This is a genomic window from Arthrobacter sp. N1 (assembly GCF_048288285.1).
GTDB lineage: Bacteria > Actinomycetota > Actinomycetes > Actinomycetales > Micrococcaceae > Arthrobacter_D.
Window position 1 is genome coordinate 113,450 of sequence record NZ_CP102608.1, and the last position, 54,658, is coordinate 168,107.

The window sequence follows — 54,658 nt, forward strand, 5'->3', positions numbered from 1 at the left end:
GGCAACGGAATTCATCCCTGAGTGAACTCCCTGTGACGACGCACACACCGGTGGTAGAGATGAGGCATGACCACGCCCTTCTCCTCCCTCGAGGATTTCGTCGCCCTGCCGCGCCTCAGCGGACTCGTGCTCAACAGGGAGGGCACGCGACTCGTCACGTCCGTCGCCACCCTCGATCCGAAGAAGACCGCCTACCAGAGCGCGCTCTGGGAGATCGACCCCTCGGGCGCACAGCCCGCGCGTCGGCTGACCCGCAGTTCCGCCGGGGAGTCCGGTGCGGCGTTCCTCGCCGGCGGCGACCTCCTCTTCACCTCCGCCCGCCCCGATCCCGAGGATGCCGACGGCGAGAAGCGTCCGTCGCTCTGGCGGCTGCCCGCGACCGGAGGCGAGGCATTGCTCCTCGTGACGCGTGAGGGTGGGGTGTCCGGCGTGCTGACCGCCGCCGAGGCCGACGTCGTCGTCCTGACGGCCGACGCGCTCGCCGGTTCGACCGGCGAGGAGGACGACGCCGAGCGGCGGAAGGCGCGGAAGGACTCCGGCGTCGCAGCCATCCTGCACGCGGGCTACCCGGTGCGTTACTGGGACGCGGACCTCGGCCCCGACGAGCCGCGATACCTCGAGGTGACCGATGTCGACGGCGACGGGCGACCGACCCTCGACGACATCCTTCCCTCCGCGCGGGGCGGGCTGCGGAACGCCCATGCCGTGCTCAGCCCGGACGGACGCGTGCTGTTCAGTTCGCTGACCGTGCCCGAGGAGCTCGGCTCGCAGCGCTCGGTCCTCGTGCGCGTGGACCTGGCCACCAGGGAACTCAGCGTCCTGCTCGACGATCGGGAGAACGACTACACTCCCGGCCCGGTCAGCCCCGACGGCAGATATCTCGCCGTCACACGTGACCGCCGGACCACGGCCGAGCTGGCGCCGCAGTCGAGCCTCCTGCTGTTCCCGCTCGACGGGGGAGAGCCCCGGCAGCTGGCGGCGGACTGGGACCGTTGGCCGTCGCCGGAGGCCTGGCTGCCGGACGGCTCGTCGCTCGTGGCCACGGCGGACGACGACGGCGGGGCACCCGTCGTCGTCATCGACGTGGCGACCGGTGCGGTGCGGCGGGTGACGGAGGACACTGCTGCCTACTCCGACGTCCAGGTCTCCCCGGACGGCAGGACGGCCTACGCCGTCCGCAGTTCCTACCTCTTCCCGGCAGAAGTGGTGCGCATCGACCTCGCCACGGGGGCCACCGACCGTCTGCAGAACCCTGCCGAACGTCCGGAGCTGCCCGGCACGCTCGAGCGGGTGGCGTCGGTCGGTGAGGACGGGCAGGCCGTGAAGTCCTGGCTCGTGCTCCCGGAAGGGGCGTCCGCGGATGCCCCCGTGCCGGCGCTCCTGTGGATTCACGGCGGCCCGATCGGCTCGTGGAACGCCTGGACCTGGCGCTGGTCCCCCTGGGTCATGGCAGCCCGCGGCTACGCGGTCCTGCTGCCGGATCCCGCGCTCTCCACCGGGTACGGCCAGCACATGGTCGACCGCGGCTGGGGTTCCTGGGGCGCAGCTCCCTACACCGACCTGATGGCCGCAACGGACGACCTCGTGGCCCGCGACGACATCGACGGGACGCGCGTCGCAGCGATGGGCGGGAGCTTCGGCGGGTACATGGCGAACTGGGTCGCGGGACACACGGACCGCTTCGCGGCGATCGTCACGCACGCGAGTCTCTGGGCGCTGGACCAGTTCGGCGGCACCACGGATGCAGCGTACTACTGGGCGCGTGAGATGACCCCGGAGGCGATGCTCGAGAACTCCCCCCACGCGCACGTCGGGAACATCGATACACCCATGCTGGTCATCCACGGGGACAAGGACTACCGCGTGCCGATCGGCGAGGGACTGCGCCTCTGGTACGACCTCCTGTCCGCCTCGAAGCTCCCTGCGGACGGGCACGGCGTCACGCCCCACCGGTTCCTCTACTTCCCGGACGAGAACCACTGGATCCTGAAGCCGCAGCACGCGAAGATCTGGTACTCGGTGGTGGAGGCGTTCCTGGCCTCGAACGTCCTCGGGGAGGAGCGGGAACTGCCCCGCGAACTCGGCCTGTAGGCGGGCCGCAGTCGTGGGCGATCGCTAGAGTGGGCAGGATGAGCCCGACCTTCAGCCTCCGCCGCGCCCGCACATCGGACGTCCCCGCTATCAAGGCCCTCGTCGAGCCGCTCGCCGAGGAGCGCATCCTGATGGCGAAGGAGACCGTGGCCTACTACGAGGGCCTCCCCGAGTTCCGCATCGCCGAGTCCGACGACGGCGAGGTGCTGGGCTGCGGCGCGCTGCACATCATGTGGGAGGACCTCGCGGAGGTGCGTACCCTGGCGACGGCCCCCGCCGCCCGCGGACGTGGTGTGGGGCATGCCCTCGTCGAGGAGTTGCTGGAGGAGGCACGAGGGTTCGGGGTCAGCCGCGTCTTCTGCCTGACCTTCGAGGTCGACTTCTTCCGCCGGCACGGCTTCGAGGTGATGGCGGACCAGTCGGCCGTCGATCCGCGGATCTACTCCGAGCTGCTCCGCTCGCACGACGAGGGGGTCGCCGAGTTCCTCGATCTCGCCCGGGTGAAGCCGAACACGCTCGGGAACACCCGCATGATCAGGCAGCTCTGACCTGCTTCGTCCCTGGGGCTGGCATCAGCGGCGCCACGACGATAAGGTAAGACTACTTAGCATTCCCTCCGGGGGATGCCGGGACGCCACCGGAACCGGTGGCTGCACACCGACTGAAGGAGGTCCGCATCATGGGACTGGATGACAAGATCGGGAACAAGGGCCAGGACTTGGGCGGCAAGCTCAAGGAAGGTCTCGGAAAGGCGACCGGCGACAAGGACACTGAAGCCGAGGGCCACAAGGACCAGGCGAGTTCGAGCCTGAAGGACGCCGGCGAGAACGTCAAGGACGCGTTCAAGCGCGACTGATCGAACCGGGGCTCATCCTTCATCGGGTGGCCTGAGAACCGGAGGGAGGGGCCTGATCCAGGGCCCCTCCCTCCGGCGTCGGGCGTCGATTGCACGGAGCGGCCGGGCTATAGGCAGGCCGGGGAACGGGCGGTAACGTGTCACCCATGGCCGGGGTGGTCCACGTGAGGCGGGCTGCAGGCTGTCATCCGTCCGTTCGCAGGCTAGGAGCCGCCGTCGTGAAGAAGCTCATCAATGACCCCAGAGCCGTGGTCAACGAGTCGGTCGAGGGATTCGGTATCGCCCACGCCGACCTCGTGACCGTCCATCCGGAGCCGCTGTTCATCACCCGCAAGGATGCGCCCGTCCAGGGGAAGGTCGGCCTCGTCTCCGGTGGTGGAAGCGGACACGAGCCGCTGCATGCAGGGTTCGTGGGCCGCGGGATGCTCGATGCCGCGGTGCCGGGGGCGGTCTTCACCTCGCCGACCCCCGACCAGATCATCCCCGCCACCGCGGCCGTCGACGGCGGCGCCGGGGTGCTGCACATCGTCAAGAACTACACCGGGGACGTCCTCAACTTCGAGACCGCGGCCGAGATGGCGGAGGCGGACGGCATCTCCGTCCGCTCGGTCCTCGTGAACGACGACGTCGCCGTCGAGGACTCGCTCTACACGGCCGGGCGCCGCGGCGTGGGCGGTACCGTCCTCGTGGAGCGCATCGCGGGAGCAGCGGCGGAGCGGGGCGACGACCTCGACGCCGTGACGGCGATCGCGCAGCGCGTGATCGACGGCGTGCGCTCCATGGGCGTGGCCCTCGCGGCCTGCACCGTACCCCATGCGGGCGTGCCCAGCTTCGAGCTCGCAGAGGACGAGATCGAGATCGGCATCGGCATCCACGGCGAGCCGGGCCGGCACCGCATCGCCATGGAGGACGCAGACGGCATCACGCAGCGTCTGCTCGACTCCATCGTCGCGGATCTGTCCCTGACCTCGGGCGACCGCACCATCGTCATGGTCAACGGGATGGGCGGGACACCCGCGAGCGAGCTGTACATCGTGTTCCGCAAGGTGGCGCAACTCCTCGGGGACCTGGGCGTGAGCATCGACCGTTCGCTGGTGGGCAACTACATCACGGCCCTCGAGATGCAGGGCGCCTCCCTCACGATCCTCCGCGCCGACGACGAGATGCTCGACCTGTGGGACGCACCGGTGCATACTGCCGCGCTGCGCTGGGGAGCATGAGCGTGGCCGACGCCACCGGACCACTCGACGCCGCCTGGGCCGTCCGATGGATGCGCGGCACGGCGCAGGTCGTCGCCGAGAACCGAGCCCTCCTGATCGACCTCGACCGCGCCATCGGTGATGCCGACCACGGCGAGAACCTCGACCGGGGATTCGGCGCCGTGGTGCTCAAGCTCGACGGCGACGCACCGGAGACACCCGCCGCCGTCCTCAAGCTCGTGGCGATGACGCTCATGTCCACCGTCGGAGGAGCGGCCGGCCCGCTGTACGGGACGGCGTTCATCCGCGCGGCGACGTCGCTGGGTGACACCGGCACCGTCGATCCGACAGGAGTGGCCGGGATGATCGCGGCCGCTCGGGACGGCATCGTCGCGCGCGGGAAGGCGGAGGTGGGGGACAAGACCATGGTCGATGCGTGGACGCCGGCGTCCGAAGCGGCGGAGACGGCGGCGCAGGCCGGAGCCACGGCCCCCGAGGTGCTCGCCGCCGCGGCCAACGCCGCGCACGCCGGCGCCGTGGCCACGGAACCGCTGATCGCCCGGAAGGGCAGGGCCAGCTACCTCGGCGAGCGGAGCGCGGGCCACCAGGATCCGGGGGCGGTCTCGACGGCCCTCATCCTGCGGGCCGCCGCCGAGGCAGCCGGTGGAGAGGTCGCGTGAGCGTCGGGCTGGTCATCGTCTCGCACAGCCGGAAGATCGCCGAGGGCGTCGTCGAACTCGCGGCGCAGATGGCTCCCGACGTCGTCCTCGTCGCCGCCGGGGGAGCGGACGACGGCGAAGGACGGTCCCGGATCGGCACGAGCTTCGAGCGTGTGCAGGAGGGGATCGACAAGGCCTCGGGCGGTGACGGGGTCGTGATCCTGACGGACCTGGGTTCCGCGGTGATGACCGCAGAGATGGTGCTCGAGTTCCTGGAGCCTGAGGCCCGTGACGGGGTGCGGCTGGCGGAGGCGGCCCTCGTGGAGGGTGCCGTCGCCGCCGCGGTCCAGGCGCAGGGTGGCTCGTCCCTCGACGAGGTGCTGCGGGCGGCCGAGAACGCCGTCGTCTCCATCCGACCCGAGGAGCTCGAACCCTTCGTCTCGCACGCTGCAGCGGCGCCGGGCCGGGAGGAAGCCCGGCCGGAGGGGCCGGGAGCCGCCGGGTCCGCGGCGGGCCCGGTGGCCGCCGGGTCCTTCGTCCTGCCGAACCAGATGGGACTGCACGCCCGGCCGGCTGCGACACTCGCCACCGGTCTGCTCGAGCTCGACGCGGAGGTGACGGTGAACGGCGTCGACGGCACGTCCGTCATGCTGCTCATGAGCCTCGGGCTCGGCCAGGGACGGACGGTCGACGTCGAGGCCTCGGGGCCGGACGCGCAGGCCGCCGTCGACTTCGTGGCGCAGGCGGTGGAGTCCGGCTTCGGCGAACCGTCCTGATCGGAGGTAGCGCGGAGACCGGTCGGTACCGGGCTGCCGGTGGTGTGTCCGGGCTGGTCCAGGAGGCCGGTCGTTACCGGTGCAGCCGGTGGTGCCGTGTCCGGCCGCCTCGCGCGCCCGATCGGCGGATCATCCGGGCAGGCGGACGAGCCCCCCGGACTCCTCCACCAGCCCGTCGGCGAGGAGGCCGGTGAGGGCGCGCTCGAGCTGCTCCGACGGAGCTTGCAGGCCGTACAGCGCGGCCAGGGGACCGGGCGTCGGCGCCACGGTCGACGAGCCTCCCCGCAGCAGGTCCACCGGCGCGTCCAGGAGAACCGAGCGCGGCACGTCGCCCTCGGCGTGCCGGAGGACGGCGACGATCGCACCGCGGACCTGGCGGTCGGTTCCCGCCCAGGCCTGTCCTTTCGGGACGTAGTCCGGTGCCGGGCGTCCTGCCGCCACCCAGGCGCAGGCGTCCAGGACGGGGCACGCGACACAGCGCGGAGCCCGCGCCGTGCAGACGACCGCCCCCAGTTCCATGACGGCCGCATTCCACGCGACCGACGATCGCGCGTCCCCGGGCATGAGGGCCACCGCCCGCTTCATCTCTGCTGCTGTGAGTGCGGGGGCCGGGAGGGCCTTTCCACCGACGAGGCGGGCGTGGACGCGCCGGATGTTCGTGTCCACCACCGTCTCGCGCCGTCCGAAGGCGAAAGCCGCCACGGCGGCGGCGGTGTAGGCGCCGACCCCGGGAAGAGCCAGTAGTTCGTCGTGCGTCGTCGGGACCCCGCCGTCGTGATCGGCGACCATGGCGGACGCGGCTGCATGCAGCCGCAGCGCGCGGCGCGGGTAGCCGAGCCGGCCCCAGTGGCGCACGGCCGCGCCGGATGGTTCGGCTGCCAGGTCGGCAGGGGCAGGCCACCGCTGGAGCCAGTCGTGCCACACCGGGAGGACGCGGACCACGGGCGTCTGCTGCAGCATGACCTCGCTCACGAAGATGCCCCAGGGGGTGCAGGCGGGATCGCGCCACGGCAGGTCGCGGGCCTCGTCCGAGAACCACTCGGTGACCCGCGCGTGGAGCGCGCCGAGGCTCGGGGGCGTGCTCTGTGCATCGCCGGCAGCGGTGGGGGGTGCCGCGGCGCTTCCGCTGCCCGGATTCATCGTGGTGCTCCTCGAGGTCATCGTCGTGGATACTCTATCCACCGGCGTGGTGCCCCCTGGAATCGGCGCCCGCCTCCCTAGCCTTGACGGATGGCACATACGGACGATCAGGGCAGTGCGCGGCGGGGCGGTCGTCGGGCGAGCCCGGCCGTGTACCGGCGGCGGCGGCTGGCCGTCCTGATCCTGGCCGTCCTCGTGGTCGCCGTGCTCGCGATCGGCGGCATGGCACTTGCCGGGACGCTGGGACGCACGGACGACGCGGCCGCAGGAGCATCGACGAGCCCGGAGGCGCCGACCGCCGCAGCCGGGACGCCCGGGGCGGCGACTCCCGCGCCCAGCGCTGCGGCTCCCTCCGCCCCACCCACAGCAGTGCCGACCGCGACGCCGACCCCCACTCCCTCGGCAGACCCGACCGCCGCGTCTCCGGAACCGACGCCGTCGGACGCGTGTGACGCCGCGCGGGTCGTGGTGTCTGCTGAGACGGACCGGGAATCCTACGGCTCCGGCGAGAGTCCCGTCCTCGCTCTGGTGGTGCGCAACGAGGGGGAGGAACCGTGCACCGTCAACGTCGGAACGTCGCAGATGGCCTTCGAGATCACCTCCGGTGGCGAGCGGATCTTCTCGTCCACGGACTGCCAGCAGGGCTCCCAGGATCTCGAGCGCACCATCGCGCCGGGCGGCGAGGAGCGGGCGACCTTCGAGTGGACGAGGAACCGGACGGTCCCTGGGTGCACCGTCGTGGACGAGGAGCCGGGTGCGGGCGACTACACCCTGATCACGCGGCTCGGCGCCAGGAGCAGTCAGTCCGTGGAGTTCACCCTGCAGTAGGGCCGTCGTCCCACCGCCCGTCCGCGCGGCGGACGATCAGCCGGGAGGGCTGGTGGGTGGCGCGATCTCCTACATGAACCGGTCGAGGAGACTCGTCTCGGCGATGCGGGAGAGTCCCTCGCGCACGGTCCGTGCACGCTGCTCGCCGATGCCGTCGACCGCCATGAGATCCTCGATGTTCGCGGCCATGAGGTTCTGCAGACCGTCGAAATGGTCCACGAGGCGGTTAGCGACTGCCGGCGGGACCGCCTTGATGCCCGAGAGCAGCCGATACCCCTTCGGCTGGATCACCGCTTCGAGCGAGTCGACGGACGGGTTGAAGCCGAGCACGCTCGCGATCGTCCCGAGGTCGATCAGGTCCGTCGAGCTGAATCCCTGGAGGGTCGCCACGCGCTCGTCGAGCGGCGCGGTGCTGTTGCCGAGGTCCATGTAGTCGCGCAGCACCATCTCGCTGCCCGGTCCCAGCCCCGTGGTCAGCTCCTCGACCTGCAACGAGAGCAGCCGGCCGTCGACGCCGAGTTCCAGGACGTACTGCGAGATCTCCTCCGAGATCCTCCGGACCATCTCCTGGCGCTGGAGGGTGACCGCGACGTCGCGCACCGTGACCATGGCCTCGATCTCCAGGGCCGAGAGCGAGTTGGTCACCTGGTCGAGGCGTGCACGGTACCGCTCGAGCGTGGCCAGGGCCTGGTTCGCGCGGGCGAGCACCGGCTCGGAGCCCTCGAGGACATGGCGGAGGCCGTCGATGTAGAGGGCGATGATCTGCATCGACTGGCTCACGCTGATGACGGGCAGCCCGGTCTGCTTCGCCACCCGCTCCGCCGTGCGGTGGCGTGTGCCGGACTCCTGCGTCTCGATGGTGTGGTCCGGGACGAGCTGGACCGCGGCCCGGAGGATACGGCTTGCGTCCTTGTCGCACACGATCGCCCCGTCCATCTTCGCGAGTTCCCGCAGGCGGGTGGGCGAGAACTCGATACCGATGTCGAATCCGCCCGAGCAGATCGAATCCACCGTGCGGTCGAAACCGAGGACGATCAGTGCTCCTGTCCGCCCCCGCAGGATTCGCTCAAGACCGTCGCGGAGATGCGTCCCGGGGGCTACTCTGGCGAGGGTGGCTTTCAGCGAGTCCTCCGGACTGCGAACCATGGGCCTATCCTTTCGCCGCCGCGCTGTCGATAGCCCGGCGCGGACGGGCTACGCCGTCGAACCTCCGACGGCGGGCAGGGCCCGCGGGTGTGCCCGCGCAGCCGAGAGTAATACTACTGGCGCGCGCGAAACCCGCGGTACGGCCTGCCGTCGCAGATCGGTAACACTGCTGTGCCGCCCGCTGGGCCGCCGGCCTCAGAACAGCAGGGCGAGCGCTTCCGCAAGCGTGGAGACCTCACGGACCGAGAAACCCTTCGGCACCGGACCCGTGCCTCCCGGCGAGGCAGGAACGATGGCGTGGGTGAAGCCGAGGCGCTCCGCTTCCTGGATCCGCCGCCCGATGCCGGGGACGGGACGGACCTCGCCCGCGAGTCCCACCTCACCGAAGGCGATGAGCCGCGCCGGGAGGGGGTGATCCGTCTTCGCGGAGGCGATGGCGAGGGCTACCGCGAGATCCGTGGCCGGTTCGGTCAGGCGTACACCGCCCACCGTCGCCACGTAGCTGTCGTCCTTGTGCAGGCTCACCGAGGCGCGGCTCTGGAGGACGGCGAGCAGCATCGCGACGCGTGAGCTGTCGAGGCCGCTCGTGGCGCGCCGCGGCTGGGAGTTGGGGGATTCGGCGAGCAGCGCCTGCACCTCCGCCAGCAGCGGGCGCCGTCCCTCGAGGGTCACGGTGATGCAGGTGCCGGACACCGGGTCCTTCGTCCGCGAGACGAACAGTCCACTGGGATCGGCGAGCCCCTCGATGCCCCCGTCGGTCAGGTCGAAGCACCCCACCTCGTCCGTGGGGCCGTACCTGTTCTTCACCGCGCGCAGGAGGCGCAGGCGGGAGTGGCGTTCGCCCTCGAACTGGCAGACGACATCGACGAGGTGCTCCAGCAGGCGGGGGCCGGCGATCGACCCGTCCTTCGTGACGTGGCCGACCAGCAGGGTCGTCATCCCGCGGGACTTGGCGGCGCCGATGAGGGAGGCGGCCACCTCGCGGACCTGGGTCACGCCGCCCGCGCTGCCGTCCACGGCCGCACTGCTGAGGGTCTGCACGGAGTCGACGACGAGCAGCGCGGGATCGAGCTTCTCCACCTGGCCGAGTGCCTGGCCGAGGTCCGTCTCGGCGCTGAGATAGAGGGAGTCCGCGACCGCGTCGATGCGATCGGCGCGGAGCTTGACCTGGGCGGCGGACTCCTCCCCGGTGACGTAGAGGACGTCCTTGCCGAGGCGGGCCACCCGAGCGGCGACGTCGAGCAGGAGGGTGGACTTCCCCACGCCCGGCTCCCCGGCGAGCAGGATCACCGCGCCCGGGACGAGGCCGCCGCCGAGCACACGGTCCAGCTCGTCGATCTTCGTCGGCTGGAATCCGGAGAGCGTGGCGTCGACGTCCGCGATGCGGCGGGCAGGCGTGGTCACAGCGGCCGCCGCCGTCGTGCGCGCGACCACCTGCCCGGTCTCCTCGACGGTGCCCCAGGCCTGGCACTCGCCGCAGCGGCCCACCCACTTCGCCGTGGTCCAGCCGCACTCAGCACAGCGGAAGTTCGGGGTGTTGCCGCGACCCGTACGCGCGGCGGTGGAGGTCTTGGTGGCCATGGAACGAGGCTACCTGCGGTCACCGACACCGAGGGTCGTCCGTGGCCGGACGTGGTCAGAGGCGAGGCAGGTAGTCCGCGGCATCCTCGTGCGAGAGCCCGGTCGCCTCGAGCAGGTCGACGACGAGGGGCCGCAGGAGCAGGACCAGTCCCTCGCCCTCGAGCCGCTGGATGCCGAGCGTCTCCGGGTGCAGATCCGTCGCGACGGCGGCGAGTTCGTCGCGGGCCTGGCGCTGGTTGAGGCGGCGTTCTGCGGAGTCGCGTGCCGAGAGGGACCGGCTGAGGACGTCGACGGCGTCGGCCGTGTCCGCCAGTGCCTGGCCCAGGCTCTCGATCGCGTCGTCGGTGAGGGCCGCGTGGTTGATGGCCGAGGTGAGGCGGCGGGCGAAGACCCGACTGTTGCGGATCGCGAGGTCGATCGACCCGACCGAGCTCCGCAGCGAGCCGAGCTCGTCCCGGTGGCGCCGGTAGGCGGGTGAGATCCGCGCGACCTCCTGCGCTGCCCGCACGCTCCCGGTGAGGCCGTCGAGCTGCGACTGGCAGTTCCGTGCGCGCACGAGTGCGTGCCAGGCGAGGGTGGAGTCGCTCTGCCGCAGCGCCGAGGCGCTCTCGCGCAGGACGCCGGACAGCTCCTCCAGCAGACCGCGGACGTTCGTCTTCGGCTCCCCCCGCGGATCGCGCGGCAGGAGCATGGTCACCACGAGCGCGAACAGGCCACCGACGACGGCGTCCACGCTCCGCGTGAACGGGCCGCCCTCCGGTGCCGGGAGCAGCACGACCAGGAGGGACTGCAGCCCGAGCTGCGTGGTGAAGATGGTGCCGCTGTCGAGGAACCGGGCCAGCAGGATCGAGATGAAGAGGACGACGGCGGCCTGCCAGATGCCGTTGCCGAAGAACGTGAGCAGGAGGTCGCCCACCGAGATGCCGAGCGTGCACCCGATCGCCACTTCGAGCACCCGCCGGATCCGGGGGTCCCGCGAGAAGCCCAGCGAGATCATGGACGAGGTCGCCGCGAACAGCGGACCGTTGTGGCCGAGGACCTCCTCGGCGAAGGCGTAGGCGCCCACCGCGCACACCGTCATCTGCAGGGCGGTGACGATCGAGTTCGAGCTGCGCCTGAAGCCGGTCCGCGAGCGCTTGCGCAGGAAGGCGAGGGCCCTGGTGATTCCCTGGCGCGGCGGCATAGGCCCAGTGTAGGAGGTCGGGCCGCAGGAGACCTCCGCCCCATGCGCCGGGGCGGATCGGCCCTACCGGCCAATGGACCGGCGCTGTTCACCTTCCGTTAAGGTCGCTCGGCCAGTCTCTTCACCTGCAGTGCCTAGCTTCGGACGGTACGAGAACACGTACAGGTCGACCGAGTGCCACTCGCGCACCGATGAACACATCCCTGGAAGGGGTAAAGATCTAGTGAAGGCTCTTCGCTTTGGCCGCGCTGCGGCAGTAATCTCCGTGGCCGCGCTGGCGCTGACCGCATGCGGTTCCGACAACGCCACCGGTGACACCCCCGCAGCCGAGGGGGCCGCCCCGTCCGCCACCGGCGTCGCCGTGTCAGGAACCCTCACCGGGATCGGCGCCTCCTCGCAGAACTCGGCGATGGAGGCCTGGAAGGCCGGCTTCGAGGCCATGAACCAGGACGCCATGGTCCAGTACTCGCCGGACGGATCAGGGGCCGGACGCAAGGCCTTCCTCAGCGGGGGAGCGCAGTTCGCCGGTTCGGATGCCTACCTCAAGGACGACGAGATGACCCAGGCCATGGAGGTCTGTGGTCCCGATGGTGCGCTCAACATCCCCGCGTACATCTCCCCGATCGCGATCGCCTTCAACCTCGGTGACGTCACCGAGCTGAACCTCGACGCCCCCACCATCGCCAAGATCTTCACGAAGGCGATCACCACCTGGAACGATCCGGCGATCGCCGACCAGAACGAGGGGGTCGAGCTGCCCGACACCCCCATCACCGTCGTGCACCGCTCGGACGAGTCGGGCACCACCGAGAACTTCGTCGACTACCTGTCGGCTGCCGCACCCGAGGTGTGGACGTACGAGGTGGACGGCGCCTGGCCCGCCGACCTGCAGTCCGAGAATGCCAAGGGAACCTCCGGTGTCGTCCAGACGGTCACCTCGACCGACGGCGCCATCACCTATGCCGATGCCTCAGCGGTCGGCGACCTGGGCAAGGCCAAGGTCAAGGTCGGCGAGGAGTACACCGAGATCAGCTCGGACGCGGCCGCGAAGGCCGTCGAGGTCGCCACGCCGGTCGAGGGCCGGCCCGAGCTGGACATGTCGCTCGAGTTGGAGCGCGACACCACCGAATCCGGTGCCTACCCCGTCGTCCTCGTCAGCTACCACGTCTACTGCACCACCTACGACAGCCAGGAGACCGTCGACCTCGTGAAGGCCTTCGGCTCCTATGTCATCAGCGAGGACGGGCAGGCCGAGGCCGAGGCCTCGGCCGGGAACGCCCCCCTCTCGGCCACACTGAGTGAGAAAGCCCAGATGGCGATCGACTCCATCAAGGTCGCTTCCTAGCGGAGGCCCGTCCGGTCCCGTCTGGTCTAATGGAGACCGGACGGGACCATCCGCCGTTTACGGCCGGGATCAGCAGTGCCCTTCCCTCCCCGCCCGGCGCCGGAAGCCGTCACCACACCTGAACAGACCGCCTGGAAGGCAAGAACGTGTCACTCAATTCGCTGAAGGCATCGACAGATCGAGGCCGTGCCGGCGACAAGATCTTCTCCGGCATCTCGCTCGCCGCGGGCGTGCTGATCCTGGCAGTCCTGTTCAGTGTCGCCGTCTTCCTGATGGTGCAGGCCGCGCCGATCCTCTCCGCGGATCCCGCCGAGGTCACGGGAGGTGAGGGATTCGCGGCCTACATCCTGCCGATCGTCATCGGCACCGTCGTCGCGGCCGCGATCGCCCTGATCATCGCGACACCGGTCGGTATCGCCGTCGCCCTCTTCATCTCCCACTACGCGCCACGCCGCCTTGCTCGGGCCTTCGGGTACGTCATCGACCTGCTCGCAGCGATCCCGTCCGTCATCTACGGTGCGTGGGGGTACATCATCCTGGCCCCGCAGCTCGCGAAGGGCTATGCCTGGCTCGCCGAGAACCTGGGCTGGATCCCCCTCTTCGCCGGTCCGGCCAGCCAGACCGGCAAGACCATGTTCACGGCCGGCGTGGTGCTCGCGGTGATGGTCATCCCGATCATCACCTCGCTGAGCCGGGAGATCTTCCTGCAGACCCCCAACCTCCATGAGGAAGCAGCCCTCGCGATGGGCGCGACCCGCTGGGAGATGGTGCGGATGGCCGTGCTGCCGTTCGCCCGTCCCGGCATCATCAGCGCGACGATGCTGGGTCTGGGCCGGGCGCTCGGCGAGACGATGGCAGTCGCGCTGGTGCTCTCCCCGGGCGCCCTCGGCGCGAGCCTCATCAAGACGGGCAACCAGACGATCGCGGCGGAGATCGCCCTGAACTTCCCTGAAGCCTTCGGCCTCCGACTCAACGAGCTGATCGCTGCCGGACTCGTCCTCTTCGTCATCACACTGATCGTGAACATGATCGCCCGCTTCATCATCACCCGGCACAAAGAATTCTCGGGAGCTAACTAATGGCAGCGAACCAGACGCTCCAGCGTCGCCAGTCCCAGCTCACCCGAGGACGCCTGCCGTCCTATGCCATCTGGGTGGTCGTGGCCGCCTCCCTGATCCTGGGTGCAGCGATCTCCTCCCTCGTCGGTTTCAGCGTCGTGGGGTGGGCCATCATCACGGCGATCGTGTTCGTCCTCGCGGCGACCATCGTCACGGCCGTCGCCGAGGGTGAGCGGAAGGCGAAGGACAGGCTCGTCACGTTCCTCGTGTACGGCGCCTTCCTCATCGCGCTGATCCCTCTCGTCTCCGTCCTCTGGACGGTCCTGGAGCGGGGTGTCCCGGGCCTGAGCTACAACTTCCTCTTCACCTCGATGAACGGGGTCACGGGGGCCGTGGACAACCAGGCGGTCGAGGGCGGGACCCCTGTTCTCGGCGGTGCCTACCACGCGGTGCTCGGAACCCTGCAGATCACGCTCTGGGCCACCCTGATCTCCGTGCCGATCGGCCTCCTCACCGCCGTCTACCTGGTCGAGTACGGGGCAGGCAAGAACCTCACGAAGGCGATCACGTTCTTCGTGGACGTCATGACGGGTATCCCCTCGATCGTGGCCGGACTGTTCGCGGCAGCGCTCTTCACCCTGCTCTTCGGCCCCGGGACCCGGACCGGTTTCGTCGCCGCCGTCGCGCTCTCGGTGCTGATGATCCCGGTGGTGGTGCGCTCCACCGAGGAGATGCTGAAGATCGTGCCGAACGAGCTCCGCGAGGCGGCCTACGCGCTGGGGGTGCGGAAGTGGCGCACCATCACGAAGGTGGTCATCCCGACGGCGATCTCGGGCATCGCGTCCGGCGTCACGCTCTCCATCGCCCGCGTGATCGGCGAGACGGCGCCCATCCTCGTGACGGCCGGATTCGCGAGCTCCATCAACTGGAACGTGTTCAGCGGCTGGATGAGCACGCTGCCCACCTTCATCTACTACCAGATCCTCACCCCGACGTCCCCGACGTCGCCCGACCCGAGTACCCAGCGCGCCTGGGCGGCTGCGCTCCTGCTCATCCTCATGGTGATGCTGCTGAACCTCGTGGCCCGCTTCGTCGCCCAGATCTTCGCCCCCAAGACCAGCCGCTGAGCACTCGCGGTACCGACCGATAAGGAAGCCATGTCCAAGCGAATCGACGTCAAGGACCTCAATGTCTACTACAGCAAGTTCCTTGCCGTGGAGGACGTCAACATCAACATCGAAGCCCGCTCCGTCACGGCCTTCATCGGCCCGTCGGGCTGCGGCAAGTCGACGTTCCTGCGCACCCTGAACCGCATGCACGAGGTCATCCCCGGCGCCCGCGTCGAGGGCGAGGTGCTGCTCGACGGCGACAACCTGTACGACTCCGCCGTCGACCCCGTGACCGTGCGCGGGCAGATCGGGATGGTCTTCCAGCGCCCCAACCCGTTCCCCACCATGTCCATCCGTGACAACGTGCTGGCCGGGGTGAAGCTCAACAACAAGCGCATCAGCAAATCCGATGCGGACGACCTCGTGGAGAAGTCGCTGCAGGGCGCCAACCTCTGGAACGAGGTCAAGGACCGCCTCGGACGCCCGGGGTCCGGGCTCTCCGGCGGCCAGCAGCAGCGCCTCTGCATCGCCCGGGCCATCGCCGTGTCACCGCAGGTGATCCTGATGGACGAGCCGTGCTCGGCGCTGGATCCCATCTCCACCCTGGCCATCGAGGATCTCATCAACGAGCTCAAGGCCGACTACACCGTGGTGATCGTGACGCACAACATGCAGCAGGCGGCCCGTGTCTCGGACAAGACCGCCTTCTTCAACATCGCCGGTACCGGCAAGCCGGGCAAGCTCATCGAGTACGACGACACGACGACGATCTTCAACAAGCCGACCATCAAGGCCACGGAGGACTACGTCTCCGGTCGCTTCGGATAGGTCGACGGCGGTCCACGCACGACGGCGGCTCCCAGGGCGGGGCCGCCGTCGCTCGTCCGGCAGGGGTCCTACAGGAGCGGGCTGAGCGCCAGGAAGAAGACCGCACCCACCAGCGCCGTGGCCGGTGCCGTCGCGAGCCAGACGAGCAGGATGCGGATCACGCGCGGACGCTGCACGGACGCGAAGCGCTGGTTCGCCCCCGCCCCCACGATCGCCGAGGTCATGGTGTGGGTGCTGGAGAGGGGGAGGTGCAGCGAGATGGCGCCGATGAATAGCATGGCGGAGCTGACGCCCTGGGCCGTCATGCCCCGCAGGGGATCCATGTGCACCAGGCGGTTCCCGAGGGTGTGCGTGATGCGCCAGCCGCCGAACAGCGATCCGGCCGTCAGCAGGACCGCGGCGAACACCTGCACCCATACGGGGATGTCCGTGCCCGTGGCGTAGCCGGAACCCACCAGTGCGAGGAGGATCACCGCCATCGTCCGCTGGCCGTCCTGCAGCCCGTGCCCGAGCGCGAAGGTTCCCGCCAGCACGGACTGCGCCATCCGGTTCCCGCGGTTCACCCGCGCGGGCGAGCCGTGCCGAAGCAGCCAGGTGGCCGGGAACACGGCCAGGTAGGCCAGGAGGTAGGCGATGACGGGTGACAGGAGGAGGGGCAGGACGATCTGGAGGAGCAGTGTCTCCCCGGCGCCGCTCATCGCCGGCCCGCTGGTCAGCTGCGACGCACCACCCGCGCCGATGACGCCGCCGAGCAGGGCATGGGTGGACGACGACGGCTTGCCGCGGTACCAGGTGAGGATGCCCCACAGGCAGGCCGCGAGAAGGGCTGCCATCAGGATCCCGAGGCCGGTGGAGCCCTCGGGCAGGCCGATCCCGGCGTCGGTGAAGAACAGGGCGAGGGAGGTGCTGAGCAACGCACCCACCAGGTTGAAGAGTGCCGCGAGGAGGACGGCGACGGTGGGTGTCAGCGCCCTCGTCCGCACCGCCGTCGCCACCGAGTTCGAGACGTCGTGGAAACCGTTGAGGAAGGCGAAGCCGCCCGCGGTGACGATCACCGCTCCGAGGAGGAGGGCCTCCACCTACGATTCCTTGACGAGGATGCTGCCCACCTGCGTGGCGACCCGACGGATGTCCTTGGTGACCTCGACCAGCTGGTTCGCCACGTCCCGGTGGCGGGCGTAGACGAGCGGCTTGTGGTCGTCGAGGAGCTCGGCGCACCAGCTGCGGTGCGTGCGCTCGGCCCGCCGTGCGAGGCGCAGGATCTCGATCCAGTACTCCTCGAGGTCCTCCATGGAGGTGAGGCGCTGCATCGCGACGGCGGTGAGCTCGGCCTGCCGATTGATGACCTCCAGCTGGTCGGCCGCCCGCTGGCTCACCTTACTCAGCTTGTACAGCGCGATCAGCTCACCCGCTCCGTCGAGCTTCTCGATGGCCTCGTTGAGCAGGCGCGAGAGCACGTAGAGGTCCTCACGGGGCAGCGGGTTGATGAAGGACGTCCGCATGGAGGTGAGGAGCGCGAAGTGGAGGTCCGTCGAGGCCGACTCGTGCTGGTGCAGCTCCTCGGACAGGCGGTCGTACTCCTGGACGGACGCTCCGAGGATGGCGGACATGGTGCCGACGCCGAGCACCAGCTGGTTCGCCATGCGGGCGAGGAGCTCGAGCCCGGCGTTCTCCTGCGGGAAGAGGCGTAGTTTCACGGAGTCTTCCTCGGAGGGTGGGTGGGCGTCGGCGGTGCTGCCACCGACGCGCATGCCTCTGGGCAGAGTAGTGGCGTCGAACCGGGAGCGCCTCTCGGCGGAAGGCCGCTCGAAGCGGCTGAGTGTTGAAGCCCGGGGGTTCCACGGTCCGACGCCGGGTTAAGTCTTGCCCTCCCCGGAGCGGCTGTCAACATCGCCTGTGACGGGCCGCTCAGTCGAGGTCGCCGCGCCGCCAGGAGGCGGCGGCGTGCTCGAGGTCCTCAGCGGTCTTGATCAGCTGGTGGGAATTGCGCGTGAGCTTCGAGGCGTGGGACCCGCTGGCCACCTCCCGGTCGTCCGCGTGGTTGGCCTGGCCGAGGGCGACGACGCGGCAGAACGCGGCGAACCGTTCGAGGGCGACGTCGAAGTCGCCGTCGAAGGCGCCCGAGAGGATGGTGTCCGCCATGGTGGTCATCTCTGCGGCGCCGGGCGGTTCGGCCACGCCCGCCACGACCTTCGAGACCTGGGCGATCTCCTTGCCGGAGGCGAAGTAGGCGGCGATCCGCTCGGGGTTCTGCTGGGTCGCGGCACGCAGCGCGTAGAGCCGCCACAGGGCCCCTGGCAGGGATCTCGCAGGACTCTCGGCCCACATCTCGGCGATGGCCTCGAGGCCCTGCCGGTCGGCGAGTTCGACGAGGCGGCGGGTCACGTCGGGATCGTCGGCGTCCCGCCCGTGGTGCACCAGGGCGTGGGCCGCCATGTGGGCGGCCTCGGAGACCCGGGACGGGTCGACGCCCCCCGCGAAGACCTCGAAATCGGCCGGGGCGAAAGGCTTCGGCTTGTGCGGCCGCGGGCTCTTGTTCGTGTAGTCGCCGTCCATGGAACGAGGATACTCCTGCGGTCGTCGCGGCCGGTCGGCAGGGCCTCGGACCCGTCTTCGGGGCGTGGGTGATTGCGATAAAGTGGGCGGGTCATCGCCGCACGGCGGACCTGCGGGTCCCCGGGGTGGTGATGGGCGGGCCCTTAGCTCAGTTGGCTAGAGCAACGGACTTTTAATCCGTGGGTCGTGGGTTCGAGCCCCACAGGGCCTACCGCGTGAGGGAAGGACCCCGGACCAGTTCCGGGGTCCTTCGTCGTCGGTGCGAGGTGCTGCTCATGCGGAGACCGTGTGCACCACGAACGCCGCGAGGAACCCGAGGGCGGCGATCAGTCCCGTGAACATGTGCTGGCGCTCGAAGGCCTCGGGGATCATGGTGTCCGCGACCATCGCGAGGATGGCGCCGGCGGCGATCGCCGTGATGAACGCGACGGTGACGCCGGAGGCATCCGCCAGCAACGAGTACCCGATGAGGGCCGCCAGTCCCGAGGCGAGGGCGATGCCGCCCCACAGCGCGAACACATAGCGGCTGCTGCGGCCCGCGTTCTTCATGCCGGCGGTGCTCGAGAGTCCTTCGGGCACGTTGGAGATGAAGATCGCGACGAGGACCGCCGGATTCACCGTGCCTCCCGCCACGAGGCCGAGCCCCAGGACCACCGACTCCGGGATGCCGTCGAGCAGGGCGCCGAGTGCAATGGCGTTGCCGCTCCCGGCGGCGTCGGACTCCGACGGCTGCTGCCCGCCCGACCGCTTGCGGTGCTGCGCCCCCTTGCGGGCGAGGATCGCGTTGGCTCCCACATAGGTCACGGCTCCGACGAGGAAGCCTCCAGCTGTCGGCACGAGCCCGCCCGCCTCCTGGGCCTCTCCGACGAGTTCGAAGGCGAGGGCGGAGATGAGCACTCCCGCCCCGAACGCCATCACGAAGGAGACGATCCGGGGTGGCACGGTCCACCTCCACGCGATCGCCGCTCCGAGGACCAGCGCCCCTCCTGCGATCAAACCCCACCCGAATGCCTGCAGCCACAGTGGCACGGGAGCCGCTCCTTCCGGTGCCCACGGCACCACGAGATGAATCCGGCCCAGCTTGCCATGGAACCGCCCGCGTGCGGAGGCACCCGGTGGCGGAACCGGGGCTTGACGGGGAAGGCCGGGGATCGCGACGTGGCCGGGAACCACCGGGCGAGTGGAGGGCGGATCGTGCCACGGGCACCCTCCGGGTGATCTCCACACGGCTGCCCTCGTCGGGGCATCCTTCCGACGTGGATGAGTTTGAATCGTTATCCGCCGGCCCGTTGCGGCCCCCCGGACCCGGTTAGGCTCGATCTACCGGAGCGTTCGACGACGGTGGCGCACGCCTTCAGCGGCGCCGCTCCATGACCTGAGGAGGGACCTGTGCGTATCCCGACCGCATGCTCGGCAGCCCTGCTCGCCGCCGCGCTCGTCGTCGTCGGAGCTCCCGCCGGTTCCGCCGTCGCGTACGACGATTCACGGTCCGTGATCGCCGGGACCCGCGCCGGGAAACAGGATGTGCGGTTCGCGACCTACAACGCCAGCCTGAACCGAGCGGCGCCGGGCGACCTCGTCCGCGATCTGAGTACCCCGGCCAATACGCAGGCGAGGGCGATCGCGGAGGTCATCCAGATCAACCGGCCGGACGTCGTGCTCCTGAACGAATTCGACTACGTCGCGGGCGGCCGCGCCGCTGATCTCTTCAGTCAGAACTATCTCCGGGTCGGCCAGAACGGCAAGGCCCCGATCGACTACCCCTACGTGTACACGGTGCCCTCGAACACCGGCGTGCCCAGCGGGTTCGACCTCAACAACGACGGGCGCGTCGGAGGCGCCGACGACGCACTGGGCTTCGGCGCCTTCGAGGGCCAGTACGGCATGGTGGTGTACTCGAGGTATCCCATCCGCACCGAGGCCGTCAGGACCTTCCAGGACTTCCTGTGGAAGGACATGCCCGGAGCGTTGCTGCCCGACAACCCGGCAACGGAGGCGGCCGACGACTGGTACTCGACGGATGAACTGGCAGCGCTCCCGCTGTCCAGCAAGTCGCACTGGGACGTCCCCGTCGAGGTCGGCGGCAGGACCGTGCACGTCCTCGCCAGCCATCCGACGCCACCGGTGTTCGACGGGCAGGAGGATCGGAACGGCAGGCGCAACAGCGACGAGATCCGCTTCTGGTCCGACTACGTGACCGGCGGTCCCGGCGCGTCCTACATCTACGACGACGACGGCGGTACCGGCGGCCTGAACCGAGGCGAGCGGTTCGTCGTCATGGGTGATCAGAACAGCGATCCCCTGGACGGGGATTCACGGGCAGGGTCGATCGACCAGTTACTGGGCAACAAGCTCGTCCAAGATCCGCTGTCGTCGTCGAACGGAGCTGTCGAGGCGTCCGCCCTGCAGGGCGGTGCCAACGCCAGGCACAGGAGTGATCCGCGGTTCGACACGGCGGACTTCGAGGACAGGGATGCCGGCAACATCAGGGCCGACTACGTGCTGCCGTCGCGCACGCTCAAGGTGGCTGCCGCAGGGGTGTTCTGGCCCCGGGCAGGCAGTCCCGGTGCGGAGCTGACGGGGATCTTCCCCTTCCCGACGAGTGATCATCGGCTGGTCTTCGTCGATGTCACGCTCAGCGGTGGCAGGCCGCGCTAGGCCTTGTCCCGCCGCGCGGGCGGGGTGTACCGTCGGAGGCATGAGGACGATTCTTTTTCAGTAGGCGATCCGGCTCCGGCCGCGATCCGCGTCATGTGTCGATGACACCCCTCCACAGGCGCCCCTGAAATCCGTCCGACCCCCAGCGTTCCCGCGGGTACTCCCTGCGGTGGCGATGACGTGTTCCGACGCATCTCGTGGCGCCACCCCAGAAAGGAACACCATGACCACCACGCCCCAGAACGACGCGTCCGCGGCCGCTTCCGCCGCCGTCCCGCCGCCGGAAGCGGAGGATTCACCGCCCGCCGAGGCCGGAGGCGCCCAGCGTCGCAGCGTCCAGGACGATCCGCGGGCCAAGCTCGCGCTCGCTCGGAAGAACCACGGCGCCAACCCCACCGCGGCAACGGGTGCGGCCCACCAGAAGGCCGCCAACGAGAGCAGCAAGCAGGGCAAGAAGGAGAAGAAAGTCCGCTGGTGAGGCCCTCCCCGGGCACGCTGCCGGGTGGCTCCCACTGAGTTAAAGTGGAGCTGGCTCCGAGTTCTGCGTATGGGGGAATCGCAGAAATCGGAGCCAGCGATCTCAGTATACTTCGACAGGAGAGCGCAAAGTCCAATCGAAAGGTGATGATGGCCGTCACAGCCAAGGCATTCCAGCTGTGGCGTTCCCGTATCGCACCGCAGGACACCGTCTCGGACGTGTGCAGGGTGGCCGGGATCAAGCGTTCCACCCTCGCGCAGCAGCTCGTGCGGGGCAAGGTCTCCGTCCCCACCATCGTCTCGATCGCCCGGGGCTACGGGCTTCCGCCCGTCGACTCGCTGGCCGTCTTCGAGGGGTTCACCGACGTCCCGGCCGGGGTCCGCACCCCGACGGACGCCGAACTCGTGAGCCAGGTCTCGCACATCGACATCCTCCGGCTGCTGGTCGCGCGCAGCGAGGACCAGGAATGCGCGGGGAGCGACCTGCAGCTGAACCTCGCCCCCTTCCCGCACAGGAATTCCGTCCGTGCGTGGATCGAGGCCATCGACCCGGGGGATCTCCGGCAACAGCTGGCCGCCCGCACGGGAGTGGCCCGGCAGAATCTGTCCGCGCAGCTCACGGCGGGGCGTCTGGCGCCCGAGATCGCGCTCGAAGCCGCCCGGATCTCCGGGGTCTCGCTGACCAGCGGCCTGGTGGTCACGGGCCTCCTGACGCAGGAGGAGGGCGGCTGGCCCCCGGACGGCAGGGCGAGAGCCCTCTGCGCCATGCCCGATCTCGACCTCGTGTTCCTCGCCCGTGACCGCCTCGACGTGCTCGGCAAGCAGATCCGCAGGGCCGAGCTCGACGACGGCAAGGACCGCGCCCTGTGGGAGAACCTCGGATGACAGTCGTGACACTTCAATGGATCGTGCTCGGACTGTGCATCGTCGGGGCTGCCGTGCGTGTTCCCGCCGCGAGGAGAGGAGCAGGGCGGGTGATCTTCAGCGCGCTCGTGCTGCTCTCTGTGTGCGTCGGGCTCTCCATCGCCCCGATCTACGGCGCAGTGGACGGCCTGCTCGGCGGGATCAACCTCGCGAACCTTCTCCTCCGCCTGGCCCTGTATGCGGTCTTCCTGCTGCTCGCTCTGCGGATGGCGGCAGCCTTCGACTCGCCCCTTGCCCGAAGGCTCGTCGTCGGGCGGTTCGGCCTGGCGATCCTCGCGCTGACCGTCCTTGCCACGCTCTACTTCTTCGTGGCGAGCGAGCTGGCCGGCAGCTCCACGGGCCTGCACGCTTTCGAGAACCAGGACTCGGTGCAGCAGTATGCGGCCGTGGGTCGGCTGTATCCCGGATATGTGGCCGCGTGCCTGGTCGTGCCGGCCGCGACCTCGGCGCTCGACCGTCACGCGAGGACGATCCATCGCGTGGCCTGTGGCTTCCTCGCCTGCGGTTTCTCCCTCGTCGTCGTCTTCGTCGCCCTCCGCCTCACACCACTCGACCTGTCGGTCTGGGACATCATCCTGCCGTTCTCGGCCATCCTCCTGACCGTCGTCGGGCTGTGCCTGATCTGGGCCAGCCACATCGTGAACGGACGGACCCGCCGTCGAGCGAACAAGCTCGCCTAGGCGCCGCGCCAAGCGTGACGCAATCGTGTCCTCGGTGCATTCACGTTTTCATGATCGTGTGTAAAAATAATGATTATGTAACTGCCGCTGTCCGTGGGGGGTCAGCGGATCGTTGCGAGGCGGGTGGGTGAGTCCATGAGAACGGGTGGACCCACCTACCCGACCACCCGTGCTGGGGCACAGCGAAGGGCACCATCCGCCAGGTATCAGGGGCGGATGGTGCCCTTACGTGTGGGGTGCTACTCGGCGTCGTGGTCCGTCTCGATGATCCTGGCGAGGCTTTCGAGTGCGTCCTCGGCGCCGTCGCCCTCGGCGCGGAGGACGATCACGTCGCCGTGCGACGCACCGAGGCTCATGAGCGAGAGGATGCTCGAGGCATCCATCGCCTCCTCCGCGGGCTCGCCGTCCATGGCGATGGTGACCTCGAGGGGAAGCTCGCCTGCGGCCTCCGCGAAGATGGACGCGGGTCGGGCGTGCAGGCCGACCCGGCTCGCCACTGTTGCCTTGCGTTCTGCCATGTTGTGCTCCTCTGTGTAGGTGGGTTCAGGTACAGCCAACCGGACCAGCGGTCAGGCTGCAACCGGCTCGGCGACCGGGGCGTCCTTCTTGCTGGTGGCGTAGCGCTTGAGGCCGATCACCGCAAGGGCGGAGATGATGGTCCCGACGATGATCGCGACCACGAACATGGCGACGTTCCCGATGGCGAAGAAGACGAAGATCCCACCGTGCGGTGCCTGGGATGTGACGCCCGTCCCCATGACGATCGCTCCGGTGACGGCGGAACCGAGCAGCGAGGCGGGGATGACGCGGAGCGGATCGGCGGCGGCGAACGGGATGGCCCCCTCGGAGATGAAGGCGGCGCCCAGGAGCCAGGCAGCCTTCCCGTTCTCGCGTTCGGCGACCGTGAACCGGCGGCGGTCGATCACCGTGGCCAGGGCCATGGCCAGCGGAGGAACCATGCCGGCAGCCATGACGGCAGCCATGATCTGCCAGGGTGCCTGGTTGTCGATGGACCCGGCGCCCAGGCCGGCGACGGCGAAGGAGTAGGCCACCTTGTTGACCGGTCCACCGAGATCGACGGCCATCATGAGGCCCAGGATGAGGCCCAGGCCGACGGCGGCCGTGCCGGTGAGGCCGGAGAGCCAGTTGTTGAGGCCGTCGGTGATGGCGGCGATGGGCCCGCCGAGCACGAGGAACATGAGGCCGGAGGCCACGATGGATGCCAGCAGCGGGATGATGACGACCGGCATGAGGCTCCGCAGCCAGCGCGGCACCGCGAGGCGCCCGATCATCAAAGCGACGTACCCGGCGAGCAGGCCACCGACGATCCCGCCGAGGAAACCCGCTCCCATGAAGCCGGCGACGGCGCCTGCGACGAAGCCGGGCGCGATGCCGGGCCGGTCCGCCAGGGCGTAGGCGATGTAGCCGGCGAGTGCCGGGACGAGGAACCCGAGGGAGAGCTGGCCGATCTTGAAGGCGACCGCGCCGAGGTACGTCGCCAGGCCGCCCTCGGGCAGGTTGCCGAAGGTGTTCTCCAGCACGATCGCGTCCGCGGTGTCGGTGATGAGGTACCCACCGAGCAGGAAGCCGAGCGCAATCAGCAGGCCACCGCCCGCCACGAACGGGATCATGTAGCTGACGCCCGTGAGCAGGGCGCGCTTCAGCGTGCTGCCGATGCCGTCCCGGCCGCCGTCGTCGTCGGTCTGCTCGCCGCCGGCGGTTCCGGTGACCCTGCGGGCGTTGGGGTTCGAGGCGGCCGCGAGGGCTTCCTCGACCATCTCGCCGGGCTCGTCGATCCCTCGCTTCACGGGGGCGCTGATCACGGGGAGGCCGGCGAAGCGCTGCTTGTCGCGGACGTCGACGTCGACGGCGAAGATCACGGCGTCGGCCGCCGCGATCACCGCGGGGTCCAGCGGAGTCGCTCCCGAGGAGCCCTGCGTCTCGACCTGGAGGTCGATCCCGCGCTCCTTGGCGGCGGCGACGAGCGAGTCTGCAGCCATGTAGGTGTGGGCGATCCCCGTGGGGCACGCGGTGACCGCGACGAGGCGCCGGACCTTCGTGTCCGTGGACCGTCCGTGCTCGACGGCGGGACCCGTGGTGTCGGTGCCCGCCGGCGACGTTCCGAGGGTCGCGGCTGCCTCGCTCGAGCGGTCGCCGCGGGCGGTGCCGGCCGCATGGGCGCCGTCGCCGGTCGTGGCCGGCTCACCGATCCCGAGCGCGCCGTTGACCAGCGCGACGACATCCGCCGGGGTCTGCGCGGACCGCAGCGAGGCGGTGAAGTCCTTCCTGATCAGGGATCGGGCGAGCTTCGAGAGGAGCTTTAGGTGCTCCTGGTCCGCGCCGTCCGGAGCCGCGATGAAGAACACGAGGTCGGCGGGGCCGTCCTTGGCACCGAAGTCGACGGCCGGGGACAGGCGGGCCATGGCCAGCGTCGCCTCCGAGACGGCCTTCGAGCGGCAGTGCGGGATGGCGATGCCGCCGGGGACGCCGGTGGAGGTCTTCTCCTCCCGGGCGAGGGCGTCGGCGTACAGGGCGTCGACCTCCGTGGAGCGCCCCTGCGCGGCGACCTGCTCCGCGAGGTACCGGATCACCGAGCGACGCTCGGCCCCCAGGTCCTCGTCCAGGGAGACGAGCTCCGGGGTGATGAGTTCGGACATCAGAATTCCTCCTGTGCTTTGGGTCCGTCGATGGACCCTGTAGCGCTTGGTTCGATCACGGGAAGGGTGACCTTGAGGGGGGTGACGGTGACGGCGCCGGGCGTCGTCAGGTCGAGCGATGGGACGGTGGAACCAGGAAGGGCGGCAGCCGCCGATCCGTGAGCGACAGCCTGGCGCAGGCAGTTCTCGGGGAGTTCGCCTGCGCTGTGCGCCAGCAGGTAACCGGCCAGTGCGGAATCTCCCGCGCCGACCGTGGAACGCGCCGTGACCGGCGGGTGCACGGCGTGCCAGGCCCCCGCGTTCGTCACGAGCAGGGCGCCCTTGGAACCAAGGGTCGCCAGAACCGCACCCACCCCCGCGGTGATGAGCACCGCGCAGGCCTTCGCGGCCAGTTCGTGATCGTGCTCGAGCTGGTCACCCGTGCCGATGCCGGTGAGCTCGCTGAGCTCCTCGGCATTCGGCTTCAGCAGATCGGGTGCTGGGACCCCGGCCGCCGCCTCGATGAGCGGCTCGCCGGAGGAGTCGATGGCGATGAGGGGAGCGGACAGCCCGTAGGCCCCGCGGACCGCTGCGGTCACCGTCGTGTAGAAGGTCGCGGGGACGCCCGGCGGCAGGGACCCGGCCAGGACGAGCCAGTCGGCGCCGTCGCTCTCCTCGACGACGACGGCGACGAGACGGTCGATCAGCCTGGACGAGAGCTCGGGGCCGGGCTCGTTGATCTTCGTCGTCGTGCCGTCCGGCTCGGTGATCGCGGTATTGGTGCGCAGGCCCGCTCCGACGGGCAGGTTGCGGAACGGGACCCCGAGCGCGGTCAGGCCCGCGAGCACAGGGTCGTCGTCGTCCCCGGGCAGGACCGCGAGGGTCCGCGTCCCGGACATCGCGAGGGCCCGGCTGACGTTAACGCCCTTGCCGCCGGCTTCCTGGACCACGCGGGCGGCCCGCTGCACGGCGCCGCGCGCCAGGGGCTCCGTGAGCTCGACGGTGCGGTCGATACTGGGGTTCGCGGTGAGGGTGAGGATCACGCGACCGTCACCTCCACATCGGCAGCGGCGAGGGCCTCGGCGAGGGCGCCCCGGGGCGCGCGGTCGGTGATGAGTACATCGATGTCCTCCAGGGTGGCGAAACTGATCAGGGTCTCCTCGTCGAACTTCGACGAATCCGCCAGCAGCACCACACGCCGGGCGGAACGGAGGATGGCGGTCTTGACGGCGGCCTCGTCGACGTCCGGCGTGCTCAGTCCGAAGCCGGCGGCGAGGCCGTTCGTCCCGATGAACGCGACGTCCGCCCGCAGGCGTTCGAAGTGCGCCACCGTGCTGCTGCCGACGGCCGCGCTGGTGAGGGCACGGACGCGCCCTCCCACCAGCTCGACGCTCAGCCCCGCGCCCGAGATCATGGCGGCGACGGGGACGGAGTGCGTGATGACCGCCAGGCCCGTCCGCGCCTCGGTGACGAGGAGCTCGGCCAGGGCGCCGGTGGTACTGCCGGCGTCGACGACGACGGCACCGGCGAGCGGTGCGAGGGTGAGGGCGGCCCCGGCGATGCGCTTCTTCTCGGGGGAGCGCTGGGCGGACCGGCTGCTGAGGCTCGGCTCGTTGGTGGTGGCACCGCTGCCCGCGATCGCCCCGCCGTGTACTCGGCGCAGGACGCCGTCGTTCTCGAGCAGGGCGAGGTCCCGCCGCACGGTCTCCTTGGTGATCCCGAAGCGGGAGGAGAGCGCGGACACCGTGACGCGGCCATCGGCGAGGACCATGGTGCTGATCTGCCGGTACCGCTCTTCCGCGAACATGAGGACCCCGTCGTCATGGGTCGGGCAACCCCGACCGTGTGGCTTTATCTTTGTTTGAGTGACTCTAGACCCGGATTTCCTGTGACGTCAAGCACTTTTTGTCCTCACTCGGGGGTAAACGCAGAAAACGGAAGGCCGGGACGATGTCCCGGCCTTCCGTTGCTCCTCGTGAGTGCGTGCTCCCGGATCAGAGGCCGGTGTCGCGGGACTCCCTGCGCGTGATGGTCTCGCCCGTGTTCGGATCCACGACCGAGCGGGACTCGGAGACACGTGCCTGACGGCGGGGGGCCGCCAGGACGAGGGAGGCGATGAGACCGATCACGCCCACCGCCATCAGGATGTAGCCGACGAGTGCCAGGTCCACGAAGCTGACCTGGACCTGCACGGCGAAAGCAAGAATTGCACCGAGTGCAATAAGAAAGATTGACGAACCGATTCGCATGAAAAAACTCCTCCGGTGTGGCGCTAATGGCAGATTCGAGAGAATTCCCCAGCGGTTTCACTGACTGTGCCGCTTACTCCCGGGGGCGGCCCGCCTGCGCTCATCATACGGGTGGATCGCCGGAAAACCGGGGTGGCTGGTGGCACCGCGCCGCAGCGGCCCGCCCCGTATCGATTCGGAGAATGTTCCCCCCGGCCTCTTGCTAAGCAGGATTAGCGTGGTGCTACGATTGCACCCTAAGCATGCTGATGAAGTACAGTTGCAGCCAGTTGCAGCCAGTTGCACTTCGATGCACCGTATAACTCGACAGCATCCCGTCCCCGGACAGGATGCCTCATCACTCAAGGAGCACCACATGAGTTTCATCGCATTCCTTATCCTCGGCCTTCTCGCCGGCGCCCTCGCCAAGCTGATCATGCCCGGCAAGCAGGGCGGCGGCATCATCGTCACCATGATCCTGGGTGTCGTCGGAGCCTTCCTCGGCGGGTTCATCGGCGGCAGCATCCTCGGCATCAACATGGGCAGCACGTTCTCCCTGCCGTCGATCCTCTTCGCCGTCCTCGGCGCACTGATCGTGCTCTTCATCTACGGCCTCATCACCGGTCGCAAGGGCTCGCGCGTCTGATCTGCACCACCGGCTGAACCGTGGGGGAACAGCTGACGAAGGGCGTCACCGGACCGGTGGCGCCCTTCGCTGTTACAGGCGGGCATCCGGATCCGCTCCTGCGCCGCAGCCAGAACCCCGGGCGGGCAGGGCGATGCCGCACCTACACTCGAACCAGGGGCACACGAACCATCGGAGGGACCACCATGTTTGGCCGCACCAAGGAGAACCCGGCAGTCAAGGCCGCCAACGGAACGCTGTTCGACAAGGACGGCAACCCGAAGCCGGCCATCCTTCGCGCCGTGGAGCGCGCCCTCGACGTCCAGCGCCCGTTCGTCCTGTCCAACCTCGAGCGGCTGAGGAAGCGCCACCCCGAGGCTTCGCCGGCGGAGCTCGCCCGGCTGCTCGAGCGTGACTACCTGCGCGCGACGACGGTGGCGGGAGCGGCCGTCGGCGCCACAGCAGCGGTGCCGGCCGTCGGGACGCTGGCCTCCCTCGGACTCTCCGCCGCGGCGACCGTCGGGTTCCTCGAGGCGACGGCGCTCTTCGCGGAGTCCATCGCGGAACTGCACGGCGTCAGCACCGAGGACCCCGAACGTTCACGCGCGATGGTCATGGCGATCCTCATGGGGGAGGAGGGCACGGCGCTGATCCGCTCCATCCTGGGTGCTTCGGCGGGCCAGGGCGCTCCGCAGTACTGGGGCCAGCTCGTCAACAAGGCCGCCCCGGCCTCGATGGTCAGGACCGTGACGCGGTCGATCCAGCGGCGCTTCCTCAAGAAGTTCCTGGCGAAGCAGGGTGGCTTCATGCTCGGTCGCGCCCTGCCGTTCGGTGCGGGCGCGGTGATCGGCGGAACGGGCAACCACCTGATGGGCAAGGGGGTCATCAAGACCACGCGTGAGGCGTTCGGGCCCCTGCCCCAGACCATCCCCGGAGAACTCGCCGACGTGCTCGAGCTGACTCGGCAGGATGCCGGGAAGAAGCAGGCCTGACGGGCGGGCCGACGAAACGGGCCTAACCGAAGATCGCGTGGGCGAGGGTGAAGATCAACAGTCCCGCCAGCGAACCGACCACCGTGCCGTTGATGCGGATGAACTGCAGGTCCTTGCCGACCTGCAGTTCGATCTTGCGGGAGGTCTCCTCGGCGTCCCAGCGGCCCACGGTCTCCGAGATGACCCCCGCGATCTCACTGCGGTAGGTGCGGACCGCGTAGGACGCGGCGTCGGCGATCCAGTGGTTCACCTTGGCCGCGAGGTCGGCGTCATTCGCCAGGCGTGAGCCGAAGTCCCGCACGGCCGCCGTGAACTTCGTCGTCAGTTCGCTCTCGGGGTCGTTGACGGCATCGAGCAGGGCGTTCTTGATGGTGGACCACGTGCGGGCCGTCAGGTCGCGGACGTGAGGATCGTCGAGGAGCTGGCCCTTGATCTCCTCCGCCTTCGCGATGGTCTCGGGCTTGTGCTGCAGATCCTGGGCCAGATCACGCAGGTACGTGTCGATGGAGATGCGGACGTCGTGCTCTGGGTCGTCCTGCACCGCGCGGATGAACTTGGAGAGTTCCGCGTGGACGCGGTCGCCGACCACCCCGTCGACGAGGCGTGGGACCCAGGTGGGGGACCGCTGCGCGACAACCCTCGTGACCACCGAATAGTTCGCGTCCACCCAGTCCGCAGCGCGGTCCACCAGCAGGTCCACGAGCTGGTGGTGGTGGCCCTCGGCGAAGATCCTCTCCGCGATGCTGCCCACGGGTGGTCCCCACGGCGGATCGAGCAGGTGCTTCCGGACCATGGACTCGATGACACCCTGGACGACGTCGTCGTTCAGTACCGTGAACATGCCGCGGATCAGCGCCGCGCCCTCCACCGCCACACGGTCGGCACTCTCCGGCTTCTCCAGCCACGCGCCCGCCTTCTGGGCGATGCGGGCGGAGTCGAGCTTGGCGCGCACCACGTCCTCGGAGAGGAAGTTCTCCTCCACGAACTGGCCCAGTGATTCGCCGATCTGGTCCTTCTTCCGGGGGATGATCGCCGTGTGGGGGATCCTCAGGCCCATCGGATGCTTGAACAGCGCAGTCACCGCGAACCAGTCGGCCAGGGCGCCCACCATGCCGCCTTCGGCAGCCGCGCGGACGTACTGCAGCCAGGGGTAGGAGTCCTGGAGCGCGAAGGCCACCACGAAGATGACGGCCATGACGGCCAGCAGTCCGGTCGCCACGGTCTTCATGCGGCGGAGGGCGGCCGCCCGCTCCGCGTCCGAGGAGGTCATCAGGTCATTCACCCTCCCGAGTCTATCGACGCGGTCCGGCTCTCCTCGGTGGGCGGTGGCGATGGGCAACCGGCGAAGCGGTCACGTACGGTGGGAGCCGGACCCCCGACCACACCGAGAGGTTGCCCCGTGACTCCCGTCATCTTCGCCCACCGTGGCAGCAGCGGCACCTACGCGGAGCACACCCGGGCGGCGTATCTGCAGGCCCTCGAGGACGGAGCCGACGGCGTCGAGTGCGACGTGCACCTGACCCGCGACGGTCAGCTCGTGTGCTTCCACGACACCACGCTGGAGCGGACCACGAACGGCACCGGCGACGTCGCGGACCACACGCTGGCAGAGCTGAGGGCGCTGGACGCCTCGTCCTGGAAGGGCGTGGACCTCCCCGCCGGCTTCGGCGAGATCGGGGACCAGGTGCTCAGCCTCGCCGACCTGCTGGCTCTCCTGCGCTCGACGGGGCGGCCCCTGAAGCTGGCGATCGAACTGAAGCATCCGAGCCCGTTCGGCCTGCGGCTCGAGGAGTCCCTGATCGCGTTCCTCATGGACGAGGGCTGGGACCCGGAATCGTCCACCCTGGGCCTCCTCGAGGTGAGCTTCATGAGCTTCAACCCGGATTCGATGCATCAGCTCGCCGAGACTGCGCCGCACCACCTGCTGTGCCAGCTGGTCGCCGATGTGGAGCCGCAGGAGGTGCGGGACGCCCTGCGGTTCGGTTCGATCGCCGAGGGCGCGCTCATCAACGTGATGCGGAGGGCGCTGAAGGAGGGCGAGGAGCTGATCGACCGGCAGGAGGTCGGCATGGCGGGCCCGGGCGTCCAGTATGTCCGGGCCCACCCCGAGCGGGTCCGTCGGTGGATCGACGAGGGCACGAGGGTCCGGGTGTGGACCGTCAACACCGAGGAGGACGCCTTGTACCTCGCCGGCCTCGGCGTGCAGGAGCTGACCACCGACGTGCCGGCGCGGATACGGCTCGCACTGGAGAGCGCGACGCCCTGACCCCTCGGCCCGGCTGCACGCCTGTGGTTGAGTGGGAGGATGCAATCACCGATCAAGGACTACGCGCTCGTCTCCGACCTGCACACGGGTGCGCTGATCTCCCGTGACGGCAGCGTGGACTGGCTCTGCATGCCGCGCTTCGACTCCGAATCGGTGTTCGCCGCCATGCTCGGTACGCCCGATCACGGGCGCTGGCTCCTCGCGCCGGAGTCGCCCACCGCCGCCGTCGTCAGCCGCACCTACATCCATTCGACCTTCGTCCTGCAGACCCACTGGAAGACCGACGAGGGTGAGGTGCTGGTGACCGAGTTCATGCCGGTCACGGATCGGCGGGCCAATGTGGTGCGGCGCATCCAGGGGCTCGTCGGCACCGTCACCATGCGGCAGGAGGTGCAGATCCGCTTCGGCTACGGGGAGATCCTGCCATGGGTCAGCCAGGGGATCGAGGACGGCGTCCCGGTCCTGCTGGCCATCGCCGGGCCCGATGCCCTCCTGCTCCGCGGACCGCGCCTCAGGGCGGCCGACCACCGCCATGAGGGGACGTTCCCGGTGGCCACGGGTGCCGTCGTCGACCTCGAGCTCGTCTGGTACCCGTCCCACCGGGAGACGCCGTCGGCTCTGGACATCGACGACGCACTGGACACCACCATCACCTACTGGCGCGCCTGGGCCGCCAGCTGCGTCGACGACGGACGCTACACCGACGCCGTGCGGCGCTCGCTGCTGGTGCTGCGGGCGCTCACGCACGAGGACACCGGCGGGATCGTCGCCGCTCCCACCACCTCGCTGCCGGAGCAGTTCGGCGGCGCGCGCAACTGGGACTACCGCTTCTGCTGGCTGCGTGACGCGGCGCTGACGCTCGAGGCCATGATGACGCACGGGTTCGCCGACGAGGCCCTCGAGTGGCGCAACTGGCTGCTGCGGGCGGTCGCGGGTGATCCCGAGGACCTCCAGATCATGTACGGGCTCGCCGGTGAGCGCAGGCTGCCCGAACGCGAGCTGGGGTACCTGCCCGGCTACGCCGGATCGACGCCCGTGCGGGTGGGCAACGGCGCCGTGGGCCAGTACCAGGCCGACGTCGTCGGCGAGGTGATGGTGGCGCTCGAGAAGCTGCGCGGTCACGGCATCACCGAGGACAGCTTCTCGTGGCCCCTGCAGCGTGCGCTGCTCACCTTCGCGGAGAACCACCTGGACGATCGCGATCACGGGATCTGGGAGATGCGCGGAGAGCTGCAGCACTTCACCCACTCGCGGGTCATGATGTGGGCGGCCTTCGACTGCGCCGTCCGCGCGGTCCGGGACCACGGGCTCAGCGGGCCACTCGACCACTGGATCGGCCTGCGGGACGGGCTGCGCACCGAGATCCTCGAGCGCGGCTTCGACCACGGGCTGAACTCCTTCACGCAGGTCTACGACGGCGGCGAGGTGGACGCCTCCCTCCTGCAGCTCCCTCAGGTGGGGTTCCTCGACTACGACGACCCGATGATGCTGGGCACGGTCGAGCGGATCGAACAGCACCTCCTGGATCCCCACGGGCTCCTGCTGCGGTACCGCACGGGCGAGTCCGACGACGGTCTCGAGCCGGGGGAGCACCCGTTCCTCGCCTGCTCGTTCTGGCTCGTCGAGCAGTACGCGCACAGCGGCCGGTTGGATGACGCCACACGCCTCATGGACCAGCTGGTGGGTTACTCGAACGAGCTGGGCCTGCTCTCGGAGGAGTACGACGCCGAGAACGGCCGGATGGCGGGCAACTACCCGCAGGCCTTCTCCCACCTGGCCCTCGTGCGTGCGGCCGACGCGCTGCAGATGGCTCGCGGCGAGACGAATCCGCACGAGTCGCTCGCGCGCGAAGAGCCGGAGACCGACTGATCTCCGGCTCTCGCCGCGCGGGTGATGCGGGTCCCTCGGGCCGTCCTTGCCCCTGCGCGATTCCGGCCTGACGTGCGCCGGCTCGGTGTGGCTCTGGCCCGAGGTTCGCCGGCCCGGTGCGATCCGGGCCGGCGTCGTCGTGCGCTGGTCCGACGCCGCGGCGTCAGACCGTGACGCCCTGGGGCTTGAGCACCACCTTGATGGTGCCGTCCGTCTTCTTCTGGAAATTCTTGTAGGCGGCCGGCGCTTCGTCGATCGAGACCTCGTGCGTCATGAGATCGGTGACGCCCAGCGGATCCGATGCTTCCTCCACGATCGGCAGGAGCTGGTCCGTCCAGCGCCGCACGTTGCACTGGCCCATGCGGAACTGGACCTGCTTGTCGAACATGGTCAGCAGCGGCATGGGGGTCGCGGACCCGCCGTAGACGCCACTGAGGGACAGCGTGCCGCCCCGGCGGACGGCGTCGATCGCCGAGTGCAGGACCGAGACGCGATCGCTGCCACCGGTCTCCATGACCTTCTGCGCCAGCCTGTCCGGCAGGATCCCCACGGCATTCTGCGCGAACGCACCGACCGGCGAGCCGTGTGCCTCCATGCCGACGGCGTCAACGATCGCGTCGGGGCCGCGGCCGTTCGTCATGCTGCGGAGCTCCTCGGCGGTGTCCTTCGTGAAGTCGATGGTCTCGATGCCGTGGCGCTTGGCCATCTCGCGTCGCTCGGCGATGGGCTCGACAGCGATGACGCGGTGTCCGAGATACTTGCCGATGCGGGCGGCGAACTGGCCGACGGGGCCCAGGCCGTACACCGTGAGCACTCCGTCCTTCGGGACGTCCGCATACTGCACGCCCTGCCAGGCGGTGGGGAGGATGTCCGAGAGGTAGAGGTAGCGCTCGTCCGGCAGGTCGTGCCCGACTTTCACCGGTCCGTAGTCGGCGAACGGCACCCGCAGGAACTCCGCCTGTCCTCCGGGGACGGAGCCGTACAGCTCGGAGAACCCAAAAAGGGCAGCGCCGGATCCCTGCTCGTGCACCTGGGTGGTCTCGCACTGGGACTGCAGGCCTCGGGTGCACATGAAGCAGTAGCCACAGGAGATGTTGAAGGGGATGACGACGCGGTCGCCGACCTTCAGGTGGGTCACGTCCGCGCCGACTTCCTCGACGATCCCCATGGGCTCGTGCCCCAGGATGTCTCCCTTGTGCATGTACGGGCCGAGGACCTCGTAGAGGTGCAGATCGGAGCCGCAGATCGCTGTCGAGGTGATCCGGACGATCGCGTCGGTCGGTTCCTGGATCGTGGGATCGGGCACGTTCTCCACGCTGATGTTGCGCTTGCCCTGCCATGTCACGGCTTTCATGTCGCACTCCTCCGGGTAGTAAGTATGCTTCGTTTCCCACTCTTCACCATGTGGACCCGAATGGGAAGCCGGGGCGGCGGCTCGCCTAGCCTTATCAGGTGCAGCTCCTCCAGTCACCGGCGGTCAGGATCGCCCTCTCCGTGGCCATCGCCACCGGCCTCTACGGCTTGTCCTTCGGTGCCCTGTCCGTCGCCGCGGGACTCGACCTCCTGCAGACCATGGCCCTGAGCCTGCTGCTGTTCAGCGGCGGATCGCAGTTCGCATTCATCGGTGTCGTCGCGGGCGGTGGCAGCGGGCTCTCGGCGATGTCCGCAGCCGCCCTGCTCGGCATCAGGAACGGCGTGTACGGGATGCAGGTCAATGTCCTGCTCAGGCCTCCCCGCTGGCGGAAGCTGCCGATGGCGCACCTCACGATCGACGAATCCGTGGCGACGGCGACGGGCCAGACGGATCCGCAGGAGCAGCGCCGCGGGTTCTGGGCCGCGGGGATCGGCGTCTTCGTCCTGTGGAACCTCTTCACGCTCGTGGGGGCGCTCGCCGGCAACGCCCTCGGCGATCCGGCCCGGTGGGGGCTCGACGGAGCCGCCGTGGCCGCCTTCCTCGGCCTGCTCTGGCCGCGGATCCGCGCGCGGGAGCCCGCGGCTATCGCCGTCGTCTGCGCCGTGGTCACCCTGATCGCGGTGCCGCTCGTGCCGCCCGGTGTCCCGATCCTCATCGCCGCGGTGGTCGCCGCCGTGCTCGGGCTCTCGGGGTTGGGCCCGGCGACGGAAGGCCTGGAGCCCGATGTCGATCCGTACCCCGATGGTGTTGCCGGGGAGCCCGACGCCGGGCGGTCCGAAGGCGCCGAAGGGCCCCGAATCGTTCGGGAGACCGGGGAATTCGGCGTCGCTCGGCAGACCCGGGGCCGTCGGCAGATCGGAGCGACACAGCAGCCCGGCGTCCCACGGCAGTTCGGGGTCCTACGGCGGTCCGGCATCGCTCGGCAGACCGGGGCGTCACAGCCGCCCGGGGGACGGACGGACGCATGAACCTCTGGGCCTGGATCCTGCTGGCGTGCGCCATCTCCATCGCCACGAAGTTCCTCGGGTTCCTGGTCCCGGCGAAGCTGCTCGACAATCCGAGAATGCTCCGGGTGGCCGGATCGCTGACGATCGGGCTGCTCGCGGCGCTGACGGCCGTGAACACCTTCGCATCCGGCCAGGAGCTCGCCGTCGACGCGCGGGTGGTCGCGCTGCTGGTGGCCGCCGTCGCCCTCTGGCTGCGGGCGCCGTTCCTGGTGGTCGTGGCTGTCGGGGCGGTGGCGGCCGGTGTGGCGAGGCTGCTCGGCGCGGGGTGAGCCCCCAGCGGGGGCGCGCGCCCTGTCCGGGGCGTTCTGCCCACTGATCGCGCCCGGTCCGTGGGAACGAGCGCTTGTGCCCACTGATCCGGTTCGGTCAGTGGGAGCATTTGCACGTCCGCCGGCGCAGGGCGGACTGCCGTGCAGGGTCAGCTCGTCGAGCGTGGACCGACCATGATCAGCGCGACGCCGACCAGGCAGACCGCCGACCCCAGGATGTCCCAGCGGTCGGGGCGGAAGCCGTCGATGAGCATGCCCCACGCCAGCGATCCTGCCACGAAGACACCGCCGTACGCCGCGAGGATCCGCCCGAAGTTCGGGTCGGGCTGGAGGGTCGCGACGAAGCCGTAGGCGCCGAGCGCCATGATGCCGAGCCCGGCCCACCACCACGGCCTGCCCTCCCGGACCGCCTGCCAGATGAGCCAGGCCCCGCCGATCTCGGCGCCCGCGGCGAGGACGAACAGGAGGGCCATGCGGATGATCGTCATGGCCTCAGTCTGCCGGAGCCCTACTGCGGCGGCGTGCCTCGGGTGCACGCCTCAGGTGCGTGCCTCGGGTGCACCGACGACGACGGGGAGGCGGCGCCGCGTCAAAAGGGTGGGCCCTGCGGTCAGGACCCGGCGACGACGGCGGCCGTGGCCTGTGCGATGGCCGCCTCCTCGTCCGTGGGCACCACCAGGACGGGGAACGCGGACGACGGCGTGCTGATCACGCGCGCCTGCTTGCTGCGCTCGGAGTTGAGGCTCTCGTCGAGCTCGAGGCCGAGGGCCCCGAGTTTGGCGACGACGGCGGCGCGGAAGTCGGCCGCGTTCTCCCCGATGCCCGCGGTGAACACGAGGGCATCGGCACCGCCGACGGCGACGTGGTAACCGCCCACGTACTTCGCCAGCCGGTAGGACGCCACCTCGACCGCGAGCTTCGCGCGCTCGTCGCCGGAGTCCGCGGATTCCGCGACGGAGCGCATGTCGTTCGTACCGGCGAGGCCCTTCAATCCGCTGTTCCGGTTGAGCAGCGTGTCGAGGTCCTTCTCGCTGTATCCCTCGCGCAGCAGGAACAGCAGGATGGACGGGTCGATGTCCCCGGACCGCGTCCCCATCACGAGCCCTTCGAGGGGCGTGAAGCCCATGGAGGTGTCGATGCTCTCGCCGTCACGCACGGCCGTGACCGAGGCGCCGTTGCCGAGATGCGCGATGACTCCCGTGAACGCGTCCGTCCCGAGGAGCTCGGCCGCACCACGCGCCACGTAGGCGTGCGAGGTGCCGTGGAACCCGTAGCGGCGGATGCCGTGCTTTCGGTACAGCTCGTCCGGCACGGCGTACCGCCAGGCGTGCTCGGGCAGGGTGCGGTGGAAAGCGGTGTCGAACACGGCCACCTGCGGCAGGTCCGGCCACTTCTCGGTGATGGCCCGGATCCCCGTGACGGCCGCGGGATTGTGCAGGGGGGCGAGCGGGTTGAGGCGCTCGATCGCGCGGGTGATCTCGTTGTCGATCAGGACCGGCTCGCTGAACCGCTCGCCGCCGTGCACCACGCGGTGCCCGACGGCGTCGATCGTGCGCTCGCCGAGTGCCTCCGCCACCTCGTGATCCACACGGTCGAGGGCGGCGGCGTGGTCGGGGACCTCCGCCTCGCCGATGCGCTCGACCAGGCCTTCCGCCAGGACGTCGTCGCCCTCGCGCACCTGGTACTTGAGCGAGGAGGAGCCGGAGTTGATGACGAGGATGATCATGGGGTCCTGTCCTGGAGCGGGATCGATGGGAACGGCTAGGAGGTGGGCTGCTGCGCCTGGACGGCGGTGATGGCCACCGTATTGACGATGTCCTCCACGGTGCAGCCGCGTGAGAGGTCGTTGACAGGCTTCCGGAGGCCCTGGAGGACGGGTCCGACGGCGACCGCGCCGGCCGACTGCTGTACGGCCTTGTAGGTGTTGTTGCCGGTGTTGAGGTCGGGGAAGATGAACACCGTCGCCTGACCCGCAACGGACGATCCGGGCAGCTTGGAGGCCGCGACCGAGGCGTCGACGGCCGCGTCGTACTGGATGGGGCCCTCCACGGCGAGGTCCGGGCGGAGCTTCCGCACCAGCTCGGTGGCGCGCCGGACCTCGTCCACCGCGCCGCCGGACCCCGACTCCCCGGTGGAGTAGGACAGCATGGCGACCCGCGGCTGCACGCCGAACTGCTCGGCGGTCTCCGCCGAGGCCACGGCGATGTCCGCGAGCTGCTCGTCGTTCGGATCCGGGTTCACGGCGCAGTCGCCGTAGACGAGCACGCGGTCCTGCAGGAGCATGAGGAAGACCGAGGACACGATCTTCACGCCGTCCTTCGTCTTCACGAACTCGAGCGCGGGGCGGATGGTGTTCGCCGTCGTATGGGCCGCGCCGGACACCATGCCGTCGAGCTTCCCGAGCTGCACCATCATGGTCCCGAAGTATGCTCCTTCGAGCATCCTTTCACGGGCCTGGTCGAGCGAGACGTTCTTGTGGGCGCGGAGGCGGGCGTACTCGGCGGCGAACTCCTCCAGGAGGTCCGACGTGGCGGGGTCGATCAGCGTGATGCCCGTGAGGTCGATACCCTGGCCGGACGCGATCTCGCGGATGCGAGCCTCCGGCCCGAGGACCGTCAGATCGCAGACGTCCCGGCGGCGCAGGATCTCCGCCGCCTTCAGCACGCGGACGTCCTCGCCCTCGGGCAGCACGATGTGCTTCCGCTCGGCCCGCGCACGCTGGATCAGCTCGTGCAGGAAGCGCAGCGGGGTCATGCTCACGGGCCGCGGCAGTTCGAGGCGCTCGAGCAGCTCGTTCTCGTCGACCTGCCGTGACCAGGCGCCGAGCGCAGCGGCGGCCTTCCGCCGCAGTCCGCTGGCGATCTCCCCGCGCACCTCGCTGACCCGCCGCGCCGCGGTGTAGGTGTCGTCGTCGAGCGCGAAGACGGGGAACGGCGCCTGCGCGAGAAGGGCGAGGATGTTGGGATCCGGGGCGAGGCCGCCGGTGAGGAACATACCCGAGGGCACCGGGAACTCGGGCGAGAACGACGACGCCAGGGTCGCCACGAGCACGTCCGCGCGGTCGCCGGGCACGATCACCAGCGCGCCGTCCGTGAGCAGGTGCAGGAAGTTGCCGACGTTCATGGCGGCGACACGCACGCTCGTGACGTCGCGCTCCAGGTTCGAGTTGCCGGCGATCTGCCGCGCACCGAGCTCTGCCGACACCTCGGACACCGTGGGCTGGGAGATCTCGGTCAGTTCAGGGATGACGTAGACGGGCCGCCCGGACCGCCCGGGCCGCACCTGCTCGCTGATGGCGGTGACGGCGTCGTCCGCCGCCCGGTTGACCATCATGGCCAGGAGGGACACCTTCGCGGCGTCGAGTTCGCGGCGCGCGACGTCGACCGTGTCCGCCGCCTCCTCCACGGACATGTCCTTCGCGCTCACGACGGCGAGCACCATGGCACCGAGGTTGTTCGCGAGGCGGGCGTTGAGGTCGAACTCGACGGCGGCGTCGTTGCCGGAGAGATCGGTGCCCTCGACGATGACGACGTCGCACTCCGCGGCGATCTCGCTGTAGATGGCGACGCACCGTGCGTCGATCTCGGCGCGATCGCCCGTGACCAGGAGTGCCCGTGCCTCGGCGCGGGTCAGGCCGCCCCGGGCACGGCTCTCGGGGAGGTCGAAGGCGCGCTGCATGAGGCGCACCATCGGATCCGCCGAGGGGTCGCTGCCCTCGACGATGGGCCGGAAGAAGCCCACGCGGTCGGCGTGGCGGTGCAGCATGTCGGCGAGGCCCAGGGAGATCAGGGACTTGCCGGAGCCGTTGGTCATGGCGCTCACATATATTCCGCGGGTCATGGGGCCAGTCTCGCAGGCTCCCCGGACGCGTGCCATAACGGGTGTCACGTCCTGGTGGGTGTCCGCGCGGACGCCGAGAGGACACAAAAGACCGCCCGGAGGCCCTGTGACGCGTCATGTCTGTCCGTTCGGCGGGGTGGCTGGACCAGGGCCGGCTGCCACCCTTGACCGTCGTCCGCACCCCGCGTAACGTACAACCGTATGGTTGTAGTTCAGATGGGTGAGGACGAGGTGGACCGCCTGTTCCAGGCGCTCGCCGACGCGACCCGGAGGGACATCGTGTCCCGCGTCCTGGTCGCCGAGTACTCGGTCTCCGGCTTGGCGAAGCAGTACGCCATGAGTTTCGCCGCAGTGCAGAAACACGTGGCCGTCCTGGAGCGGGCTTCGCTCGTCATCAAGGAGAAGCGCGGACGGGAGCAGATCGTGCGGGGACGGGTGGACGCAGTGCAGCGGGCCCGCCGCCTCCTCGACGAGTACGAGCACATCTGGCGGCAGCGGATCGACAGGATCGGCGACCTCCTCGCCGAGGATGCATCGGATCAGGACTAGGAAGGCAGCATCATGGCAGTCATCAGCACCGAGAAGGACACCGACGCTCTCCACTTCCGGCTCGTCGCGGAGTTCGACGCCGGCACCGAACGCGTGTGGCGGATCTGGGCGGACCGGACCCAGCTGCAGCGCTGGTGGGGACCGCCCACCTGGCCGGCGACCTTCGAGACGTACGAGTTCGAGGAGGGCGGGCGCGCCGCCTACTTCATGACCGGGCCCGACGGCGAGAAGGCGCGAGGCTGGTGGCGGATCACCGCCGTCGAGCCCCACCGCCTGCTGACCTTCGTGGACGGCTTCGCGGACGAGAACGGTGATCCCGTGCCGGACATGGGGGAGACGACGGCGACCGTCACGCTCGAGGATCTCGGCGGACGCACGCGCATGACGATGACGACGGCCTTCCAGTCGCTGGAGCAGCTCGAGCAGATGGCTGCGATGGGCATGGAGGAGGGCGTGCGCGAGGCGCTCGGCCAGGTCGATGCGCTGCTGGCGGAGGACGCTCCGGTCTGAGCCGGGTCGTTCCTCCGACCAGGCGCCCGAGAGGACAGAAATGACCGCCGAAGAGGCTCTTCGGCGGTCAATTCTGTCGTTTCGACGAGGTGGAGCGGGGGAACCGCCGCGCGGGCTAGGCCGTGGCGGCCTTCTGCTTGCGCGGGGGCAGGGCCAGCTTGAAGATCTTGGCCCACGTGGAGCCGACCTGCTTGGGCAGGGGGCCCGTGGTGTAGGGCAGCTTGTAGCGCGTGCAGATCTCGCGGACCTTCACGGCGACCTCGGCGTACCGGTTGGAGGGCAGATCGGGGAAGCAGTGGTGCTCGATCTGGTGGGACAGGTTCCCGGACATCAGGTGCATGAACTTGGAGCCGGAGATATTGGCAGAGCCGATCATCTGGCGGACGTACCAGTCACCGCGGGTCTCGCCGTCCACCTCCTCCTCCGTGAACGTGTCCGTCCCGTCGGGGAAGTGGCCGCAGAAGATGATGGCGTGCGCCCAGAAGTTGCGGATGGCGTTGGCCGCGAGCGTCCCGTAGAGGGCCTGCTTGCCGGAGCCGGTGAGCATCGCGACGGCGGGCGTCGCGGCATAGTCTTTGGAGAACTGCTTGAGCACCTTGACGCCCACGGCCTTGAGGTCGCGGTTCATGGCCTCCTTGGTCTTCAGGCCCTCCTTGTACTCCGGGATCTCGAGGTCGTACAGGGCGATACCCCACTCGAAGACCGGCGCGAGGATCGCGTTGTACAGCGGGTTGCCCAGGTTGAAGGGGCGCCACGGCTGGTCGGGGTCCATGCGCAGCAGGTTGTATCCGATGTCCCGGTCCTTGCCGATGACGTTGGTCCAGCGGTGGTGGAGATCGTTGTGGGTGTGCTGCCAGGAGCGCGCCGGCGTCACGAAGTCCCACTCCCAGGTGGTGGAGTGGATGTCGGGATCCCGCATCCAGTCCCACTGGCCGTGCAGCACGTTGTGCCCGATCTCCATGTTCTCCAGGATCTTCGCGACGCTCAGCATCGCGGTCCCGGCGAACCAGGCGGGCTTGTACTTGCTGAACAGCAGGGTGCCGCGTCCGGCGAACTCCAGTGAGCGCTGGATCCGGATGATGCGGCGGATGTACGCGGCGTCGGTGGCGCCGCGCTTGGCGAGGATCTCGTCGCGGACGGCGTCGAGCTCGCGGCCCAGTTCCTCGACCTGCTCGTCCGTCAGGTGCTTGGCTGCATCGGGACGGACCAGGGGGTGGCCCGACGCCGCGAGGGCGCCCGGGCGGGTCAGCGTGGTGGTCATGGGGGACTCCTCTGGTGGGGGGATCTACAGGTCGAGGTTCACGGGCCCGGCGGCTGCCGAGACACAGGTCTGGATGAGCTGGCCGGGCTCGTTGTGCAGTTCACCGGTCCGCAGGTCACGGACCTGGCCGGAGCGGAGCGGGATGAGGCAGCTGTGGCAGATACCCATGCGGCAGCCGCTCGGCATCAGGACTCCGGCGTCCTCGCCGATGTCCAGCAGGGGGGTGTCGCCGTCGGCCTGGACCTCGCGGTCCGACTGCTCGAAGGTGACGAGGCCGCCGTCGTGCCCGGCGCCGGCCGTCAGGTCCGTGCTGAACCGCTCGATGGTCAGCGTGGCGCCGCCGGATGCGCCCGCGGCGACGTTCGGGACGGTGCGCGCCGTCTCCAGCGTCGCCTCGCGCTGCCACAGGTCCTCGGCGTCGTTCAGGAAGCCTTCCGGGCCACAGGCGTAAGCCGCGCGGCCGCGCCAGTCGGGGCACAGGTCGGCGATGGTCTTCGCGGTGAACTCGAGGCGGCCGCGGGCACTCGTGAACCAGTGCCGGACCGTCAGGTTGGAGAACTGGTCGGCGAGCTCGTCGAGTTCCTCCCGGAACAGGCTCTTCTCGGGGGTGCTGTTGGAGTTGATGAGGACCACGTCGGCGTCGGGGCGGCGCGGGATCAGCGTGCGGATCATCGACATCACCGGGGTGATGCCACTGCCCGCGGTGAGCATGAGCAGCGACCGCGGGTGCTCGGGGAGCACGAAGTCGCCCTGCGGAGGTGCGAGGAACAGGACGTCGCCGGGCTTGGTGTCGCGGACCAGGACGTGCGAGACGGATCCGGCGTCCTTCACGGTGATGGCGGGATCATGGCCGGCGGCGTTGCTGAGGGAGTAGGAGCGCCACTGGCGTACCCCGTTGAGCTCCACGCCGATGCGGGCCCACTGGCCGGCCTTGTGGGCATGCCAGCCGTGGCCGGGGCGGAAGTAGATGGTGGCCGAGTCCTCGGTCTCGTGGACCACACGGGTGACGACGCCGCGCAGCTGGCGTGAGGAGTACACCGGGTTGAACAGCGCGAGGAAGTCTTCCGGTGCGAGCGGGGTGGTCAGCGCGGATGCTGCACGCGCCAGCTTCGTGAACCGGATCATTGTCCTAACGATATAGCCTCTGCCGCTAAAGATCTTCATCCCGGGCATACAGTTGGGGGAGAAGAACTGTCACGGAGAAATAGATGGGGGTCGTCCATATGGGTTCCGACGAGGTAGCCGTCGCTCCACCGGAACCGCCGTGGCTGGCTCTCCCGCCCGGTGTGAGCGACCTGCTGCGGCCGCTCAACGCGGACTTGGTGGAGGCCATCATCGAGGCGGTCCCCCAGCTGGTCCCCGCCTACGCCCGGCCCATCGAGGGGAGCTTCGGCCGCGGACTGCGGATGGGAGTGGCTGCCGCCCTGGAGCGGTTTCTCGACTTGCCGGGCACGAGGCTGCCCGCCCTCTCCGACCAGAGCCGCCAGTTGGTGGCGGGACTGGGCCGCGGCGAATTCCGTCAGGGGCGCAGCATGGATTCGTTGCTCGGCGCCTACAGGATGGGGGCGCGGGTGACGTTCCGGGAGATGTCCCGCCGCTCGATGGACGCGGGACTCGGCTCGGCTGTGGTGGTGGATCTCGGGGAGTCGATCATGGCGTACATCGACGAGCTCTCGGCCGTGAGTGCGGAGGCCTACGCGTTCGAGCAGTCGGAACGGGCCGGTGCTGTGGACCGGCGGCGCGCCGAACTCCTGGAGCTGCTGCTCCTCGGCAAGGCCGACGAGACGGCGCTGCGGCAGGCCGCGCAGCTGGCGGACTGGACCGTGCCGGCGCAGGTCGTCGTCGTCACCCTCCCGCTCGACCGCGCCCAGGGACTCCGGCAGCGGCTCGCGCCCGGGGCGATCGTCATCGAGCGCGATTCCGACGCCGTCGCCCTGGTGCCCGAGCGCGGTGCGGTGTCCCGCGCTGAGCTCCACCGGACGCTGACCGGACGGAGCGCGGCCGTCGGCCCCGCAGGGGAGCTGCACCAGGTCGCGGAGTCCCTGCGTCTGGCCATCCTCGCCGCGTCCATGCTCCCGCCCCGCGAGGGCGACGACGAGCCGCCCGTGTGGGCGGACGAGCACCTGACCGAGGTGGTGCTCGCGGCGGAACCGTCGGCGGTCGGTGAACTCTCGCGCCGTCGACTCGCACCGCTCGCGGAGCTGCCGGAGAACCAGCGGCAGAAGCTCGAGGACACCCTCCTGGCGTGGCTCCGGCACTGGGGCCAGCGGTCGCCGATCGCCGAGGAGCTGGGGATCCACGGGCAGACCGTCGGGTACCGCGTGCTGCAGCTGCGGGAACTCTTCGGCGACGACCTTCGGGACCCGAAGATCCGCTTCGAGCTGGAGATCGCCCTGCGGAGCGTCCGCAGGACGCCCGCCCCGTCCGCCTAGGACGGGTCAGCCGCCGCGATAGGTCGCGGACGTCCAGAGGTGGAACAGCGCGTAGGCGCGGTAGGGCCGCCATGCCTCGGATCTCCGCTCGGCGTCCCGGATGCTCGGGTTGCCCATGGCTCGGCGTGCCACCAGGTCCCCCGGGGTGAAGGCGTCGGCGTCGCGGAGCACGCGGACGGAGAGGTAGTCCGCCGACCACGGGCCGATGCCCGGGATGGCCAGGAGTTCCCGCCTCAGGCGCACAGGCTCTGCCAGGGGATCGAGGGACAACCCGCCGACGACGGCGCGCGCCACGTTCTGCACCGTGGCCGCCCGGCTGCGGGTCACCCCGACGGCGGCACGCAGCTCCTCGGGCGGCGCCGCCGCGATCGCTTCCGGCGTGGGGAACACGGTGAGGCCCGACGGCGACGGCGTCCCGTAGGCGGCGGCCAGCCTGCCACCGAACGTCCCGCCGGCCGCCACCGACACCTGCTGGCCGAGCACCGTCATGATCGCGGCCTCGAACGGCTCGGGGTAGCCGACGGCGCGCAGACCCGGGCGCTCGCGGACCAGGGGGCCGAGGAGTGGGTCGGCGTCGAACGCGCGGGCGATCGCCTCCGTGTCCGTGTCGAGGTCCAGCCAGGCGCGGGTCGTCGTGACGAGGTGCGCGAACTCGCCGTCGTCGTCCGTGTCGGCGGTGAGTTCGACGTCGCCCGGCCGGACGGTGACGGTCACCCGGCGCGGGCCGCCCGGCGTCGTGAGCAGCCGGGTGTGCCGCCGGCCGTCCCGGTCCGTCACCTCGCATTCCGGGACGGCGTGGTTGGCGAGGATCGCGGCCATGGGGCCGGGCTCCAGGGCGCCGTGCGGCGTCAGGACCGCGCTGCGCGTCACGGGAGGATGGAGTCCACGTATCCGCCGTCCACCCGCACCGCCGCCCCTGTGGTCGCCGAGGCGAGCGGCGACGCGAGGTAGGCGACCATGTTCGCGATCTCCTCGGGTTCGATCAGGCGCTGCAGCAGGGACTGCGGCCGGTGGTCCTTCATGAACTGCTTCTGGGCGTCCTCCCACGGAAGGTCCTTGTCCACCAGCTGGTAGACGAAGTCCTCGACGCCGCCGGTGTGGGTGGGCCCGGCGATGATCGAGTTCACGGTCACGCCCGTCCCCGCGGCCTCCTTCGCGAAGCCGCGGGAGACAGCGAGCAGCGCGGTCTTGGAGACGCCGTAGTGGATCATCTCGGCCGGGATGGCGACGGCGGAGTCACTCGCGATGTACTGCACGCGGCCCCAGCCCGCACCGATCATCCCCGGGAGGTAGGCGCGCGTGAGGCGGATCGCGGTGAGCACGTTGACCTCGAAGTAGCGGCGCCACTCGTCGTCGTCGATCTCCAGGGCCGGCTGTGCGCCGAAGATGCCGAGGTTGTTGACCAGGACGTCGACGGCGGGCAGGACGCCGAGGGCCTTCGCGACGCCGTCGTCCGTGGTGACGTCGGCGGGGACGGCAATGAGGTCGGCATCGGGTACGTCCCCGTGGATGGTTTCCATGGCGCGGGCGACGCTGCGGTTGCTGCGGCCGTTGACGCCCACGCGGGCACCGGCGGAAGCGAGTCTCAGGGCGATGGCCAGCCCGATGCCCTGCGTCGATCCGGTGACCAGGGCGGTCCTGCCGCTGAGGTCGAGTGCCAGTGCCATGGGAAGCTCCTTCAGCGTTCGGCGGGTCTCGGATACACCCTACGACGACGGCGCGGGGATGGTCGCGGGGTCCCTCCGCCCCGCCGCGACGGACCGGGCGAACGTGATGCTGGACACGGAGCGGGGGCCTGGCGACACCTATCACGCCGGAGCCATCGCGTCACAATGAAGTGCGGTTCGATGCGCTGGTGACGGGTGGAGAAAAACCTCAGCGCCAGCAGGTATATTGCTCCCGGTATATGGAATACTTCCACCTCCCCCGAGGTTGAGAGTGGCATCTGGGCGTCATTCCCGCCCATAGAAGGAGATCTACCCCTATGGCAACCGACTACGACGAGCCACGCGTTCGCCCGGAAGACCAGCCGGCCAACGAGTCCCTCGAAGCGATCCAGGCACAGCGGAGTGCGACCACGCAGACCGCACTGATCGACGTCGAGGACGGCGAGACCGCTGAAGGCATCGACCTCCCCGGGGCCGACCTCTCCCACGAGGAACTCCTCATCCAGGTCATCCCGCAGCAGGAGGACGAATTCACCTGCATGTCCTGCTTCCTGGTGCACCACCGCAGCCAGCTCGCCCGTGAGAAGAACGGCGAGAAGTACTGCACTGAGTGCGAAGGCTGACACCCCTCCGGACGTACGCAAAGCCCCTGGCCCGATGGCCGGGGGCTTTCTTCGTCCACAGGTCCGGCCGGGCGCCGCTGCAGGTCAGGGCAGGACGACGAGCGGCAGGCCCGCCGCGGCGCAGGACACCCGGACCAGGCCGTCCCCCGCACCGCGGGACAGGCGGTTGTTGACCCCGGTGTCGTCGCACCAGTCGACGTCGTACGGGTACGCGGACACGAGGTAGTCGCCGGGTGGCGTCCCCAGGGGCACCACGACCTCGGTGGAGAAGCCACCCGCGTCGGTCATGGGTGCGAGCTCCCGGAGGATGCGCCCGCCGTCGACCGTGGTGACGAACACCTCGACCTGCGCCGCGTCGCCGTACGTCGAGTCGCAGTCCGCCTCGCCCGCGTCGATGCCCACCGTTCCGCCGGCACGTACCTGATCGGGGGTGATGACGTACGGCGGGGGCATGCAGGCGGGCTGCCGGAGGAAGCCTCCCGGGCCGTTCCCGCAGGCTGTACTGCACAGCAGCACTGCCACGACGGCCGCGCGGAGGCTGAGGTGCACCCGAGTTCGGCGTCCCCCGCCATCCCTCCCGGTATCTCCCACGGTCCAGATCCTCCACCCGTCGACGCGCGGGGGACAGGGCCGTGTCGAACCGTCACGCGATCGTGACGCAGGCGGCCGCCCAGTACGGTGATGGGATGGATTCCTCCCACGTGATCGTGCTGCCCGGCGGCGGCTACACCATGCTGTCCGACAACGAGGCGGAGGTGGTCGCGGAGCGCCTGCGCTCGTTCGGCCTGTCCGCGAGCGTCTTCGACTACCCCGTGCAGACCCGGCACCCAGGACCGCTCGACGCCGTCCGCTCCGAGGTCCGGCGCGTCCGCGCGGCAGGCGCTGCCCGGGTGGCCCTCCTGGGCTTCTCCGCCGGCGGACACCTTGCTGGGCAGGCAGCCTTGGCCCCCTCCGGCGAGCCGGCCGAGCGCGTGGACGCCGCGGTGCTCGGCTACCCGGTCGTGTCCATGGAACTCGCGACACATCGCGGTTCGCAGGACGAACTCCTCGGGCCCGACGCCGGGAACGCGCTCCGCGCCTCGACCTCCCTGGACCGTCTCGTCACCGCCGATGCGTCGCCGTTCTTCATCTGGCACACCGCGGCGGATGAGGCCGTCCCGGTCGAGCACGCATACCGGCTCGCGCAGGCGCTCGCCGCACACCGGGTCCCGCATGCCCTGCATGTCTTCGAGGAGGGTGAGCACGGTCTGGGCCTCGCGGACGGGCAGGGTGCCGCCGGCCAGTGGAGCCGGCTGGCGAGCGAGTGGCTGCAGGCCCGGGGCTGGTGATCGCGCCGATCCTGACCCCCGGCAGGGGTGCCGCCCGGTGATGCTGCAGACCATCGTGGCGCTCGGCCCGGTGATCGGGCTGATCGCGCTCGGCTACGGCATCCGTGCACGGGCGTTCCTCGCGCCGTCGTTCTGGCCCCCCGCGGAGCGGCTGTGCTATTTCGTCCTGCTTCCCGCTCTGTTCATCAACGGCACGGCGACCGCGGACCTCGGCGGGTTGCCGATCGCCCTCATGGCACCGGTACTCGCCGGCCCGGTGGTCCTGACAGCCCTGGGACTCGTCGTGGCGCAGCGGTGGCTGGACCTGGACGGGCCCGCGTTCACCTCCGTGCTGCAGGGGAGCATCCGCTTCAACAACTACCTCGGCCTCTCCATCGCCCTCGCCCTGTTCGGGCCCGACGGCGTGGCGCTCGCCGCGATCGCGAACACCATCCTCGTGCCGCTTGTCAACGTCGTCTGCACGCTCGGTTTCGCGCGGTACGGGGCGGAGCGGCTCACGGTCGGAGGGACGGTTCGCAGCATCGCCACGAACCCGCTGATCCTCGGCTGCGTGATCGGCATCGGCCTGAATGTCACGGGGATCGGGCTGCCCCCGGGCGTCGAGGGCCTGGTGCGGACGCTCGGTGCCGCGTCCCTGCCGCTCGGCCTGCTGTGCGTCGGGGCTGCCCTGGAACTGCGCAGCATGGGACGCAATCTCGGCGCGGTGGGCCTCGCGACCGCCGTCAAGTTCGTGGTGATGCCAGGACTCGGTCTCGCGGGTTGCCTGCTGGTGGGCCTCACCGGCGAACCGGCGGCAACGGTGATCCTCTTCCTCTCCCTGCCCACCGCGTCCTCGGCCTACGTCATGGCGAGGGCGCTCGGCGGTGATTCCCGGCTCATGGCCTCGATCATCACCCTGCAGACCGTGGCGGGCGTCCTCTACCTGCCCGTGGTCTTCCTGGTCATCAGGGCCTTCACCGGCTGATCGCACCGGCTGATCGCGCCGTCACCGACCCGGTGCCAGAAAGCCGCACGCGGTGTTCGACGGCGATGGACGTGACGTCGAAGTGCAGCCACCACAGACACACCGAGAGCGCGACGCCGACGACCGCGCCGAGGAGGATCTGGACGCTGACCGGTTCCTGGGTCGCATCGACAGCGATCGCGACGATCTTTGCACCGAGCGCCAGGATGACCACCCGTCCGTAGCGCTCCGTCCGGTGCGCGGCGGAGTGGTGGATGCGCCGCGTGCGGAGGCGAGGAGGGCTGGATCAGCGGATCGCCGAGCTTCGGTGCCGACGGCAACTACGTTCGGTACTAAGCATGCTTGCTATCAGGTCGATCGGCCCCTACGGTGAGGAGGAACGATCCACGTCGAAAGGGCCACCATGATCACGCTCGACCAGATGAAGGACTCGATGAACGCCGGCGGCAACGTGCTGAGCGAGGACGGGGCGTTCCTCGGGCCGATGGGGCACCTCTACGTCGACGATGCCACCGGCGAACCCAGCTGGGTCACGATCACCACCCACGCGTCGGGCGAGCCGGAGTCCTTCGCACCGCTGCGCGATGCGGTCCTCGACGGGAACGACGTCCGCCTGCCGTACCCGCACGGCACCGTCCATTCGTCACCGAAGATGTCCCAGGACGGGCACCTCAGCCCGGAGGAGGAGCAGCACCTGCTGCGCTACTACGGCCTGATGGCGCCGAAGGACGAGACGCTCACCGAGACTCCCGCCACTGGCGGCAACCGGTCCTCACGCACCGACGCCTTCGCGGGGCGTGCCGAGCAGCCGCGCCGCGACCAGGGACTGCGACGCGGTGCCGGCCCGGGTGGGACTGACGACGACGGCGATCTGGCCATGACGCGCTCCGAGGAGCAGCTGAGGGTCGGCACCGAACTCCGGGAGACGGAACGGGTGCGCCTGGTCAAGCGCGTGGTCACCGAGGACGTCACCATGACCGTCCAGATCCGGCGCGAGGAGCTCGTCGTCGAGCGCGTCCCGGTCAGCGACGGCAAGCCCCTCTACGACGACGGCTCGGGCACCTTCAGCAAGGCCGAGCGCGAGCGCCTGTACTCGGCGGTGGAGACGGCCTTCAGCGGCGACGTCGTCGAACTGGTCCTGTACGAGGAGAAGCCCCGCGTCGAGATGGACGTGGTGCCCATCGAGCGGGTGCGTGTCAGCCGTGAGGCGCACACCCACGACGAGACGGTGGGCGGCCAGGTCCGCAAGGAAGTCATCGAGACGGAGCGCATCGAGCTCTGACGGAGGACGGGCGGGGCCGAGCGGCTCCACCCGAAGGATGCGATGAAGGACCGTCGGAGCTGCCGTCCGGCGGTCCTTCGTCATGACCGGGCGGGTCGCGCCTCCCGTTGGATCGGAATCGGGCCGGGGATCAGTACTCCCGCGAGGACAGCACGCAGAACTCGTTGCCGTCCGGGTCGGCGAGGACTTCCCAGCTTACGTCCGGACCCTGGCCCACGTCGGTGCGCGTCGCCCCGAGGCCCACGAGGCGCTCGATCTCGGCGTCCCGATCCTGGCTCGTGTGCGGCGCGAAGTCGAGGTGCAGGCGGTTCTTCCCCTCCTTGGCGTGCTCCACCGGCACGAACACGAGTCCGGGCGGCACCTGCTCGAAGGCCAGCTTCGAGCTGAGATCGCGAGCCCAGGGCGGTACGAGGACGGCTTCCTCGTCGGTGTCGAACATGACCTCCCACCCGAGTGCCTCGGCCCACCAGCGCGCCAGCGCACGGTGATCGGTGGATTCGATGACGGTGGAGTACCAGCGCAGAGTCATGACCGGATCGTGCTCCCCGACTGCACCGGGTGCACGTCCTCGCGGTCAAGGAGTGTCCGCATGGCTGTCGGCGGGCCGGGCGGTACGGCCGAACGCGGCGTCGGAATAACGTCACACTCGCGTGCGCTAATCCCTGCTAAGGTAATCCTTACCTGATGCTCCGAGGGTCGATCCGACCGGTAGCACGCCGGTACCCGTCATTGTCGTCACCCCTGGAAGGCCCCCATGCTCCGCGCCCCGAAACTCCTCGCCCTCGCTGCCGCCGCAGCCATGACCGTCGCGCTCGCTGCCTGCTCCACGCCGGCCGCCGAGTCCGCCGCCGAGGCACCCTCCAGCGCCGGCTTCGAGCCCATCACCATCGAGCACGGCTTCGGGACCACCACCATCGAGGAGAAGCCGGAGCGCGTGGCGACCGTGGCCTGGGCCAACCAGGAGGTGCCCCTCGCGCTCGGCGTCGTCCCCGTCGGCATGGCGGCCGCCACCTTCGGTGACGACGACGGCGACGGCGTCCTCCCCTGGGTGACCGAGAAGCTCGAGGAGCTCGGCGGCGAGACGCCCGTGCTGTTCGACGAGACCGACGGCATCGACTTCGAGGCCGTCGCGGATACCGCGCCGGACGTCATCCTCGCGGCCTACTCGGGCCTGACGCAGGAGGACTACGACACCCTCAGCGAGATCGCCCCCGTCGTCGCCTTCCCCGAGACCGCCTGGGGCACCCCGTGGCGCGAGATGATCGAGCTCAACAGCGCCGGCATGGGCATGGCCGAGGAGGGCAAGGAGCTGATCGCGGACCTCGACCAGCAGATCAGCGACGCCACCGCGGAATTCCCGGGCATCGCCGGCAAGAAGACCATGTTCATGACGCACGTTGACCCCACGGACCTCAGCGAGGTCAGCTACTACACCACGCACGACACCCGGGCCATGTTCTTCGAGGACCTCGGCCTCGCCACACCGGCGAGCGTCGCCACCGCATCCGCGGAGACCGACCTCTTCTCCGGGACCATCAGCACCGAGCAGGCCGACGTGCTGGACGACGTCGACATCATCGTCACCTACGGCGACGACGAACTGGTCTCCACGCTCGAGGCCGACCCGCTGCTCTCGCAGATCCCCGCCGTCGCCAACAAGGCTGTTGTGAATCTTCCCGGCACCACGCCCGTGGGCACCGCGGCCAACCCCACGCCGCTGTCCATCTCGTGGGTGCTCGAGGACTACCTCACGCTCCTCTCGGACGCCGCAGACAACGCCTAGTGCCCCCGTCCGCCCCGCCGGCCGTCGCAGCCCCCGCCACCGCGCGGGGACTGCGGCGGCTCCGGCCGCTCTGGCTCGTCATCGCCCTCGCCGTGCTGGGGGTGGTGGCCTTCGCGTCCGTGGGCATCGGCTCACGCGACGTGTCGCTCGCCGAGGTGATCGCGGCCCTGGGCGGATCGACGGACGGCTTCAACGAGGCGGCGGTGGCCAAGCGGATCCCGCGGACCCTGCTCGCGGTGCTCGCCGGTGCGGCCCTCGGCCTCTCCGGGGCGGTCATGCAGGGCGTCACCCGCAACCCGCTCGCTGATCCCGGGATCCTCGGGGTCAACACCGGAGCCTCCCTCGCCGTCGTCACCGCGATCGCGACCGTGGGCCTGAGCTCGGCGACGGGCTACATCTGGGTGGCCATCGCCGGAGCCTCGGTCACCGCCGTGTTCGTCTACGTGGTGGGCTCGCTCGGTCGCGGCGGAGCGACGCCCCTGAAGCTCGCGCTGGCCGGTGCCGCCACCTCTGCCGCGCTGACCTCGCTCATCAGCGCCGTCGTGCTCCCACGCGGTGACATCTCGGGTAGCGTGCGGTCCTGGCTGATCGGTGGTGTGGGCGGAGGCACCTTCTCGAGCATCTTCCAGGTGCTCCCGTTCCTCGCCGTCGGCCTCCTCCTCAGCCTCCTCTCCGCCCGCTCGCTCAACTCCCTGGCCCTCGGCGACGAGCTGGCGGCCGGGCTCGGCGAACGCGTGGCCGTGGCGCGGGGGCTCGCCGCCTTCGGCGCCGTCCTCCTGTGTGGGGCGGTGACCGCCGTGACCGGGCCCATCGGCTTTGTGGGCCTCGTGGTCCCGCACGCCTGCCGCCTGCTGATCGGCGTGGACCACCGCTGGCTGCTGCCCCTCTCCGCCGTCCTCGGGGCCATCCTCCTCACGTCCACCGACGTCCTCGGGCGGATCGTGGCGCGCCCCGAGGAGATCGACGTCGGCATCATCACCGCGCTCGTGGGTGCCCCCTTCTTCATCTACATCGTCCGACGGCAGAAGGTGCGTGAACTGTGACAGCGCTGCAGGCACCACCGCGCGTCGGCATCACCGCCGGTGAGATCGCGCAGGGGCGACGGCGCCGCACGGCTCGGCGACGCCTCGTGGTCGGTGTCCTCGCCGCCCTGATCGTCGTCGCCTTCATCGTCTCCCTGTGTGTCGGGCAGACCACCTACTCCCCCCGCGAGGTCCTCGGGGTGGTCCTGGGGCAGGACATCGACGGCGCGAGCTTCACCGTGGGGCGCCTCCGGCTCCCGCGCGCCACCCTCGCGGTCATCGCGGGCCTCTGCTTCGGGATCGGTGGCGTGACGTTCCAGACCATGCTGCGGAACCCGCTCGCGAGCCCGGACATCATCGGGATCAGCGCGGGTGCGAGCGCCGCGGCGGCCTTCGCCATCATCACGCTCGGACTCGGCGCCACGCAGGTCTCGATCTTCGCCATCATCGCCGGTCTCGGGATCGCCCTCCTGGTCTACGGGCTGTCCTTCAAGGGCGGCGTCGTCGGGACGCGCCTGATCCTGATCGGCATCGGGATCGCCGCCATGCTGGACAGCCTCACGGCGTACGTCCTGAGCAAGGCCGCGCAGTGGGACCTGCAGGAGGCCTCGCGCTGGCTGACCGGCAGCCTGAACGGGGCCCGCTGGTCCGAGGTGGTGCCCGTGGCCATCGCCCTCGCGGTGCTCGCGCCCGTCCTCCTGACCCAGTCCCGGAACCTGTCCACGTCCCAGCTGGGCGACGACGCCGCGGCGGCCCTCGGTGTCCGTGTCGAGCGCACGCGCATCATCGTGATCATCGCCGCCGTCGGCCTCATCGCGTTCGCGACGGCGGCTGCCGGGCCGATCGCGTTCGTCGCCTTCCTCTCGGGGCCCATCGCGGCGCGGATCGTCGGCCCCGGCGCGTCGCTGCTCATCCCCTCCGCCCTGGTGGGCAGCCTGCTGGTGGTGACGGCCGACTTCCTCGGCCAGTACGCCTTCGACGTCCGCTACCCGGTCGG

55 protein-coding genes, 1 tRNA gene and 1 pseudogene (1 of these 57 only partly in view) are annotated in these 54,658 nt (G+C 69.8%); 32 read left to right on the plus strand and 25 right to left on the minus strand.

Features of this window, described 5'->3' with window-relative positions; translation table 11 throughout:
• Window positions 1–66 precede the first annotated feature (66 nt).
• The 6 genes from NVV32_RS00545 (at window position 67) to dhaM (ending at window position 5,581) form a co-directional block, all read left to right on the plus strand.
• Window positions 67–2,091 (plus strand): S9 family peptidase, encoded by a 2,025-nt coding sequence (locus NVV32_RS00545; RefSeq protein WP_422390994.1) that lies wholly within the window; start codon window positions 67–69, stop codon window positions 2,089–2,091.
• A 38-nt stretch (window positions 2,092–2,129) separates the two neighbouring features.
• Window positions 2,130–2,639 carry an amino-acid N-acetyltransferase gene (locus NVV32_RS00550; protein ID WP_055765902.1) on the plus strand — a complete coding sequence of 170 codons (510 nt, stop codon included), beginning with the start codon at window positions 2,130–2,132 and terminating at the stop codon, window positions 2,637–2,639.
• A gap of 131 nt (window positions 2,640–2,770) precedes the next feature.
• Window positions 2,771–2,947, plus strand: a complete 177-nt coding sequence (locus NVV32_RS00555) for a CsbD family protein (RefSeq protein ID WP_082471157.1) — start codon at window positions 2,771–2,773, stop codon at window positions 2,945–2,947.
• 218 nt (window positions 2,948–3,165) lie between these two features.
• A complete protein-coding gene (dhaK, locus tag NVV32_RS00560) occupies window positions 3,166–4,167 on the plus strand; it encodes a dihydroxyacetone kinase subunit DhaK (protein WP_422390995.1) in 1,002 nt (333 codons plus the stop codon).
• Window positions 4,164–4,826 carry a dihydroxyacetone kinase subunit DhaL gene (gene dhaL, locus NVV32_RS00565; protein WP_422390996.1) on the plus strand — a complete coding sequence of 221 codons (663 nt, stop codon included), beginning with the start codon at window positions 4,164–4,166 and terminating at the stop codon, window positions 4,824–4,826. The genes dhaK and dhaL overlap by 4 nt, the downstream gene beginning before the upstream one ends.
• A complete protein-coding gene (gene dhaM, locus NVV32_RS00570) occupies window positions 4,823–5,581 on the plus strand; it encodes a dihydroxyacetone kinase phosphoryl donor subunit DhaM (protein WP_422390997.1) in 759 nt (252 codons plus the stop codon). The genes dhaL and dhaM overlap by 4 nt, the downstream gene beginning before the upstream one ends.
• Before the next feature lie 129 nt (window positions 5,582–5,710).
• On the opposite strand, the gene NVV32_RS00575 is transcribed toward dhaM, so the two are convergent.
• Entirely contained in the window at window positions 5,711–6,742 is a 1,032-nt protein-coding gene (locus NVV32_RS00575) for an A/G-specific adenine glycosylase (protein WP_422390998.1), read from the minus strand.
• Window positions 6,743–6,811: 69 nt separating this feature from the next.
• Here NVV32_RS00575 and NVV32_RS00580 point away from each other — a divergent pair, with 69 nt between their 5' ends.
• Window positions 6,812–7,549 carry a hypothetical protein gene (locus NVV32_RS00580; protein ID WP_422390999.1) on the plus strand — a complete coding sequence of 246 codons (738 nt, stop codon included), beginning with the start codon at window positions 6,812–6,814 and terminating at the stop codon, window positions 7,547–7,549.
• A gap of 69 nt (window positions 7,550–7,618) precedes the next feature.
• Here the strand turns inward: NVV32_RS00580 and disA are convergent, their stop codons facing one another.
• The 3 genes from disA to NVV32_RS00595 form a co-directional block, all read right to left on the minus strand.
• Window positions 7,619–8,695, minus strand: a complete 1,077-nt coding sequence (disA, locus tag NVV32_RS00585; protein WP_055765885.1) for a DNA integrity scanning diadenylate cyclase DisA — start codon at window positions 8,693–8,695, stop codon at window positions 7,619–7,621.
• 195 nt (window positions 8,696–8,890) lie between these two features.
• Window positions 8,891–10,276, minus strand: a complete 1,386-nt coding sequence (gene radA / locus NVV32_RS00590) for a DNA repair protein RadA (protein ID WP_422391000.1) — start codon at window positions 10,274–10,276, stop codon at window positions 8,891–8,893.
• Window positions 10,277–10,331: 55 nt separating this feature from the next.
• On the minus strand, window positions 10,332–11,459 hold the full coding sequence (locus NVV32_RS00595) for an FUSC family protein (RefSeq protein ID WP_422391001.1): 1,128 nt from the start codon (window positions 11,457–11,459) through the stop codon (window positions 10,332–10,334).
• Window positions 11,460–11,682: 223 nt separating this feature from the next.
• On the opposite strand from NVV32_RS00595, the gene NVV32_RS00600 reads away from it, so the two are divergent.
• From NVV32_RS00600 to pstB, 4 genes are all read left to right on the plus strand, one after another.
• Entirely contained in the window at window positions 11,683–12,804 is a 1,122-nt protein-coding gene (locus tag NVV32_RS00600; RefSeq protein WP_422391002.1) for a substrate-binding domain-containing protein, read from the plus strand.
• Between the two features lie 146 nt (window positions 12,805–12,950).
• A complete protein-coding gene (pstC, locus tag NVV32_RS00605) occupies window positions 12,951–13,883 on the plus strand; it encodes a phosphate ABC transporter permease subunit PstC (RefSeq protein ID WP_422391003.1) in 933 nt (310 codons plus the stop codon).
• Complete coding sequence (gene pstA / locus NVV32_RS00610) at window positions 13,883–14,989, plus strand: phosphate ABC transporter permease PstA (RefSeq protein ID WP_422391004.1); 1,107 nt, start codon at window positions 13,883–13,885, stop codon at window positions 14,987–14,989. The genes pstC and pstA overlap by 1 nt, the downstream gene beginning before the upstream one ends.
• Before the next feature lie 30 nt (window positions 14,990–15,019).
• Window positions 15,020–15,799, plus strand: coding sequence for a phosphate ABC transporter ATP-binding protein PstB (gene pstB / locus NVV32_RS00615; RefSeq protein ID WP_055765866.1), 780 nt, complete (start codon window positions 15,020–15,022; stop codon window positions 15,797–15,799).
• Window positions 15,800–15,867: 68 nt separating this feature from the next.
• On the opposite strand, the gene NVV32_RS00620 is transcribed toward pstB, so the two are convergent.
• The 3 genes from NVV32_RS00620 to NVV32_RS00630 form a co-directional block, all read right to left on the minus strand.
• Window positions 15,868–16,878 carry an inorganic phosphate transporter gene (locus tag NVV32_RS00620; protein ID WP_055765862.1) on the minus strand — a complete coding sequence of 337 codons (1,011 nt, stop codon included), beginning with the start codon at window positions 16,876–16,878 and terminating at the stop codon, window positions 15,868–15,870.
• Window positions 16,879–17,496 (minus strand): DUF47 domain-containing protein, encoded by a 618-nt coding sequence (locus tag NVV32_RS00625; protein ID WP_055768923.1) that lies wholly within the window; start codon window positions 17,494–17,496, stop codon window positions 16,879–16,881.
• A gap of 211 nt (window positions 17,497–17,707) precedes the next feature.
• Entirely contained in the window at window positions 17,708–18,355 is a 648-nt protein-coding gene (locus tag NVV32_RS00630) for a hypothetical protein (protein ID WP_422391005.1), read from the minus strand.
• A gap of 137 nt (window positions 18,356–18,492) precedes the next feature.
• Between NVV32_RS00630 and NVV32_RS00635 the strand changes: the two genes are divergently transcribed.
• Window positions 18,493–18,566, plus strand: a tRNA-Lys gene (locus tag NVV32_RS00635).
• Window positions 18,567–18,628: 62 nt separating this feature from the next.
• Here NVV32_RS00635 and NVV32_RS00640 read toward each other — a convergent pair.
• Window positions 18,629–19,384 (minus strand): ZIP family metal transporter, encoded by a 756-nt coding sequence (locus NVV32_RS00640; RefSeq protein ID WP_422391006.1) that lies wholly within the window; start codon window positions 19,382–19,384, stop codon window positions 18,629–18,631.
• 360 nt (window positions 19,385–19,744) lie between these two features.
• Here NVV32_RS00640 and NVV32_RS00645 point away from each other — a divergent pair, with 360 nt between their 5' ends.
• The 4 genes from NVV32_RS00645 to NVV32_RS00660 all read left to right on the plus strand — a co-directional run bounded on the left by NVV32_RS00645 (window position 19,745) and on the right by NVV32_RS00660 (window position 23,094).
• Complete coding sequence (locus NVV32_RS00645; protein ID WP_422391007.1) at window positions 19,745–21,013, plus strand: endonuclease/exonuclease/phosphatase family protein; 1,269 nt, start codon at window positions 19,745–19,747, stop codon at window positions 21,011–21,013.
• A 223-nt stretch (window positions 21,014–21,236) separates the two neighbouring features.
• Window positions 21,237–21,491: a hypothetical protein gene (locus NVV32_RS00650; RefSeq protein ID WP_422391008.1), complete on the plus strand. Its 255-nt coding sequence runs from the start codon at window positions 21,237–21,239 to the stop codon at window positions 21,489–21,491.
• Between the two features lie 146 nt (window positions 21,492–21,637).
• On the plus strand, window positions 21,638–22,375 hold the full coding sequence (locus NVV32_RS00655) for a hypothetical protein (RefSeq protein WP_235498620.1): 738 nt from the start codon (window positions 21,638–21,640) through the stop codon (window positions 22,373–22,375).
• Between the two features lie 5 nt (window positions 22,376–22,380).
• Window positions 22,381–23,094 (plus strand): hypothetical protein, encoded by a 714-nt coding sequence (locus NVV32_RS00660; protein WP_157365699.1) that lies wholly within the window; start codon window positions 22,381–22,383, stop codon window positions 23,092–23,094.
• A 239-nt stretch (window positions 23,095–23,333) separates the two neighbouring features.
• Here NVV32_RS00660 and NVV32_RS00665 read toward each other — a convergent pair whose 3' ends face one another.
• The 5 genes from NVV32_RS00665 to NVV32_RS00685 form a co-directional block, all read right to left on the minus strand.
• Window positions 23,334–23,612, minus strand: a complete 279-nt coding sequence (locus NVV32_RS00665; protein WP_055765843.1) for an HPr family phosphocarrier protein — start codon at window positions 23,610–23,612, stop codon at window positions 23,334–23,336.
• Window positions 23,613–23,663: 51 nt separating this feature from the next.
• Entirely contained in the window at window positions 23,664–25,751 is a 2,088-nt protein-coding gene (locus NVV32_RS00670) for a PTS fructose transporter subunit IIABC (protein WP_422391009.1), read from the minus strand.
• Complete coding sequence (locus NVV32_RS00675; RefSeq protein ID WP_422391010.1) at window positions 25,751–26,773, minus strand: 1-phosphofructokinase family hexose kinase; 1,023 nt, start codon at window positions 26,771–26,773, stop codon at window positions 25,751–25,753. Before NVV32_RS00675 ends, NVV32_RS00670 begins: the two co-directional genes overlap by 1 nt.
• Window positions 26,770–27,537: a DeoR/GlpR family DNA-binding transcription regulator gene (locus NVV32_RS00680; protein ID WP_055765837.1), complete on the minus strand. Its 768-nt coding sequence runs from the start codon at window positions 27,535–27,537 to the stop codon at window positions 26,770–26,772. The genes NVV32_RS00675 and NVV32_RS00680 overlap by 4 nt, the downstream gene beginning before the upstream one ends.
• 187 nt (window positions 27,538–27,724) lie before the next feature.
• The gene (locus NVV32_RS00685; RefSeq protein WP_055765834.1) at window positions 27,725–27,979 is read right to left on the minus strand and encodes a DUF6458 family protein; all 255 of its coding nucleotides are present in this window, start codon (window positions 27,977–27,979) and stop codon (window positions 27,725–27,727) included.
• 355 nt (window positions 27,980–28,334) lie between these two features.
• Between NVV32_RS00685 and NVV32_RS00690 the strand changes: the two genes are divergently transcribed.
• Both NVV32_RS00690 and NVV32_RS00695 read left to right on the plus strand, forming a co-directional pair.
• Window positions 28,335–28,604: a GlsB/YeaQ/YmgE family stress response membrane protein gene (locus NVV32_RS00690; RefSeq protein ID WP_055765832.1), complete on the plus strand. Its 270-nt coding sequence runs from the start codon at window positions 28,335–28,337 to the stop codon at window positions 28,602–28,604.
• 185 nt (window positions 28,605–28,789) lie between these two features.
• Window positions 28,790–29,575 (plus strand): hypothetical protein, encoded by a 786-nt coding sequence (locus tag NVV32_RS00695; protein ID WP_055765829.1) that lies wholly within the window; start codon window positions 28,790–28,792, stop codon window positions 29,573–29,575.
• Between the two features lie 22 nt (window positions 29,576–29,597).
• Here the strand turns inward: NVV32_RS00695 and NVV32_RS00700 are convergent, their stop codons facing one another.
• The gene (locus tag NVV32_RS00700) at window positions 29,598–30,845 is read right to left on the minus strand and encodes a DUF445 domain-containing protein (protein WP_422391011.1); all 1,248 of its coding nucleotides are present in this window, start codon (window positions 30,843–30,845) and stop codon (window positions 29,598–29,600) included.
• A gap of 129 nt (window positions 30,846–30,974) precedes the next feature.
• Between NVV32_RS00700 and NVV32_RS00705 the strand changes: the two genes are divergently transcribed.
• The gene (locus NVV32_RS00705; RefSeq protein WP_422391012.1) at window positions 30,975–31,841 is read left to right on the plus strand and encodes a glycerophosphodiester phosphodiesterase; all 867 of its coding nucleotides are present in this window, start codon (window positions 30,975–30,977) and stop codon (window positions 31,839–31,841) included.
• Window positions 31,842–31,880: 39 nt separating this feature from the next.
• Window positions 31,881–33,710: a glycoside hydrolase family 15 protein gene (locus NVV32_RS00710; RefSeq protein ID WP_422391013.1), complete on the plus strand. Its 1,830-nt coding sequence runs from the start codon at window positions 31,881–31,883 to the stop codon at window positions 33,708–33,710.
• Window positions 33,711–33,873: 163 nt separating this feature from the next.
• Here the strand turns inward: NVV32_RS00710 and NVV32_RS00715 are convergent, their stop codons facing one another.
• Entirely contained in the window at window positions 33,874–35,064 is a 1,191-nt protein-coding gene (locus NVV32_RS00715; RefSeq protein WP_422391014.1) for a zinc-dependent alcohol dehydrogenase, read from the minus strand.
• A gap of 98 nt (window positions 35,065–35,162) precedes the next feature.
• Between NVV32_RS00715 and NVV32_RS00720 the strand changes: the two are divergent.
• A pseudogene (locus tag NVV32_RS00720) lies at window positions 35,163–35,906 on the plus strand (AzlC family ABC transporter permease); the annotation flags it as partial.
• A 182-nt stretch (window positions 35,907–36,088) separates the two neighbouring features.
• Window positions 36,089–36,400: an AzlD domain-containing protein gene (locus NVV32_RS00725; protein WP_422391015.1), complete on the plus strand. Its 312-nt coding sequence runs from the start codon at window positions 36,089–36,091 to the stop codon at window positions 36,398–36,400.
• 149 nt (window positions 36,401–36,549) lie between these two features.
• Here NVV32_RS00725 and NVV32_RS00730 read toward each other — a convergent pair whose 3' ends face one another.
• The 3 genes from NVV32_RS00730 to pta all read right to left on the minus strand — a co-directional run bounded on the left by NVV32_RS00730 (window position 36,550) and on the right by pta (window position 40,240).
• On the minus strand, window positions 36,550–36,888 hold the full coding sequence (locus tag NVV32_RS00730; RefSeq protein ID WP_422391016.1) for a YnfA family protein: 339 nt from the start codon (window positions 36,886–36,888) through the stop codon (window positions 36,550–36,552).
• 122 nt (window positions 36,889–37,010) lie between these two features.
• Window positions 37,011–38,126 carry an acetate/propionate family kinase gene (locus tag NVV32_RS00735; RefSeq protein ID WP_422391017.1) on the minus strand — a complete coding sequence of 372 codons (1,116 nt, stop codon included), beginning with the start codon at window positions 38,124–38,126 and terminating at the stop codon, window positions 37,011–37,013.
• A 35-nt stretch (window positions 38,127–38,161) separates the two neighbouring features.
• Window positions 38,162–40,240: a phosphate acetyltransferase gene (gene pta / locus NVV32_RS00740; RefSeq protein ID WP_422391018.1), complete on the minus strand. Its 2,079-nt coding sequence runs from the start codon at window positions 40,238–40,240 to the stop codon at window positions 38,162–38,164.
• A 201-nt stretch (window positions 40,241–40,441) separates the two neighbouring features.
• Between pta and NVV32_RS00745 the strand changes: the two genes are divergently transcribed.
• Both NVV32_RS00745 and NVV32_RS00750 read left to right on the plus strand, forming a co-directional pair.
• Window positions 40,442–40,789 (plus strand): ArsR/SmtB family transcription factor, encoded by a 348-nt coding sequence (locus NVV32_RS00745; RefSeq protein ID WP_422391019.1) that lies wholly within the window; start codon window positions 40,442–40,444, stop codon window positions 40,787–40,789.
• Window positions 40,790–40,801: 12 nt separating this feature from the next.
• Window positions 40,802–41,299 carry an SRPBCC family protein gene (locus NVV32_RS00750; protein ID WP_055765797.1) on the plus strand — a complete coding sequence of 166 codons (498 nt, stop codon included), beginning with the start codon at window positions 40,802–40,804 and terminating at the stop codon, window positions 41,297–41,299.
• Window positions 41,300–41,414: 115 nt separating this feature from the next.
• On the opposite strand, the gene NVV32_RS00755 is transcribed toward NVV32_RS00750, so the two are convergent.
• Together NVV32_RS00755 and NVV32_RS00760 are read right to left on the minus strand one after the other, a co-directional pair.
• Window positions 41,415–42,560 (minus strand): fatty acid desaturase family protein, encoded by a 1,146-nt coding sequence (locus NVV32_RS00755; protein WP_422391020.1) that lies wholly within the window; start codon window positions 42,558–42,560, stop codon window positions 41,415–41,417.
• Between the two features lie 24 nt (window positions 42,561–42,584).
• A complete protein-coding gene (locus tag NVV32_RS00760; protein ID WP_152817045.1) occupies window positions 42,585–43,685 on the minus strand; it encodes a ferredoxin reductase in 1,101 nt (366 codons plus the stop codon).
• A gap of 83 nt (window positions 43,686–43,768) precedes the next feature.
• Here NVV32_RS00760 and NVV32_RS00765 point away from each other — a divergent pair, with 83 nt between their 5' ends.
• Window positions 43,769–44,992 (plus strand): PucR family transcriptional regulator, encoded by a 1,224-nt coding sequence (locus NVV32_RS00765; RefSeq protein ID WP_422391021.1) that lies wholly within the window; start codon window positions 43,769–43,771, stop codon window positions 44,990–44,992.
• Window positions 44,993–44,998: 6 nt separating this feature from the next.
• Here the strand turns inward: NVV32_RS00765 and NVV32_RS00770 are convergent, their stop codons facing one another.
• Window positions 44,999–45,862, minus strand: coding sequence for a DNA-3-methyladenine glycosylase family protein (locus NVV32_RS00770; RefSeq protein WP_157365698.1), 864 nt, complete (start codon window positions 45,860–45,862; stop codon window positions 44,999–45,001).
• Complete coding sequence (locus NVV32_RS00775) at window positions 45,859–46,653, minus strand: SDR family NAD(P)-dependent oxidoreductase (RefSeq protein ID WP_422392073.1); 795 nt, start codon at window positions 46,651–46,653, stop codon at window positions 45,859–45,861. Before NVV32_RS00775 ends, NVV32_RS00770 begins: the two co-directional genes overlap by 4 nt.
• 323 nt (window positions 46,654–46,976) lie before the next feature.
• On the opposite strand from NVV32_RS00775, the gene NVV32_RS00780 reads away from it, so the two are divergent.
• Entirely contained in the window at window positions 46,977–47,282 is a 306-nt protein-coding gene (locus NVV32_RS00780) for a DUF4193 domain-containing protein (protein ID WP_055765785.1), read from the plus strand.
• An 84-nt stretch (window positions 47,283–47,366) separates the two neighbouring features.
• Here the strand turns inward: NVV32_RS00780 and NVV32_RS00785 are convergent, their stop codons facing one another.
• Complete coding sequence (locus tag NVV32_RS00785; RefSeq protein WP_422391022.1) at window positions 47,367–47,735, minus strand: hypothetical protein; 369 nt, start codon at window positions 47,733–47,735, stop codon at window positions 47,367–47,369.
• A 179-nt stretch (window positions 47,736–47,914) separates the two neighbouring features.
• Between NVV32_RS00785 and NVV32_RS00790 the strand changes: the two genes are divergently transcribed.
• Window positions 47,915–48,610, plus strand: a complete 696-nt coding sequence (locus NVV32_RS00790; protein ID WP_422391023.1) for an alpha/beta hydrolase — start codon at window positions 47,915–47,917, stop codon at window positions 48,608–48,610.
• Between the two features lie 40 nt (window positions 48,611–48,650).
• Window positions 48,651–49,574: an AEC family transporter gene (locus NVV32_RS00795; RefSeq protein WP_422391024.1), complete on the plus strand. Its 924-nt coding sequence runs from the start codon at window positions 48,651–48,653 to the stop codon at window positions 49,572–49,574.
• Here NVV32_RS00795 and NVV32_RS00800 read toward each other — a convergent pair.
• Window positions 49,564–49,788: a low temperature requirement protein A gene (locus NVV32_RS00800; protein WP_422391025.1), complete on the minus strand. Its 225-nt coding sequence runs from the start codon at window positions 49,786–49,788 to the stop codon at window positions 49,564–49,566. The two genes, NVV32_RS00795 and NVV32_RS00800, sit on opposite strands and share 11 nt — an antisense overlap.
• A gap of 189 nt (window positions 49,789–49,977) precedes the next feature.
• Between NVV32_RS00800 and NVV32_RS00805 the strand changes: the two genes are divergently transcribed.
• Window positions 49,978–50,856, plus strand: coding sequence for a YsnF/AvaK domain-containing protein (locus NVV32_RS00805; RefSeq protein ID WP_422391026.1), 879 nt, complete (start codon window positions 49,978–49,980; stop codon window positions 50,854–50,856).
• Between the two features lie 130 nt (window positions 50,857–50,986).
• On the opposite strand, the gene NVV32_RS00810 is transcribed toward NVV32_RS00805, so the two are convergent.
• Window positions 50,987–51,385 carry a VOC family protein gene (locus tag NVV32_RS00810; protein ID WP_422391027.1) on the minus strand — a complete coding sequence of 133 codons (399 nt, stop codon included), beginning with the start codon at window positions 51,383–51,385 and terminating at the stop codon, window positions 50,987–50,989.
• A gap of 225 nt (window positions 51,386–51,610) precedes the next feature.
• On the opposite strand from NVV32_RS00810, the gene NVV32_RS00815 reads away from it, so the two are divergent.
• The 3 genes in view from NVV32_RS00815 to NVV32_RS00825 are tightly spaced (each overlapping or abutting the next) and all read left to right on the plus strand, a layout consistent with a single transcriptional unit that may run on beyond the window.
• Window positions 51,611–52,639 (plus strand): iron-siderophore ABC transporter substrate-binding protein, encoded by a 1,029-nt coding sequence (locus NVV32_RS00815; RefSeq protein WP_422391028.1) that lies wholly within the window; start codon window positions 51,611–51,613, stop codon window positions 52,637–52,639.
• Complete coding sequence (locus NVV32_RS00820; protein ID WP_422391029.1) at window positions 52,639–53,682, plus strand: FecCD family ABC transporter permease; 1,044 nt, start codon at window positions 52,639–52,641, stop codon at window positions 53,680–53,682. Before NVV32_RS00815 ends, NVV32_RS00820 begins: the two co-directional genes overlap by 1 nt.
• Window positions 53,679–54,658 carry the 5' portion of a FecCD family ABC transporter permease gene (locus tag NVV32_RS00825; protein WP_200914762.1) on the plus strand. 79 nt of this gene lie beyond the right edge of the window, so the window shows 980 of its 1,059 coding nt (coding positions 1–980); it begins with the start codon at window positions 53,679–53,681; the stop codon falls past the right edge of the window. The genes NVV32_RS00820 and NVV32_RS00825 overlap by 4 nt, the downstream gene beginning before the upstream one ends.

Bases quoted from the DNA above. Each gene is read 5' to 3' on its own strand.
- NVV32_RS00670 (WP_422391009.1), bottom strand. From the start codon at position 25,751: ATGTCCGAACTCATCACCCCGGAGCTCGTCTCCCTGGACGAGGACCTG.
- NVV32_RS00685 (WP_055765834.1), bottom strand. From the start codon at position 27,979: ATGCGAATCGGTTCGTCAATCTTTCTTATTGCACTCGGTGCAATTCTT.
- NVV32_RS00805 (WP_422391026.1), top strand. From the start codon at position 49,978: ATGATCACGCTCGACCAGATGAAGGACTCGATGAACGCCGGCGGCAAC.
- NVV32_RS00780 (WP_055765785.1), top strand. From the start codon at position 46,977: ATGGCAACCGACTACGACGAGCCACGCGTTCGCCCGGAAGACCAGCCG.
- NVV32_RS00695 (WP_055765829.1), top strand. From the start codon at position 28,790: ATGTTTGGCCGCACCAAGGAGAACCCGGCAGTCAAGGCCGCCAACGGA.
- NVV32_RS00760 (WP_152817045.1), bottom strand. From the start codon at position 43,685: ATGATCCGGTTCACGAAGCTGGCGCGTGCAGCATCCGCGCTGACCACC.
- NVV32_RS00745 (WP_422391019.1), top strand. From the start codon at position 40,442: ATGGTTGTAGTTCAGATGGGTGAGGACGAGGTGGACCGCCTGTTCCAG.
- NVV32_RS00795 (WP_422391024.1), top strand. From the start codon at position 48,651: ATGCTGCAGACCATCGTGGCGCTCGGCCCGGTGATCGGGCTGATCGCG.
- NVV32_RS00765 (WP_422391021.1), top strand. From the start codon at position 43,769: ATGGGGGTCGTCCATATGGGTTCCGACGAGGTAGCCGTCGCTCCACCG.
- NVV32_RS00715 (WP_422391014.1), bottom strand. From the start codon at position 35,064: ATGAAAGCCGTGACATGGCAGGGCAAGCGCAACATCAGCGTGGAGAAC.
- NVV32_RS00730 (WP_422391016.1), bottom strand. From the start codon at position 36,888: ATGACGATCATCCGCATGGCCCTCCTGTTCGTCCTCGCCGCGGGCGCC.
- NVV32_RS00735 (WP_422391017.1), bottom strand. From the start codon at position 38,126: ATGATCATCCTCGTCATCAACTCCGGCTCCTCCTCGCTCAAGTACCAG.
- dhaL (WP_422390996.1), top strand. From the start codon at position 4,164: ATGAGCGTGGCCGACGCCACCGGACCACTCGACGCCGCCTGGGCCGTC.
- pstA (WP_422391004.1), top strand. From the start codon at position 13,883: ATGGCAGCGAACCAGACGCTCCAGCGTCGCCAGTCCCAGCTCACCCGA.
- NVV32_RS00545 (WP_422390994.1), top strand. From the start codon at position 67: ATGACCACGCCCTTCTCCTCCCTCGAGGATTTCGTCGCCCTGCCGCGC.
- NVV32_RS00725 (WP_422391015.1), top strand. From the start codon at position 36,089: ATGAACCTCTGGGCCTGGATCCTGCTGGCGTGCGCCATCTCCATCGCC.
- NVV32_RS00665 (WP_055765843.1), bottom strand. From the start codon at position 23,612: ATGGCAGAACGCAAGGCAACAGTGGCGAGCCGGGTCGGCCTGCACGCC.
- NVV32_RS00555 (WP_082471157.1), top strand. From the start codon at position 2,771: ATGGGACTGGATGACAAGATCGGGAACAAGGGCCAGGACTTGGGCGGC.
- NVV32_RS00690 (WP_055765832.1), top strand. From the start codon at position 28,335: ATGAGTTTCATCGCATTCCTTATCCTCGGCCTTCTCGCCGGCGCCCTC.
- disA (WP_055765885.1), bottom strand. From the start codon at position 8,695: ATGGTTCGCAGTCCGGAGGACTCGCTGAAAGCCACCCTCGCCAGAGTA.
- NVV32_RS00750 (WP_055765797.1), top strand. From the start codon at position 40,802: ATGGCAGTCATCAGCACCGAGAAGGACACCGACGCTCTCCACTTCCGG.
- pstB (WP_055765866.1), top strand. From the start codon at position 15,020: ATGTCCAAGCGAATCGACGTCAAGGACCTCAATGTCTACTACAGCAAG.
- NVV32_RS00755 (WP_422391020.1), bottom strand. From the start codon at position 42,560: ATGACCACCACGCTGACCCGCCCGGGCGCCCTCGCGGCGTCGGGCCAC.
- NVV32_RS00580 (WP_422390999.1), top strand. From the start codon at position 6,812: ATGGCACATACGGACGATCAGGGCAGTGCGCGGCGGGGCGGTCGTCGG.
- NVV32_RS00815 (WP_422391028.1), top strand. From the start codon at position 51,611: ATGCTCCGCGCCCCGAAACTCCTCGCCCTCGCTGCCGCCGCAGCCATG.
- pta (WP_422391018.1), bottom strand. From the start codon at position 40,240: ATGACCCGCGGAATATATGTGAGCGCCATGACCAACGGCTCCGGCAAG.
- NVV32_RS00785 (WP_422391022.1), bottom strand. From the start codon at position 47,735: ATGCCCCCGCCGTACGTCATCACCCCCGATCAGGTACGTGCCGGCGGA.
- NVV32_RS00550 (WP_055765902.1), top strand. From the start codon at position 2,130: ATGAGCCCGACCTTCAGCCTCCGCCGCGCCCGCACATCGGACGTCCCC.
- NVV32_RS00650 (WP_422391008.1), top strand. From the start codon at position 21,237: ATGACCACCACGCCCCAGAACGACGCGTCCGCGGCCGCTTCCGCCGCC.
- NVV32_RS00595 (WP_422391001.1), bottom strand. From the start codon at position 11,459: ATGCCGCCGCGCCAGGGAATCACCAGGGCCCTCGCCTTCCTGCGCAAG.
- NVV32_RS00630 (WP_422391005.1), bottom strand. From the start codon at position 18,355: ATGGACGGCGACTACACGAACAAGAGCCCGCGGCCGCACAAGCCGAAG.
- NVV32_RS00700 (WP_422391011.1), bottom strand. From the start codon at position 30,845: ATGACCTCCTCGGACGCGGAGCGGGCGGCCGCCCTCCGCCGCATGAAG.
- NVV32_RS00575 (WP_422390998.1), bottom strand. From the start codon at position 6,742: ATGACCTCGAGGAGCACCACGATGAATCCGGGCAGCGGAAGCGCCGCG.
- NVV32_RS00710 (WP_422391013.1), top strand. From the start codon at position 31,881: ATGCAATCACCGATCAAGGACTACGCGCTCGTCTCCGACCTGCACACG.
- NVV32_RS00810 (WP_422391027.1), bottom strand. From the start codon at position 51,385: ATGACTCTGCGCTGGTACTCCACCGTCATCGAATCCACCGATCACCGT.
- NVV32_RS00655 (WP_235498620.1), top strand. From the start codon at position 21,638: ATGATGGCCGTCACAGCCAAGGCATTCCAGCTGTGGCGTTCCCGTATC.
- radA (WP_422391000.1), bottom strand. From the start codon at position 10,276: ATGGCCACCAAGACCTCCACCGCCGCGCGTACGGGTCGCGGCAACACC.
- NVV32_RS00680 (WP_055765837.1), bottom strand. From the start codon at position 27,537: ATGTTCGCGGAAGAGCGGTACCGGCAGATCAGCACCATGGTCCTCGCC.